Below are 57,671 nucleotides of genomic sequence, written 5' to 3'. Positions count from 1 at the left end.
GGCCGCCGTCCTGCCCGAGCACGACGTCCTGGTCAACGCCGGTGGCGACATCGCGGTCTGGTGTGCCCGCGAGGACGGCGAGCCGTGGCGGCTCGGTGTCGAGAACCCCCTCGACCGGACGACGGTGCTCGCCACGATCGAGCTGCGCGCCGGGGGGCTGGCCACCTCCGGAACCGCCGCTCGCGGCGACCATATCTATTCTCCGGCAACGGGTTCGGCGGCCACCGAGCTGGCATCGGTGAGTGTGATCGGCCCGTCACTGATGTGGGCGGACGTCTACGCCACCGCAGCGTTCGCCCGAGGCGCCGGCGCCGCCGACTGGCTGCGCACCCTGGCGGACCACACCTGGCTGGTGGTCACACCTGACGGCGAGATCCGCTCCGGCTGAGACGTCCTCGCCCCCGACGGGACGAGAATCCCGCTGATCGAAGACCATCGCCTGCCCGAGCAGCCCTGACTAGGATCGGCCGCATGTCGGGTCGGGGAGGCTCCTCCGCGACACCTCCGACGGTGATCGTGGGAGTCGACGGGTCCGGCCGCACTCACCGGTTGGACCAGATTGCCGCCTCGGTCACGGTCTCGGTGGTGCGAATCACCGCGCCGCCACCGCCTCTGGCCGAGCTCACGAGTGCCCTGGACGAGGCGGCCGGCAACGGTTTCACGGTGCTGGTCGACGACGCCCATGCGCTGCCGATCGAGACGTTGCGCCTGATCACCGACGCCGGACGTCGCGGCGCGAACCTGGTGATCGCTCGCCGGCCGAGCATCGACAGCCCGGCCCTGGCCGACCTCGACGGCGTCGCCGCCGCGCGAGGGCGGGTGGAGCGGCTTCAGCCGTTGGGCGCCCACGAGATGGCCGAACTGGCCCGCCGTCGGACCGGTGAGCTGCTCGCGCCCGATGCAGCCGCGAGTCTGGTCGCGCACTCTGCCGGGTTGCCCGCCGTCGCAGCGACGCTGATCGCTGCCTCGCCTGGCGAGATCCCCGCAGACCTGGTGGCTCGGGTGCATCGCCGGATCACCGCGCTCGACCCGGACGTGGCCCGGCTGTTGCGCGTTCTCGCGTTGGGGCTGGAGCTGGACGACACGGTGCTGGCCGCCGCCGCCGGCAGCACGCCGCCGCAGCTGATGGCGGCGATGCGTGAACTGCGGGACTCCGGCCTGCTCGCGGCCGACGGGGAACGGGTGGTCCCGGCCGTCGCGGCCTCGGTGCTCGCCGATCTCACCCCGACCGAGCGGCGAGGGCTGCACGACCTGGTGGGCTCGGCCATGCTCTCGGCGGCCACGGACCCGGTGGTTTCGGCGGTCCAACTGCGCACTGCGCGAGCCCGTTCCGCACTCGCGGCACAGGCCTATCAGAGCGCCGGCGAGCGGCTGCGCTTCAGCGATCCGGCCGCTGCCCTCGGGTGGTTCGACGACGCTGTCGAGGCCGGCGCCGACCCCCGTGGTGTGGCGATCGCTCGCGCCGAGGCGGCCACGACACTCGGCGTGGCGATCGATCCCGACGCCGTCCCGACACCTGATCCCGCGGACGCCGCGCGCCTGCAGTTGGTGGTGGGCGCCATGGCGGCTCATCAGGGCCGCGCCGATCGTTCGGCACAGGCGCTGCTGGACGCCGGGGCACTCGGGCCATGCCTCGCCGTCCCGGCCCTGGTGTCCACCGGCCGACTCGACGAGGCACGCCGGGCAGCGACCGGACCGGCAGCAGCACCCATCCGGTTGCTGGCACAGGCGGTGATCAACTCGGCACAGACTGCCGTGGCTCTGCCGCTGTTCATCGAGGCTGCCGAGGCGCTCGAAACGGCACCGCCTCCCCTCGTGCTGCCCGACACCCCGCACGCCCTCGGGGCACTGATCGCGGTGGCCGCGGGTGATCCGACCACCGCGCAGCAGCTGCTCGAACGGGCACTCGACCGCGGCTGCGGTGGTCCGCGCGCCACCGAACGGCACCGGCTGTTACTGGCCTGGGTTCGGCTGCGCACCGGACGGTACGACACGGCCGTCGCCGAACTGCGCCGCCTGGGGTCGACCGACCTGTCGGGCCGCGACCGCCTCGTCGCCGCAGCCCTGGCCGCCGGGCTGGCCCGCCGCTGCGGGGACATCACCGCCCTCGGCGAGGCATGGAACGCGGTCGAGCCCGTGCTGGCCCGCCGGGCTGTGGACCTGTTCCAGATCGAGCTGGTCGAGGAACTCGCCGTCGCCGCGGCCAGGCTGCGCCGCCACCAGCGGATCGAGCCGGCACTGCAGCTGATCGAGGAGGCAGTGGCACACCTCGCCCCCGGGTCGGACTGGGCCGTAGCCGCGGGGTGGGTGCGGCTGCAGATCGCCGTGGTGGGCGAGGACGCACCGGCGGCCGCTGCTGCCGCGCGCCGGCTGGAGGAGGTTGCCGCTGCCGGACCACGGCAGCGGGCGCAATGCGCAGCGGCCGGCGTCTGGGCCGATGCCCTGGCCGGCACGGTGAACGCTGCGACGGTTCTCGCCGCGGCCGCCGCGCTGGCCCACGCCGGACTCCCCTGGGAGGCCTCCCGGCTGGCCGGCCAGGCTGCCATCCGCAGCACCGACCCGGCCGCGGCCCGGCGCCTCTTGGAGTGTGCCCGCGACCTGTCGGGCCACGAGCCGACGGCCTCGACGTCCAGCGTGCCCGACCCCGGCGAGGCCGGGGACTCCCGGCTCACCGGCCTGTCCGAGCGCGAGGTGGAGGTGGCGCGGCTCGTCCTGGCCGGTCACACCCACCGCGAGATCGGGTCCCGGCTGTACATCGCCCCCAAGACCGTCGAACACCACGTGGCGCGAATCCGCGGCAAGTTCGGCGCGACGAGCCGGGCCGAGTTCATGGCTGCCCTGCGCGAGGCGTTCCGGGAGGAGGAACCGTCAGGTATCTAATCCCCTACTGCGTGCTCTAGGCATGAGGGGTTGCCCCGATGTGACACGGATCGGTGGGGAAACACCATGGAAGGGCCAGCCCAGCCACTCGGAGGGGCCTAGAACAGAGGGAGAAGGACAATGCCTGATGTGACCACCGCCGCCGTGCAGGTTGGCGACATGCTCCTGAACGCGCTGAAGAACGTGCTGGGCCTCGGCCCGGACGCCGCCCTGGCCGAGGCCAAGGCAGCCACCGGGGTCTCCGACGCAGACGTCGAGAACGCCGACATGGGCGAGGTCTTCGACTACATGTGCACGGCGCCTGGTCTCTCGCCGGTGATGCAGAACTACCTGACCGACATGAGCCAGACCTACGGTTCCGGCAACACCGTCTACCAGGGTGGCAGCACCGCCACCGGTGGTGGTGGCGGCGGTAGTCACGGCGGTGGCGGTGGTCACGGCGGTGGCGGTGGCGGTCACGCCGGCGGAGGCAACGCCCAGGTGGTGCAGGCCGTGACGCAGAACTACTACGAGCAGACGATCGTCGACAACTCCTCGGACACCACCTTCATCGGCAACTTCACCGGTGACATCGACGTGGACAACGACCACATCGACGTCTCGGGCGACAACAACGCCGTCAACTCGGGCGATGGCGACCAGGCCGCCGCGACCGGGCCGGGATCCTCGGCGGCCCAGTCCGACGGCGGCGACGCCCAGTCCAATTCGGGCGACGACGCGATCCTCAACCAGGATGGCCTGCAGCTCGGGCAGTTCAACACCGGGGACGAGGCGGCACAGGTGGCCGGCCCGAACCCGGGAGTGGTCAACACCGGTGACGCCGCGGAGATCGCCAACGTGCAGGGCGACGCCAACGGGTCCGGCTTCCAGTTCGGCGACGGCAGCAACCAGGGCGTGGCCTCGGGCAACTACCTCGAGGAGGGTGCCGGCCTGTCCGGAACCGGCGACGCCACCGGCCAGAGCGTGGACACCAACGTCAACTCCGACGTCAACGAGGAGCACGGCGACGGTGCCAACCAGGAGCTCGACCTCGGTGTGCTGGGGCGGCCTCCGGTCAGCCGCCAGGCGGATCTGCCGAGCGGCACCGGCGGCGACCACGACGAGCAGGGCGACCACGGCGGCCACGGTGACCAGGGCGGCCACTACACCCCCGACGTGAACGTCAACGTCGAGGGTGGGCCCGGCGACCAGACCGTGAACGACGACGAGACCCCCGACATGTGAACGACCGACCGGCACAGCAGCGGGTACTCCGGAGCCTCGGGTTCCGGAGTACCCCGCTGCCGTGTCCGGTGCCTGACGACCAGCCCCGCAGGACGGAGCAGCCATGAGCCAGGATCCCCCGGGCCCGACCGGAGCCGGCAGCGCCTCGGACGCCGTCGCAGCCGCCATCTCCGTGGTCGAGCTGGGGCTGAAGGCGTGCGAGGCCTACGGCCGCCCCGACCTGGGTGCCCGGCTGTCCCTGGCTCGGCGCAAGCTGGCCGAGCCCGGGATCCACCTGGTGGTGGCCGGCGAGTTCAAGCAGGGCAAGAGTTCCCTGGTGAACGCGTTGATCGGGGCACCGGCCTGTCCCGTGGACGACGACATCGCCACGGCCGTGCCCACCTACGTGCGTTACGCGCCGGAGGCCGGGGCCAACCTGATCTTCGACGGGGACCCTCCTCGGCGCGAACCCATCCCGATCGCCGACATCCGCCGACACGTGGTCGAGGGAGGCCGGGCCGACACCGACACCGCAGCGGGCGCGCCGGTCGCCGGGGTCGAGGTCATGGTGCCGCGGACCATGCTGTCCGGCGGTCTGGTCGTCGTCGACACCCCCGGGCTCGGAGGTCTGGGCTCCGTCCATGCGGCCGCCACCCTGGCAGCGACATCGATGGCCGACGCCGTCCTGTTCGTCACCGACGCGTCCCAGGAGCTCACCCGCAGCGAGCTCGACTTCCTGGCACAGGCGCGTGAGCTGTGCGGCACCGTGGCCTGTCTGGTCACCAAGATCGATTTCTATCCGGAATGGCGTACCGTCCGCGACCTCGACGTCGGGCATCTGCGCCGCCTCGGCGACGACATCCCGCTGCTGACGGTGTCGTCCTCCCTGCGCTCGCGAGCAGTGCAGCTGAACGACACGGCCCTGAACGTCGAGTCCGGATTCAAGGAGCTGGTCCGGTTCGTCGCCGACACCGTGGCCGGGCGCGGCCGGACTCAGGTCGCCGTGGACGCCGCGCAGGAGGTGCGAGCCGTCTGCCAGCAGTTGTCGGACCAGTTCAGCGCCGAACGCAGCGCTCTGGTCGATCCTGCCGGAGCCCAGCGGGTGATCGATGACCTGACCGCCACCAAGCGCCGCACGGACGAGCTCAAGAGCGCCGCGGCCCGCTGGAACCAGACGCTGGCCGACGGTGTCGGTGACATGTCCGCCGACATCGAGCACGATCTGCGCGCCCGGATCCGGCAGGTGATCGTCGAGGCGGACGAAGCGATCGAGGCGAACGATCCCGCGGACACCTGGGCCGAGATCGAGCCCTGGCTCGAGGCGCGCATCTCCCATGACCTGGTGGCCAACTACACGCTGCTGCGTGACCGCTCCGCCGACCTCAGCCTGCTGGTGGGCGAACACTTCCGCGCGGCGTCGGGAGAGGTGCTGGGCACGTTCGCGGTGTACAACCCGGTATCGCTGCTCACCCGCACCCAGCTGGAGGTGAACGTCACGCTGGAGAAGATGACAGCGCGCAAGCAGACCATGGTGGCGCTCAAGGGCAGCTACAGCGGAATCCTCATGTTCACGATGTTGCCGACCCTCTTGGGCTTCACCGGGTTGGCCCCGATCGCGATCCCGGTCGGGTTGATGATGGGGCGCACCAGCCTGCGGGAGGAGAAGCGCCGCCAGCTCGCGGCCCGCCAGGCGCAGGCCAAGAACGCCATCCGTCGGTACTGCGACGAAGTGCAGTTCGTGATGGGCAAGGACTCGCGCGACACGCTGCGGCGCATCCAACGCCAGCTGCGGGACCACTACGCCGCCCGCGCCGAGGAACTGGGCGCCTCCCTCACCCAGGCCATGCAGTCGGCCTCGGAAGCGGTCAAGCGGACCAACGCCGAACGGGACAAGCGCTTGCGGGACGTCGATGCCGAGCTGCTCCGGTTGCGCCGGCTGGCGCAGGCGGCGCAGGAGATCCGCGGATGACCGGCCTGGTGGACCGCACCCGGGCCACGCTCGCCAGGGCGGCGGCCGTGTACCGCGGCAGCCCGTACGCCCGCATGCTCGACGAGACGGCTGCCCGACTGGACGAGCCGCTACGGGTCGCCATCGCCGGCCGTGTGAAGTCGGGCAAGTCCACGTTGCTCAACGCCCTGGTCGGGGAACGGTTGGCTCCCACCGACGCCGGGGAGTGCACCCGGATCGTCACCTGGTACCTCGACGGGCACACCTATCAGGTGATGATCCACCCTCGTGAGGGGGACCCGTTGCCGGGACGGTTCAGCCGGGACGACGGGGCGATCGAGGTCGACCTCGGCGGCCGGCCCCCGGACGACGTGTCGGAGCTGGTGGTGACCTGGCCGTCCCAGGCGCTGCGGGCGACGACGCTGATCGACACCCCGGGCATCGGCTCGCTGTCCGAACGGGTCTCGAGGCGGGCCTGGGACCTGTTGGCCGCCGACGACGAGGAGACACCGGCGGACGCCGTCCTCTACCTGATGCGCCACCTGCACGTCGGTGACGTGGAGTTCCTGCACGCCTTCCACGACACCGAGGTGTCGCGACCGAACCCGGTCAATGCGATCGGGGTGCTCTCCCGCGCGGACGAGATCGGGGTGGGTCGAGCCGACAGCATGAGCTCGGCCCGGACCATCGCCGGCCGGCTGGCCGGCGACGCCACGGTGCGTCGCGTCGTCCAGACGGTGGTGCCCGTGGCCGGGCTGCTGGCGGAGACGGCGATGACCCTGACCGAGGCGGAGGTCGGGCAGTTGCGCCGGATCGCCGGACGCACCGCGCCGGAGGTGGAGGGCCTGCTGCTGTCCGTGGACCGCTTCGTCAACTCCATGCCCGAACTGGGCTTGACCTCCTTGGAGCGCAAGCGCCTGCTCGACCGGTTCGGCGTGTTCGGCGTCCGGAAGTGCTCGACGCTGTTGCGCCAGCAGGTGGTGGGTACGGCCTCGGACCTGGCCCGCGAGCTGGTCACACTGAGCGGCCTGGACGAGCTCCGCTCGGTGCTGCGATCGCTGTTCTACGAGCGACGCGACGTGCTGAAGAGTCGCTCGGCCCTGCTGGCGCTGGACTCCGTGCTGCGATCACAGCCCCGAGCGGGAAGCCGCGCCGTGGCCGCCGAGGTGGAGGAGATCGTCGCGTCGGCGCACCCCTTCCACGAACTGCGCGTGCTCTCGGCGATCCGGGCCGGGGGCGTCCAGGGCAAGAGCGAAGTGATCACCGAACTGGAACACCTGATCGGTGGGGCCGGGACGGCAGCGACACTGCGCCTACGACTCCCGCCGGACGCCCGGCCATCCGAGATCACCGCCGCTGCGTCAGCCGCCCTGCTGCGCTGGCAGCGCCGGGCCGAGAACCCCTTGACCCGTCACGAGATGAGCATGGCCGCACGCGTCGCCATCCGCTCGTGTGAGGGGATCATGGCAGCGCAGGAGGCACGGCGATGACCGATCGTTCAGCCCTCCAGCAGGTCATCGATCTCGTCGTTCCCCGTGCCGAACCCGCCGTCCGGTTCCGGGACCGCGGCGGCCAACCCCAGCTCGTCCGAAGGGCTCTCGGTCGTGTCGAGCCCACTGGCGTCGCGCTCGACCAGGGACCAACCCAGGTCGGGGCCGGACGGCGCGAGCCAGGAATGGCCCGGATCGAACGGTTCCGCCTCCGCCGGCGCACCGCCCTGCCCGAAGACCAGGTCCGGTACGTCCGTCGCCGGCTCGTGCCCCGACCACACCACCTCCGGTTCGCCGCCCACCCCTTCCCAACCGTCCAGCTCGTCCAGTGCGCCCAGGTCGTTCTGCATCGCCCCGTCGTCCAGGCCGTCGGCGACGTACGGCTCGCCCAGGGTGAGCCCGATCGGCGCGCCTCTGAGCAACTCGACACCGTGCGCAACGTCCGCCGGCAGAGCGGCGCCTGGCGTGATCGGGCTGTGCGCGGTGACGAACGGCGCCAGATGGGCTGCCACTTCAGCCGGTGCCGTGTCGGCGAAGCTGATCAGCGCCTCGGTCAACAGGTCGTCGGGCAGATCGAGTTGAGCCGGAACGGATGCGAGATCGCCGGGTTCGGTGCCGGGTGCGGCGTCGGCCAGTTCGGCGAAGACCTGGTGCAGGGGGCGGACGTGGTCCATGTCATCACGGTAGGCAGGGCGCCGCCCCGGGCACTACGGGGACATCCCCGCTGCGCCCCCTAATCGTGCCGGTGGGGGGCTACCAAATCCGCCGCAACGTGCTCTTCTGAGACGAGCCGGCCACGGGCCGGCACCGGACCGATCGCTGGGAGCCCCGGATGTATGCGCTGGGAATCGACCTGGGAACGACGTTCACCGCCGCCGCCACGTGGCGCGACGGCCGCGCCGAGGTAGCGCCGTTGGGCAGTCGGACCGCGGCCATTCCGTCCGTGGTGTTGCTGCGCGATGACGAGACGGTGCTGACCGGCGAAACGGCAAGTCGGCGTGCGCTGACGGAGCCGCATCGGGTGGCACGGGAGTTCAAGCGCCGGCTCGGGGACACGACGCCGATCATGCTGGGCGGCGTGCCGTACTCGGCGGAGGCGCTCACCGGCCGGTTGCTGCGGGCCGTCGTCGACGAGGTGACCACCCGAGAGGGGGGTGCCCCGGCCTCGATCTGCGTCAGCCACCCCGCCAACTGGGGCGAGTACAAGATGGACCTGCTGCGCCAGGCGCTGCGGATCGCGGACCTGACACAGCCGGCCACCTTGATCACCGAGCCGGAGGCGGCGGCGATCTTCTATGCCCAGCAGCAGCGGATGGACCCCGGTGCCCTGATCGCGGTCTACGACCTGGGCGGCGGCACGTTCGACGCTGCGGTGCTGCGCAAGGGCACGTCCGGCTTCACGCTGCTGGGCCAGCCGGAGGGGATCGAGCGGTTGGGCGGCATCGACTTCGACGCCGCGGTGTTCAGCCACGTCGCCCGGGCGCTCGACGGCGCGCTGGCGGACCTGGACGAGGACGACCCCACCGTGATCACGGCGGTTGCGCGACTGCGCGAGGAGTGCACCGATGCCAAGGAGGCGCTCTCCTCGGACACCGACGTCACGATCCCCGTGCTGCTGCCCCAGCTGTCGACCGAGGTTCGGCTGACCCGAGGCGAACTCGAGGCCATGGTGCGTCCGGCGCTGCACGACTCGATCGAGGCTCTGCGGCGGGCGCTGCGCTCGGCGGGGGTGACCCCGGAGCAGTTGCACGCGGTGCTGCTCGTGGGCGGCTCCTCCCGGATGCCCATCGTGGGGCAGCTGGTGGGCGCCGAACTCGGCCGCCCGGTGGCCGTCGACACCCACCCGAAGCACGCCGTCGCCCTCGGCGCAGCCTGGCTGGCCAGCGGTCGGGCCGGCATGCAGGCACCCACACCACCAGCTGGGGCAGTGCCGCCCACCGGTTTCGTGGCAGCCGGCGCCGCCGTGATGGCCGCCGCGGTGCCCGCCGACCCCACGCCCCACATCGAGTCCCCCTCCGGGATCGAGTCCGCCCCACGAGCCGACCCCGAACCCCGAGTCGACCCCGTCCCCTCCTCGACCGCTGCGACGCCTCCCACCACACCAGCCGAGCCCGCGGTCCACACGGCGTTCATCGTGCCACCACGCACCACCCCGACCCCACCGGCACCGCCGATGTTCGCCGCCTCGGCGGCCCTGGAGGCGCGATCGGGCAGCAACGGACGGCGGGTGCTGGGTGGCACGATCGTGGCCCTGGTCCTGGTCCTGGGTGGCCTGGCGGCCGCCAACGCGTTGATCGATGGTGGCGATCCGGGCCAGGAGGTGACCGGCGGTACGACCAGCTCCGCTACGCGCAGCGTGCCACAGAGCGCCGCGCAATCGGCCAGCACGGCCCCGGCGCAGACCGCGCCAGCTGGTGGTGGTGCCGGTGCCGGTGCCAACGCCAACGGTGGCGGTGGCGGTGGCGGAGCGGGCCAGGGCGGCGGCGGAAAGGCCACGACCGTCACTCGGACCACACACCCGTCGGCCAGTCCCACGATCAGCCACAGCCCGACACCGACGACGCCCACGCCGACCGTGACCACCACCACGACCTCGCCGACCTCACACCCGAGCCCCACCGCGAGCCAGCCGGCACCCAGTCCCACGAAGACGCTGACCAAGCCCCCGAGTCTGCGGCCGGTGACCATCTCGCTGCGTCCGGTGCAGGCCAGCCCCTGACTCTCGGCGAGCGTTCAGCCGACTCCCAGGAACCGCGGGCAGACTGAAGCGGTGAACCCTGCACCTCCCGAGGCCCGGTTGCTCGTCGTGGACGACGAGCCCAGCATTCGCGACCTGCTCACCGCCAGCCTGCGCTTCGCCGGCTTCGAGGTGTTCAGCGCTGCCGACGGCGCCGAAGCCCTCGACCTGGCCGACAAGCACCGCCCCGACCTGGTGGTGCTCGACGTGATGTTGCCCGACCTCGACGGGTTCGCCGTCACCCGCAAGCTGCGCGAGCGGGGTCGCGACGTCCCGGTGCTGTTCCTGACCGCGCGCGACGAGACCGCCGACAAGGTGCAGGGCCTGACCGTCGGTGGCGACGACTACGTGACCAAGCCGTTCAGCCTCGAGGAGGTCGTGGCCCGGATCCGCGCCGTGTTGCGGCGCACCGGGGCCGGCAGCGACCCCGACACCGGGCGGCTGGTCTTCCACGACCTCGAACTCGACGAGGACTCCCACGAGGTGCGGCGCGGTGGCCGCCTGATCGAGTTGTCCCCCACCGAGTTCAAGCTGCTGCGCTATCTGATGCTCAACCCCAACCGCGTGCTGTCGAAGGTGCAGATCCTCGATCACGTCTGGGCCTACGACTTCAACGGTGAGGCCGGCATCGTCGAGTCGTACATCTCCTACCTGCGCCGCAAGATCGACGTCGAGGAGCCGGCGCTGATCCACACCAAGCGGGGCGTCGGATACGTATTGCGCCTACCCCCTGCCGGCTGAGTCCGATGAGCTCTGACATGATCGCCGACCCCACCGGCAGCACGGACCTCGACGCGTCCGCCGTCGCCGAACCCGACCGGACGACGCGTGCCCGGCGATGGCGAGAAGCCGCCGGGGTCCGCTGGGAGGCCGCCTCCCTCCGCGCCCGGCTGATCGGCTTGCTGGTGGTATTGCTGCTGGGTGCCCTGACCGCGACCGGCTACGGGGTCCAGCGGGTCCTCAGCGGCTACCTGGTGCGCCAGATCGATTCCGAGCTCATCGCCACCGCCGACAACGCGCGGGACGACGACCGATTCCTGCGGGGGCTGCTCTCCTCGGACGGGCGACGCTTCCCCTCGGCGTTCGTGGTGCAGCTCAGCGTCGATGGGCACGATCCGCTGCCCCCGGCCTCGGGGTTCGACCAAGGCCCGGATCGACGACTGCCCAGCTTTCCCGCGGTGACAGGGCAACGCGCCGAGCAGTTGGCGGGCACGGCGTACACGGTCCACGCCTCCGACGGAAGCCGGTGGCGCGCCACGACCTTCCCCGTCCGGGTAGAGGACCTCGACGCGCCGGGTGCGGTGACGATCCTCGAGAGCCTGCACCAGGTCGACAAGGCCGTTGCCTTGTTGCGCCTGCTGACCATCGGCATCGGCGCCGCCGTGCTGTCGGCCTGCGGGCTGCTCGGCTGGTTCGCGATCCGCCGGGCGTTCAAGCCCCTGCGCGAGGTCGAGGTGACGGCCGCCGCCATCGCCGAAGGCGACCTGTCCCGACGCATCCCGGAACGCCCGGCGTCCACGGAGGTCGGCCGGCTCACCTCGTCCCTGAACGGCATGCTCGCGCAGATCGAGGGTGCGTTCCGCGCTCGCGAGGCATCCGAGGCCCGCACCCGCCGATTCGCCGCCGACGCCTCCCACGAGCTCCGCACCCCACTGGCTTCGGTGCGTGGGTACGCCGAGCTCTTCCGGCAGGGAGCGGTGCCGCCCCTTGAGGTACCCCGCACCATGCGCCGGATCGAGGACGAGGCCACCCGCATGGGCCGCCTCGTCGAGGATCTGCTGCTGCTCGCCCGCCTCGACGAGCAACGGCCCGGCCACAGCGCACCGGTCGACCTCGCCGTCCTGGCCGGTGACGCCGTGCACGACGTCCGGGCGCTGGACGCCGAGCGTCGAGTACGCCTGATCGGTCTGGCCGGAACCGGCACCTCCGGGACCGATGGCGGCCCACAGCCGGCGCCGGTGACAGGTGACGAGGATCGACTGCGCCAGGTGGTCGCCAATCTGCTGGCCAACGCGGTGCGGCACACCCCGCCTGGCTCACCGATCGAGGTGGCCGTGGGAACCATCGGATCGGACGCCGGGGCGCAGGCTGTGCTCGAGGTTCGCGACCACGGCACGGGCCTGACCCCCGAGCAGGCCGAGCGGGTGTTCGAGCGGTTCTACCGCGCCGATCCGTCCCGCCGACGCTCCGCCTCATCGGGCGCCGCAGGCGGTTCCGGTCTCGGGCTGTCGATCGTGGACGCCGTGGTGGGCGCCCACGGCGGCGCGGTCACCGTCCGGGACACCCCGGGGGGCGGGGCGACCTTCAGCGTGAGCCTGCCGGCCACGTCGCTGCCCGACTGATCCACCCGGTCAACCCACCGCCGTCGAGTGGCCGATGGTCTCGGAACGCGGTGATCTCGCTCACCTCGGTCGTCCGAGGAGCTTCCGCCCAAGACAGGGGAATCATGGGATGACAGGATGGATAGACCACCCCCTCGGTCCCATCAGGAGCCGTCACCATGCACGCCCCGGCCTCGCCCCGCATGCGCCACCACGAACAACGTCGGCGGTGGAGCGCCTTTCTCGACACCCTGATGCCCCAGTCCGACCCGAACCACCTGGTCGCCGTCGCCGAGGTACCCCAGGGCTCGGTGGAGGCGACCCGCGATTGCCTGGCGGACGCCGACCTGCCCGCCGCCTTCCGCGAAATCACCAGCCGCTGGGGCGCTGAGCCGCGCTATCAGGTGCTGGTGCCGGCAACACTGGCCGCCCGGGCTGCGGCCGTCGTCCACGGGCACTGACCGAGCCGCCAGGCATCTTCCAGGGGCAGGTTCGTCCCGACCCACCTCCCCCGTCCGGCTCACGATGCCGACCGCGCAAGCAGAAAAACGGCCTCGAGACCTGATACATCGAGCGACAGCTCCCTAAACTCCAGGCGAACTCGCGTGTGTGACGTCGGGTGACGACGCCTGGCCGGAGGTCCTCATGGGAGAAATGCCGCTCTACTACAAACTGATCTTGATCTTGGTCTTCATCGCGGGCAACGCGTTCTTCGTCGGATCAGAGATCGCCATCTCCTCGGCTCGCCGCAGCCGCATGCGGCAACTGGCCGAGGAGGGCGACAAGCGCGCCGCCCGGGTCGAGATGCTGCACAACGAACCCGAGCGTTTCTACTCGGTCACCCAGGTCGGCATCACGCTCGTCTCCCTCGGTCTGGGTGCCGTCGGCATGGAGACCATCGCCGAGTTGCTCGCACCGCGGGTGGTCGACCTGGTGGCCCGCTTCGGCGATCATCCGGCGCTGACCAACGCCGCCCACACCGTGGCCTACGTGGTGGCGTTCGTGACGGTCTCGTTCGTGCACGTGGTGGCCGGCGAGCTCGCCCCGAAGGTGTTGGCGTTCCACAAGGCCGAGCAGCTGAGCATGGCCGTCGGACGCGTGATCAACATCATGTACCTGACGCTGCGCCCCTTGATCTACGTCATGAAGCTGGCCTCCGACGCGTTGCTGCGCCTGTTCGGCCAGCGCAACCTCGACGGGCACGGCGAGAGCCACTTCACCATGTCCGTCGAAGAGATCCGCATGATCCTGTCGGCCAGCGAGAAGGACGGCAAACTGGCGCCGGAAGAGACCGAGATGATCCGCGGCGTCTTCGAGCTCGACGAGCACACGGTGCGCGAGGCCATGATCCCGCGCACCCAGATCCGGGCTCTGGCCAAGGACGACACCGTGGGCCAGGCACTGCAGTTCTTCCGCGACGTCCCCCATGCCCGGTTCCCGGTCTACGACGGCAACCTCGACCGCATCGTGGGCATCGTCTCGATCAAGGAGCTGCTCACCGCCATGGCCGAGACCACCGGCGACGATCTGCGTCGGGTGTCGGGACGCCGGGTGAGCGAGTTCGCCCGAGCGCCCTTCCTGGTGCCCAACAGCCGGCTGCAGTCCGACATCCTCAAGGACTTCAAGCGCACCCGGCAGCAGATGGCCGTCGTGATCGACGAGTACGGCGGCACCGAGGGCATCATCACCCTCGAGGACATCCTCGAGGAGATCGTCGGGGACTACGAGGACGAGTGGACCCACCGCCAGGCCAAGCGGGTGCGCAAGCTCCTGGGCAGCCAGTACGAGGTGGACGCCTCGATGCGGATCAGTGATCTGCAGGAGCTGCTGGACTTCCCCTTCCCCGAGGACGACGACTACACCACGCTCGCGGGGCTGTGCTACAAGGTCCTGGGCAAGATCCCTCAGGTGGGCGACACCGTCCCGCTCGAAGGTGCCCGGCTCACCGTGCTCGAGATGGACAACCACCGGATCACGTTGGTGCGATTCGAGGACACCGCCGTCGGCTCGGACGGCGTGACCCGTCTGGTGGAGGACACCTCCCCTGCCGACGGACACGTGGTGGCCGAGGCCAAGTCCCCGGTCACCATCCCCCGAGCCACCGCCCCCACCAGCGCCACCACAGCTGCCGCTGCGTCCACCGCCACCACGGGGACGCCGGTCGCGACGGAGCCTGCCGTGACGACGCTCGCCGACGAGATGCCCGTGGCGCTGACCCGGGAACAGATGGTGCGACTGCCCACCCTCGTCGCGACCGACCAGCTCGACGCGGCCAAACCCAATGGCAAGCGGGGCAAACGCAAGTCCTGACCAGCTCACAGCAGGTTCCCAGCAGGACTCGAGGAGCACTCCAGCGGCCGGGGTTCTCCTGGAGTCATGACGTCCACGCTGATTCCGCCCACGTATCAGACGCAGCCGCTGCCCTCCCCCGCCCCGCCGGGACGCCGCCGTCCGGGCTGGGGTGGCGTGATCGCGGTGGGTGTCGGCGCGGCCATGGTCTCGAGCCTGCTGACGGCCGGGGTCGTGACCGCCCTCGAACCCAACACCTCGGTGGCCGCACCCACGGCCACGTCGTCCACCGGCACCGGAGCCGCGACCACCCCGAGGGTGACCACCGCCGGCACCACCCCGGACTGGGTCGCGGTCGCCGCGGCAGTCGAGCCGAGCGTGGTCTCGGTGCGGGTGTCCGGACGCAGCGGCAGCGGCGAGGGGTCCGGCGTCCTGCTCGACACCACGGGTCACGTGCTGACCAATCACCACGTCGTCGCCGAGGCTGCCGGCGGTGGCGAGATCTCGATCGTGCTGTCGGACGGGCGCACCTTCGCCGCCACGGTCGTCGGCAGCGATCAGGCCACCGACCTGGCCGTGCTGACCATCACCTCCCCGCCGTCCGGCCTGACCGCGGCCACCTTCGGCGACTCCTCGGCCGCCGAGGTCGGTGAGCCGGTGATGGCGCTGGGCAACCCGCTGGGCCTGTCCGACACGGTGACCACCGGCATCATCAGCGCCCTCAACCGACCGGTGACGACCGGCTCTCGAGAGCAGACCCCGTTCGGTGGTGCCTCCGCCGAGAACGTGGTCACCAACGCCATCCAGACCGACGCGGCGATCAACCCCGGCAACAGCGGTGGCGCCCTGGTCAACGCCCGCGGTCAGGTCATCGGCATCACCTCGTCGATCGCCTCGCTCGGCAGCGGCAGCAGCGGTCAGTCGGGCAGCATCGGCCTGGGCTTCGCGATTCCGGCGAACATGGCCAAGGACGTTGCGGCGCAACTGCTCGCCAGTGGCTCGGCGCAACACGCCTACCTCGGGGTCACCCTCTCGGAGGGCACCGTGACCGTCGCAGGCGCCCAACGCCAGGCCGCCATCATCGAGTCGGTCTCCGAGGGAACCCCTGCCGCCACGGCGGGACTGCAGGCCAAGGACGCCGTGATCGCCCTGGGCGGGCAGAGCCTGGACGGTCCCGACTCGCTGGTCGCGCGGATCCGTGAGTTACGCCCCTCCTCGACGGTCACCCTCACCGTGGTCCGGTCGGGCCGGTCCCAGCAGGTGCCGGTCACCCTGGCGCCGCGTCCGCAGAGCTGATCACCGATCCGATGGAGGGCCGGCCCGCGCCGGCCCTCCGCCGTGTTCGCGCGGTCCTGTGGCAGCTGCCGGCGGCAGGATGAGCTCGTGCACCCTTCTCGCCGCTCGCGGCTGACGACCCGACAACGCCACGTCGCCTATGCCGCCCTGGCCACCGCGGACGCCGTCCTGGCGGCAACGGGTCACGAGCGCCTGCGCCGGCTGACCAAACCCGCTCTGATGCCGCTGTTGCTGCCCGGTCGGGATCGGCGCACCCGCACCGCCCTGCTGCTCGGCGGTGCCGGGGACGTCGCCCTGTTGGGCTCCGGGGACGCCGCGTTCCTCACCGGCCTGGGTGCCTTCTTCGTCGGCCACCTGGCCTGGATCGACCAGTTGCGCCGGGGCGCGGACCCGCGGTCGCTGCGACACGGATCGCGGGCCGCCGTCGCGGGCGGGTACCTGGTCGCCTTCACCGGGCTCAACGCCTACCTCTGGCGTCGCACCGGGCCGCACCGCCTCGCCGTGCTCGGGTACAGCACGGTGCTGCTCGGCACCGCCCTGGCCGCGCTGCGCTCACCGTCACCGGCCACGGCCGCGGGCGGCGGCCTGTTCCTGGCCTCGGACAGCCTGATCGCGCTGGAGAAGTTCGCCGGCCTCACGCTGCCCGCCCACGAGGCCTGGGTGATGGGCAGTTATGCCGCCGCCCAGGCACTGCTCGCCGACGGTGGTCCGCGATGACCGGCCCCACGGCGATGCCCGACGATCCCCGGCCGGGCCTGCGGACCGCCTGGCTGCGGCTGCTGCACACGGCCGGCGTGACCGACCAGACGGAAGCCGTTGCAGCGCAAGCGGATGCACTGATCGATCGATGGTCCGGTCCGACCCGGCACTACCACGACCTCCGTCACCTGCAGTCGGTGCTCGACGCACTCGACCGGCTGACGGCGCCCCGCCCCACACCGGTGGAGGTGGCGCTGGCGGCCTGGTTCCACGACGCGGTGTACGAGGGCTCTGCGGGCTCCGATGAGGAGGCGAGCGCCGTTCTGGCCGAACGCGTTCTGGCCGATCTGGGCGCGCCACCGGACGTGGTCGCCGAGGTCGCCCGGCTGATCCGACTGACCACCGACCACGTCGTGGCCGCTGACGACGAGACCGGCGCCCTGCTCATCGACGCCGACCTGTCGATCCTGGGCGCGGACGAGGCGACCTATCGCCGCTACGCCGCGGACGTCCGCGCCGAGTACGCCCACCTGGACGAGGCAACGTTCACCCGGGGCCGGGCCGACGTCCTCCGCCGGTTGCTGGCCCACCAACCGCTGTTCCGCACCCGCCGAGGGCACGAACTCTGGCAGGACGCCGCCCAGCGAAACCTCACCGCCGAGCTCGCTCGCCTGACCCTCGGGTGATCACCGTCGGGAAGGGTCTCCCCCTCCCGAGCGGGAACACCCCCTGCCGGACGACGATCACGCGCGCTCGGCGAGCCAGTCCACCAGCGGGGCCAGCGTCGGGTCGACCTCCGTGCCGGCCCGGGCGAGAGGGACCCACCGGACGTCGGGCTCGGCGGCGGTCTGCCGGCCACCGAGCGCACCCTCGACGCGGTCGAGGATCAGGCGCAGCACGACGTCCAGGGCGATGACGCCGACTCCCTCGGCGACGGTGCGGATCAGGCCGACCTGGGCGAGGTGGGGCGCCGCGACGTCGTCGGGCCGGATCGGCGTCCCGAGCATCGTGCGCACCAGCTCACGCGCCGCCTCGGTGACGGGGCGCCCGGCCGCGGCGACCGACGGAACACCCCCGGCCCCCGGCCCCAGCAGGACCTCACCCTCCCGGATCAGCAGCAGCCGCACCAGGTCGACGCTCACCAGCGGAGGCAACGTCGAGGCGAGGGTGTCGACCCGGCGCCCGGCATCGTCGGCGGTCGAGCCGAGGACCCGCTCACCCTTGCGCTTGGGCCGCCGCAACCCGGACCGCTGCAGCGCCAGCAACAACTCGCGACCACTCACCGGCACCGCGCCGCCGGCGACGAGGCGGTCGTACTGCTCCTGCGGGACGTCGTAGTGGTCACCTTCGAAGCCACGCCGCGGCACCCCCAGCCGGTCGGCGAAGGCGTGCAACTCCGCCACCGAGGTGTCACTGACCAGATGCGACCAGAGCCGACCGTGAGCCGGCCAGTAGGGCGGGTCGATCAGGATCGCCATCAGCTCTGACCCGCCGCCAGGTCATCCAGCAAGGGTGCGGTGCGGGCCGGCACCAGTTCGAGCACCGCCATGGCGGTGCTGGTCCTGACCACCGAACGACAGGTGAGCAACCGGCGCGTGATGCGGTGCAGGTCGGCGGGATCACGGGCAGCCACCTTGGCCAGGATGTCCGCATCGCCGGTCGTGGCGTGCAGCTCGAGGATCTCGGGCACGCGCGCCAACTCGGCGGTGATCTCCTCGATGTCGCCCTGGGTGATGGTGAGGCTGACATAGGCCAGTACCGGACGGCCGATCGCCACGGGCCTCACCCTGGCGCTGGGCGGGCCGAGCACGCCGCGGTCCTCGAGCGCCCGGACCCGTGACTGCACGGTGTTGCGCGCCAGCCCCAGCGTGCGCGACAGCGCCACGACCGTGGCGAGCGGATCGTCGTCCAGGGCGCGCAGGATCCGGGCATCGGTCGCATCCAGCTCTCGCACCCGGTCATCGTGCCACATTCGATCATCCCAACTGGCTGCTCGGCGATCATTATGCTCAGTTCTCACTTCTCCTCTTGAGCAATGCGCGACTCACACCGACCGTAGAAGCATGACGCAGCAGACCACGACGACCCCACCGGTGTGGGGCGATGAGGCCCTCGCGGCACGCGCCGTCCTGGACTGGGCCAGCAACCGCGCGGTTCGACCCGGCGACCCCAAGACCACCGCCCGCACCACGTCCGAGTTGATGCAGGACGCCGGACAGACCATCACGGCCGGCGGCCTCGGCGCCAATGTCGCGTTGGAGATCTTCGAGTCGGTGCTCGCCCCGGCCACCCGCGCCCAGGACGACCCGATGAACCTCGCCTACATCCCGTCGGCACCGACCCGCCTGGCCGTGGCCTTCGATGCCGCCACCGGGTCGGCGAACATCTTCGGCGGTCTCTGGGAGACCGGAGCCGGGGCGATCTTCGCGGAGAACCAGGCCCTGGCCTGGTTGATCTCACTGCTCGACTGGCCCCAGGAGACCGCGGCCGGCACCTTCGTCGCCGGCGGCACCCTGGGCAACCTGTCCGCGCTGCACGCCGCGCGCACCACCGCACGGCGTCGCCGCATCGACCACGGCCTGCCCGCCCGGCCCGAGGGCGGGTGGCTGCTCGCCTGCGCGGCGAGCGCGCACTCCTCGATCGCCAAGGCGGCCGATGTGCTCGACGTCGAGGTGCTGACCGTGAGCACGGACGACGCCGGGCGGCTCACCGGCTCGGCGTTGCGGCGCACTTTGTGGGAGGGCGACATCGACCCACGATCGGTGCTCGCCGTGGTGGCCTCGGCCGGTTCGACGAACGAGGGCATCGTCGATGACCTCGCCTCGATCGCCGACGTCTGCGCCGAGTTCGACATCTGGCTGCACGTGGACGGCGCCTACGGCGGCGCCGGGCTCGCCGCGCCGTCCGTCCGTGGTCTCTTCGAGGGCATCGAGCGAGCCGACAGCATGATCGTCGACCCCCACAAGTGGCTGTTCGCCCCCTACGACTGCTGCGCCCTGATCTACCGGGACGGCGCCACCGCCCGCGCGGCGCACGCCCAGCACGCCACCTACCTCGACACCGTCGACCGCGAGAGCCCCAACCCGTGTGACCTGGCGATCCACCTGTCCCGCCGGGCTCGCGGGCTGCCGTTCTGGTTCAGCCTCGCCGTTCACGGCACCGAGCGCTATGTCGCCGCAGTGGAGCGGACGCTGAGCACGGCGCGCCAGGTCGCCGAGGGCATCCGGAAGGCGCCACACCTGCGCCTGATCCGCGACCCCGACCTGACCGTGTTGCTGTTCGAACGGGACGGCTGGGACGCCGACCGCTACCACGCCTGGTCGCGTGAACAGGCGCTGGCCGGAACGATTCTGTGCCTACCGACCGGCTACCAGGGGCGCACCGTGGCCCGGCTCGCGTTCGTCAATCCCGCCACTCGGGCCGAGGATGTGCTGGCTGTCCTCGACGCCATGCCCGACTGACTCGGGGTGATCACCTACTCCGGCCTCAACCGGGCGTGGCGAAGTTCTGGGTCCAATAGATCGTGCCCGATGACGTCGTGGCGATACCGATGCCGATCTGGGTGAAGCCGCAGTCGAGGATGTTCTCGCGGTGGGCCGGGCTGTTCATCCAGGTGGTGACAACCTCGGCCGGTGACTCCTGACCGTAGGCGATGTTCTCGCCCCAGGAGCGCCAGGTGTACCCCTGAGCGGAGATGCGGGCACCCGCCCTGACGCCGTCAGGATTGGCATGCTCGAAGAACCTCCTCGCCACCATGTCCTCGCTGTGCAACTGGGCGGCCTTGTTCAGGCGCGAGTCGATCGTCAGAGCCTTGCACCCGTTGGCCGTCCGCTGCACGTTGGTCAGCCGCGCGACCTCGGTCACCCCATCGGACGATGGCGGCTGGGCGGCCGGCGGGGCGGGCTTGGTGGTGGTCGGCTTCGTGGTCGTTGGAGCCGGCTTCGTGGTGCTCGGAGCCGGCTTGGTGGTCGTCGTCGTCGCAGCGGGCTGCGACGTGGTCGCGGTCGGCTTCGGCGGCGACGTCGCCGGCGGTGCGGTGGGCGAGGCGGGCACCGACGCGGTCGGCGACGGGTCGGGCTGAGCCGGCGCACCCCGGTGAGCCACCACCAGGGTGGCGGTCAGGCCCTGACCCTCACCCTTCGCCGGGGACACCTTCACGGTGTACGTGCCCGCCGTCAGGCGACCGGCGTCCAACATCACCGCGTACGGCGCACGACGATCCGGCAGCTTCACCGTGGCCGGGCCGGTCAGGGTGAAGACGACGGCACCGCGGGCCCGCAGACCCGCCCTGAGCACCACGCGACCATCGATCGGGCCGTAGGACTTGCCCTGAGCCAGGACGAGGGTGCGGATCTGGCGTCGCGGTGCACGACCGGGACTGGTGGCCGGTGCCGAGCCGCTGGGCTGGGGCGAGGCATGGCGCTGCAGGCTGGCGGTCAGTTCGGCAGAGGTCGACGATGAGCCGAACAGCCAGTCCTGAACGCCCGAGGCGATACCGGTCTGACCGGCGAACACCGCCGCAGCGACGCCGAGGGGCGCCGCGACAGCAACCACGCGGCGCGACCGCGAGGGCGTGGTGATCCGACGAGAGGGACGGGCGCGATGCGTAGCCGGACTCATGCTCGAGACACTAGGAACGCGGTCGCTAAGGACGGGCGAAAGCCGCCTTACGGCTTCCTCAGCGAACGGTGCACACCGACCTCGTCCCGTCGTCGCGGGCCGGTGGGTGGGGGGACGAGCCGTCGCGGCGTCCACCATGGGAGACATGTCGGACGCCGCCACGGAGAAGGTCCGTGGCGGCGTCCGACGTGCGGTCTTCAGGTGGTCAGGCGATCAGGCAGGCGTCCCGAAGTTCTGGGTCCAGTAGATGCCATAGCTGCCGCCCTTGGCGATACCCACACCGATCTGGGTGAACCCGCAGTTGAGGATGTTCGCCCGGTGACCGGAGCTGTTCATCCAGGCGCTGACCACACTGGCGGGCGTCTTCTGACCGGCGGCGATGTTCTCGCCCCAGCTACGCCACTTGTAGCCCTGTGCCGAGATCCGGTCGCCTGCACTGCGGCCATCCGGGCTGCTGTGCTCGAAGTAGTTCTTGGCCGCCATGTCCTCGCTGTGCAGCTGCGCTGCAGCGGTCAACTTGGAGTCGATGCTCAGGGCCGAGCAACCGTTGGCCGACCGCTCGACATTGGTCAGGCGCACCACCTCGGACGCGAAGCTCCCGGTGCCGGTCGAGGTCGGCGCGGGCGCCGTGGTCTTCGTCGGAACGGGTGCGGGGATGGTCTTCGTCGGAACGGGTGCCGGGATGGTCTTGGTCGGCACCGGGGCCGGGTGGGTCTTGGTCGGAATGGGTGCCGGAATGGTCTTGGTCGGCACCGGAACCGGCGTGGTCTTGGTCGGCACCGGCAGCGTGGGCTGGACGGGCGACGGGCGGGTCGTGGTCGGTGTCGGGACGGGGGCCGGGCTGCTGGGCGAGGCGGTCGGCGACGGGCCGGGCGTGACCTTGTGGGCGACGACGAGCGTGGCGGTCAGGCCCTTGCCCTTGCTCTTGCCCCTCACCGGGGTCACCTTGACGGTGTAGCTGCCGGCGGTCAGCCGACCGGCGTCCAGCATCACGGCGTAGGGCGCGCGGCGATCGGGCAACTTCACCGTGGCGGGGCCGGTCAGCGTGAAGACCACGGCACCGCGCGCGCGCAGTCCGGCCTTGAGCACCACCCGGCCATCGACGGGGCCATAGGACTTGCCGTTCACCAAGGTGATCGTCCGAAAGCGTGCCCGCGGCGCGTGCCCGGCGGGCGACTGCGATGGCGCGGCGGAACCGGCGGGCCGCGACGCGCCATCCGTGTGCAGGTTCGCGGTCAGCTTGGCCGATGTGGACGGCGTGCCGAAGATCCAGTCCTGGACACCCGAGGCGGCTCCGGTCTGACCGGCGAACACCGCCACCGCGAGACCGAGGGGCACCGCGATACCGACCATGCGGCGCGACCGCGGGGCCTGGGTGCTCTGACGTGGGGGACGGGCGCGATGCATAGCCGGACTCATGCCCGGAACACTAGGAACGTGATCGCTAAGGGTGGGCGAAACCCGTCTTAGCGATACCTCAGGAATCCTGCACACAACGACTCGCCACGTGCTCGTCCTCACGAGGCGTCGACTGTGGACAAACCGCCTTCGAGGGCTCCCTGTGGACAACGAAACCCCTTGAGCCACAACCTGTGTCACGGTGATCCGGTCATCGATACCGGGTCGGCGCCGCCGAACTCCCCGGCCCCGGCCAGCTGCCCGCGGTCGGTCCGTGACCGTGAACCTCAAGGAGACGTCATGCACTACCAAGTCGACAGCGCCCAGGTACTCCAGGCCAGTGCCACGATCCAGGCCACGGCGCAGCAGATCAGCGAGGACGTCGAGCACATGATGCGTCAGCTGCTCGATCTCCAGTCCGGCTGGCGAGGACAGGCCGCGACCTCGTTCCAGTCCGTGGTCACCGACTGGCAGGGCACCCAGGAACGCGTGCGGATCGGCCTCGACGAGATCCATCGCGCCCTGGCCACCGCGGGGCGCCAGTACGCCGAGGTGGAGTCGGCCGCGGCGGCGATGTTCTCCGGCTGAGGGCGGTGTGAGACGGCGTAAAGTGGATCCTCGTGCCTGCCGTCACCCACGACCCGACGGACCACCTCCACCACGACCTCGACCCGACGGATGCGGCCCTGGCGGCCGAACGCCGGTACCTGGCCGCTGCCCGTTCCGATCTGACCCGGATGCGCGAGCGCACCCTGAGTCTGTCGGCGCACGGCGGTGACCGGGTCTCCTCGGAATTCCTCGCCGCGACGCTGCACCACCGAGCCGCCTCACTGATCGATGACCCGCACGCGGCCTTGTTCTTCGGCCGCACCGACCACCTCGGCGACGAACGCTGGTACATCGGACGACGCCACGTGGCCGATCCGGACGGCGATCCGGTGGTGATCGACTGGCGGGCGGAGGTGTCGCGGGCCTTCTACCGAGCCAGCCGATCCGAGCCGATGGGCGTCGTCCGGCGTCGTCGATTCGGCGTGGAGGGCGGCCAGATCACCGCCTACGAGGACGAGTACCTCGCGCAGGAGCAGGTGCCCACCGGCGAGGCCGGGCGCAGTCAGATCCTGGCCCGCGAGATCGAACGGCCCCGGGTGGGGCCGATGCGCGACATCGTGGCCACCATCCAGCCCGAGCAGGACGAGATCGTGCGGGCGGACGTCGCGACCTCGGTGTGCGTGCAGGGTGCCCCCGGGACCGGCAAGACCGCCGTGGGACTGCACCGTGCCGCCTGGCTGCTCTACGCCCACCGGGACAAGCTCTCGCGTTCCGGGGTCCTGGTGGTGGGACCCAACGCGGCCTTCCTCGAGCACGTGGCCGCCGTGCTGCCGAGTCTGGGCGAGGTGCAGGTGCGCCACACCACGCTCGATGCCCTGGTGCGCCAACCGGCCACGGGCTCACGTCGTCCGGTCACGGCGAAGCCGGCCACCCCGTCCCGCACGGCGGCGTCCCACAGCACCGCCGACCCCGTGGAACGTGCTGTGCTGCAGGGCGATGCGCGACTGGCCGAGGTGCTGCACCGGGCCGTGTGGTCCCACTGCTCGGCCCCGACGGAGGCCTTGGTCTTGCCCCGCGGCGTGCGGCGCTGGCGGCTCGCGGCGTACACCACGGCCGAGATCGTCGGCGAGCTGCGCGCCCGCGGTGCCCGCTACGGCGCGGCCCGCGACATGCTGCCGCAACGCCTCGCCCACGCCCTGCTGGTCTTGATGGAGGAGGCCGGCGAGTCCCCCGACGACCGGATCCAGGACGCGGTGGCCCGCAGCCGCGAGGTGCGCCGCTACGTCGATGCCTGCTGGCCCGCGATCACCCCGACGCAGGTGCTGTTCCGGTTGCTCGCCGACGGGCAGTTCCTGGCCGGCTGCGCCGACGGCATCCTGACCGAGGCCGAGCAGCAGCTCCTGGCCTGGACGACACCGCCGCGTTCGGCGGGATCGGCGCGATGGACCCCCGCCGAGCTGGTGCTGCTCGACGAGCTGGGCGACGTGCTGCAACGCACCCCGAGTCTGGGCCACGTCGTGCTGGACGAGGCGCAGGATCTGTCCCCGATGCAGCTCCGCGCGGTCGGACGGCGCTGCTCGACCGGGTCGATGACGATCCTGGGCGACATCGCCCAGGGCACCACGCCGTGGGCCACGCCGTCCTGGGCGGCGTCACTGGCCCACCTCGGCCACGACGGCGCGGTGCTGGTCGAACTCGACCGCGGGTTCCGGGTGCCGAGCGCGGTGATCGAGTTCGCGGCACGACTGCTGCCCGACATCGCCCCCGAGCTGTCCGCGCCGGGCTCGGTGCGCGAGGACCCCGGCACCCTGCACCTGCGCCGGGTCGAGACCGCGACCCAGGTGTGGCCGGCCCTGCTGCGCGCCGTCCGCGAGGCTCTGGACGACGAGGGCTCGGTCGGCGTCATCGTGCCGGATTCCTGGACGACCCGGGCAGCGAAGACCCTTGCCGGGCAAGGCATCGAGCACCTCGTGCTAGGCACCGGAGCCGAGCCGGCAGACGGCACCGCGGAGGCGCTGCTCGATGCCGCCCTCGGCGAGGACGACGCACCGCTGCCTCGGGTGTCGGTCGTCCCGGCCACCACCGCCAAGGGCCTGGAGTACGACCAGGTCGTCGTCCTCGAACCCGCCCGGATCGCCGACGACGAGCCCGACGAGCGCACCGGCCTGCGCCGCCTCTACGTGGTCCTCACCCGAGCCGTCACCGGCCTCACGGTGGTCCACCACGACCCCCTACCCCCCGCCCTCACCCGGTGATCACGTAGTCCGCACACAAACCCCCCGTGATCATGTAATCCGTGCACGTTTTGTGCATCGATTACATGATCACGAGGTGGGAGGGGGCGGCCTCGGCCCGTTGCGTGGGTCGAGACCGCCCTCTCGTGACGCCTCTCGTGACGCCTCTTGTGACGTGACAGCAGCGATCAGCCGGCGGCGGCGAGCACCGCCCGCTTGGTGAGGACGACGGCCAGGTTGCGGCGGTAGTCCTCGTCGGCGTTGGCGTCGTCCATCGGGGCGGTGCCCTCGGTGGCGTGCGCCGCCGCCGCGGCAATGACCTCGGCGGTGGCCGGTTGCCCGACCAGCGCAGCCTCGACCCCGGCAGCCCGCAGCGGCACCAGACCCATGTTGGTCAGGGCCACCTTGGCCTGTGAGATCACTCCACCCTCGGACTTCACCGCCGCAGCGACGGCCACGATCGACCAGGCCTGGGCGGTGTGGTTGAACTTCTCGTAGTGCGAGCCCCACCCGGTGTGCTTGGGCACCCGGATCTCGGCCAGCAACTCACCGTGGCCCACGGCAGAGGTGAACAGGTCGACGAAGAAGTCCTTGGCACTCTCCGTCCGCCGCCCACCGGGTCCGGCGATCACCATCGAGGCGTCCAGCGCGAGCGCCGCCGCCCCCATGTCACCGGCCGGGTCACAGTGCGCCAGCGAGCCACCGAGGGTTCCCCGGTGCCGCACCTGCGGGTCGGCGACGGTGGCCGCCGCCTGGCTCAGCAGCGCCGCGTGTTCACGCACCAGCGGGTGGTTGACCACCTCGTCGTGCGTGGTCATGGCGCCGATGACGATGGCGTCGCCGTCGTCCCGCACCCCGCGGAGCGCCTCGATCCGGCCCAGGTCGACGACCAGGTCGGGCGAGGCCATGCGCATCCGCAGCACCGGCAGGAAGCTCTGCCCACCAGCCAGCAGCTTGACCTCGCGCTCGCCCGCCCCGCCGAGCAACGCCAAGGCGTCCTCGATGCTGGTGGGCGCCTCGTAGTCGAACGCGGCGGGGATCACGCGACACCTCCGTTGCTCGAACCAGCCTGACGACCGGCTTGGATGGCCCGCCACAGCTTCATCGGTGTGGCCGGCATGTCGACGTCGTCGACGCCGTAGGGACGCAACGCGTCGACCACGGCATTGAGCACCGCCGGGGTCGAGGCGATCGCCCCGGCCTCGCCGACGCCCTTGACCCCGAGGATGTTCGTGGTCGAGGGCGACTCGGTGCGGTCGGTGGTGAACGAGGGCAGGTCGGCCGCCGAGGGCACGGTGTAGTCCACGAAGGTGGCCGTCATCAGCGTGCCGTACTCATCGTGCCGAGCGTCCTCGTAGAGCGCCTGCGCGATGCCCTGGGCCAGGCCGCCGTGCACCTGCCCCTCGACGATCAGCGGGTTGAGCACCTTGCCGATGTCGTCGACGCAGACGTACTTGTAGATCGAGGCCCGACCGGTCTCGGTATCGACCTCCACCGCGCACAGGTGGGTCCCGTGCGGGAAGGAGAAGTCGATCGGGTCGTAGGTGGCCTCACAGTCGATCCCCGGCTCGACGCCGTCCGGCAGGTTGTGCGCGTCGAAGGACGCGAACGCCACCGCGGTCAGGGCCATGCCCTTGTCGGTGCCGCGCACGGTGTACTGCCCGTTCGCGAACTCGAGGTCGTCGACGCTGGCCTCGAGCTGATGCGCCGCAATGACCTTGGCCTTCTCGATCACCTTGTCCGCGGCCATCGCCACGGCGACACCACCCACCGGCAGCGATCGCGAGCCGTAGGTGTCCAGACCGCGCACCGAGACCTGGGTGTCACCGTGCAGCACCTCGACGTCCTCGAACGGGATGCCGAGCCGGTCCGCGACGATCTGGCTCCACGCCGTCTCGTGCCCCTGCCCGTGCGGGCTGGTGCCGGTGACCACCTCGACCTTGCCGGTGGGCAACATGCGCACCGACGCGGTCTCCCAGCCACCGCCCACGTACGACAGCGCCCCGAGGATCCGGGACGGCGCCAGGCCGCACATCTCGGTGAAGGTCGAGATCCCGATGCCCAGCTGGACGGCGTCCCCGCGGGCACGCCGTTCGGCCTGCTCGCGGCGCAGCCCCTCGTAGTCGAACAGGGCCGTGGCCTTGGCGGTGGCGGCCTCGTAGTTGCCCGAGTCGTAGGTCATGCCCGCCACCGTGGTGAACGGGAACTCCTCGGCCGTGATCCAGTTCTTCTCGCGCACGACCAGCGGGTCCATGCCCACCTGGTTCGCGAAGGTGTCGACCAACCGCTCGATGGCGCAGGTGGCCTCGGGGCGGCCGGCGCCGCGGTAGGCGTCGGTCCAGGTGGTGTTGGTGAACACGTTCGTCGTGGTGAACCGGTATCCCGCGAACTTGTAGATCGAGTTGAACATCCAGGCGCCGAGCACCGGCACACCCGGGGTGACCAGGCCGAGGTAGGCGCCCATGTCGGTGAGCAGGTCGACCTTGAGCCCGGTCATGGTGCCGTCGGCGCGACCGGCCAGGGTCAGCCGCTGCACCTGACGGCGGCCGTGGTGGGCCGACTGCAGCGACTCCGAGCGGGTCTCGGTGTACTTGACCGGCTTGCGCAGCTGACGGGCCACCAGGAAGGTGATGCACTCCTCGGGCGTGAACTGCAGCTTGCCGCCGAAGCCGCCGCCGACGTCCGGCGCGACCACGCGGATCTTGTGTTCGGGGGTGCCGGTGACCAGCGCCATGAACACCCGGACGAAGTGCGGCACCTGGGTGGCGGTCCACACCTGGAACTGTTCTCCGGTCGGATCGACCACGACCGAGCGCGGCTCCATGAACGCCGGGATCAGGCGCTGCTGCTGGAAGGTCCGCTCGATCACCACCCCGTCGGGGGCGGTGCGCGCGGCCTCGATGACGGCGTCGACGTCCTCGCCGGTACCGCCGGTGGCCGAGTCCAGGGTCCACACTGCGCTGACGTTGGTGCCGAGGTCGGGGTGGGCGAGCTCGGCGCCGTCGGCGACGGCCGCCTCGAGGTCGAGGACGACGGGCAGGTCGTCGTAGTCGACGATCACGTGCTCGGCGGCGTCCCGGGCCGCGGTGGCCGAGCGGGCCGCGATCACCGCGACGATCTCACCGGCGAAGTTGACCGCGTCCTGGGCGACAGATGGGTGGGTCGGTGCCTTCTGGTCGGGCGTGATCGGCCAGGCGCAGGGCAGCCCGACCTCCGAGCCCTTCAGCTCCGGACCGCTCCAGACCCCGACGACGTTCGGCATGGCCTTGGCGCCGCTGGTGTCGATCGAGGTGATCCGGCCGTGCGCAACCGGGCTGCGCACCATGGCCAGGTGCAGCATGCCGGGCAGGGTGATGTTGTCGGTCCAGCGGGTGCGCCCGGTGATGAGTCGGGCGTCCTCCTTGCGCTTGCGGGCCCGGCCGAACTCGCGCCCTGCGGCCACGTCGGTCTCGTCGACTGTGCTGTCAGCGGTCATCGCACACCTCCCGCAGCAGCTGCGCCTGCCGCCTGTTCGATGGCCCGGACGATGTTCTGGTAGCCCGTGCAGCGGCAGAGGTTGCCCTCGATGCCCTCACGGATCTCGGCCTCGCTCGGGTTCGGGTTGGTGTTCAGCAGGTCGACCGCCTGCATGATCATGCCCGGCGTGCAGTAGCCACACTGCAACGCGTGGCACTCGTGGAAGGCCTGCTGCACCGGGTGCAGCGACTCACCGTCCGACAGCCCCTCGATCGTGGTGACCTCACCGCCGTCGGCCTGCACCGCGAGCACCGAGCACGACTTCACGCTGCGTCCGTTCAGATGCACCGTGCAGGCACCGCAGTTGCTCGTGTCGCAGCCGACGACCGTTCCGGTCTTGCCGAGTTGTTCGCGCAGGTAGTGCACGAGCAGCGTGCGCGGCTCCACGTCGTCCTGGTATTGCACACCGTCGACGGTGACGGTGATCTTCTTGGTGCCCATACGGCCTCCACGCCTCATGCCTGACGAGCACGACCCCATGCGGGCGCGCCCGAGGTAGGACTTACGTCGCTGATCCAAGGGCAGTGTGGCCTGGAACACAAGACCCTGCGCGCCCGAATCGCAGACTCAGCAGGGCTGCGGCGTGTCGCCCGGGCCGCTGGAAGGCCGGATCCGAACGAAATCCGACGCCCGCCGAGGGGGCCGACCCCGGGGCCGGCCCCTCTCGGGTGCCTGTGGCGTCAGTGGTGGGGGCGTGGCCGCACGACCGTCACCCGTCCGGTGAGGGTCACGTCCGGACCGGTCTGGACATACCAGCCGCCGGAATCCGGTGTGGTTCGCGGCGAGATGGTGACGCTGACCTCGGCCTTTCCGATGGGAGCGGGTTGCCCGGGCAGCGCATAACTGCCGCGCCGCAGGGTGAGCACCCGCGTCTGCGGGTGGCCGGTGCAGTCCGCGGCCAGCAGACCCCCGGTGTCCCCGCGGAACCCGACCACGTAGCGCGCCGAGGCGCCGCGGACGACGTCCGCCATGATGTAGTTCACCACTCCTTGCGGGCCGGGCCGGTTGGTGCACGTGTACCGGACGGCGAGGGTGATGGTGTCGCCCGCGAACTGGGCTCGGCGCGCGACCTGATGGATCGCCAGCGGCGTGGCCGGGTCGATGGCGGCTTGGGCGCTCGCGCCGGGCAGCGTCACGGCCAGCACGACCGCAAGACCGACGGCGGCTGTGGTTCGCAGGGTGGCGGTGGTTCGCGATCTCATGTCAGTGCCCCCTCGAGACGGTGGCGTCCCCGAATCGGGCACGCCGTCCACCTGGGTGACGCCTGGCACGTCCGCACCGTTGCGTCTCGGCCACCACGAACCCCTCACGTTCGGACGTCGCCCGATCGGGCACCATGGGGTCAGGCATCGCGCGCCACGGACGGGCCGCGAGCTGACCCAGGAACGAGCGATTCACCATGAGCACCGTGCCGCCACCACGACAGGGCGAACCCGACACCCCGGGGATCGAACACCAGCCCGAAGAACCCCACTTCGAGCGGATGCAGCTGCCGGCCGACCAGCGACGGCTGGTGAAGTTCATCCTGATCACCGTCGCCGTCGCGGTGGCCTGGTCGGTGGTGGCGCTCTGGGTCGTCAGCAGCCACTGATCTGCCCGGCCGGCAACGCCAGGGATACCTGCGGCCACCCGTCCGGGCGATCCAGCTCCACCGCCCGGACGTCGATACCTTCCGCATGAGCATCGGTGCGGTCGGGCGGGCCGTGACCATCAACCCCTCGCAGCCGACCCAGGTGCCGGCAGCGGCGCCGGACGTGATGGCTGCCGTGCTGGCTGCGCGTCCGTCGGTGGCCGCGGCGCAGCAGTCCACCGCGGCGATGGTCACCGCACACAGCGAGCAACTGGACGTCTACCTCTGAGAGCACCGACGTCGCCGGCGCTACTCGGCGAAGTCGACCTCCGGCGGCGCCTGGCGGAAACCCGATCTCGATCGGTCAGCGGGGGGCGGTGTGGTGGATCGGGCCTTGCCTCTCGCCCAGCCGGCCGCCGTCCCCGCCCCAGCGCAGGGCGATGATCTCGGCGGCGATGCTGATCGCGGTCTCCTCGGGGGTTCGCGCACCGAGGTCGAGCCCGATCGGTGAGCTGAGTCGGGCCAGTTCGTCCTCGGTCAGGCCGGCCTCTCGCAGCCGGGCCAGCCGGTCGTCGTGGGTGCGCCGTGAGCCCATGGCTCCGATGTAGGCGACCTCCGGCAGTCGCAGGGCGACCTGCAGCAGCGGCACGTCGAACTTCGGGTCGTGGGTCAGCACGGCGAGCACGGTGCGCGCATCGACGGCGCCGGCCTCGGCCTGGGCGGCCAGGTAGCGGTGCGGCCAGTCGACCACCACCTCGTCGGCCTGGGCGAAGCGGCTGCGGGTGGCGAAGACGGGTCGGGCATCGCACACCGTGACCCGGTACCCGAGGAAGACCCCGATCCGGGCGACCGCGGCGGCGAAGTCGATCGCGCCGAAGACCAGCATCCGGGGTTTGGGGGCGTGAGCGGCGACGAACACCCGCATGCCCTCGCCGCGGCGTTCGCCGTCCGGGCCGTAGGTCAGCGTCTCGGAGCGGCCGGCGGCCAGCAGGCCCCGGGCGTCGTCCGTGACCGCGGCGTCCATGCGTTCACTGCCCAGCGAACCGAGCGGCGCCGCGTCACCGGTCTCGGGACGCACGATCAATCGGCGACCCAGCATCGCGGCATCCGGGTGCTCGATGACCGTGCACACCGCGACCGGGCGGCCGGCGTCGATGTCACCCGCCACGTCACCGAGCTCCGGGAACGACTGCGGATCAACGCGTTCCACGAAGACATCGAGGATCCCACCACAGGTCAGGCCAACCGCGAAGGCATCGTCGTCGCTGACCCCGTAGCGCTGGAGCACCGGGGTGGTGGTCTCGACGACCTCCTGCGAGAGCTCGTAGACCGCACCCTCGACACAGCCGCCGGACACGCTACCCACGGCCTCACCGTCCGGCCCGAGCAGCATCGAGGCCCCGGCCGGCCGCGGCGCCGAGCGCCAGGTGGCGACCACGGTGGCCATCCCGACCGGGCGACCTTGCTGCCACCAGGCGAGCAGTTCCGGCAGCACCTCACGCACGAGTGTTCTCCTCACGCACGGCGCACGACCTCCACCAGTTCGGCGAACGTCGCCAGCGAGTGACCCGCCAGCAGATCGTCGATGTTCGGCAGGGCGGCGACGATGCCGCCCTGCACCGGACGGTATCCCGCCTTGCCCCGATGTGGGTTCACCCAGACCACCCGGTGAGCCAATCGGCGCAGCCGGGCGGTCTGCTCGGCGAGCAGGCCGACGTCGCCCCGCTCCCAACCATCGGAGAAGATCACGACCACGGCACCGCGGGCCATCCCCCGTTGCCCCCAGCGGTCGAGGAAGCTCTGCAGTACCTCGCCGAGCCGGGTACCACCGGACCAGTCCGGCACCTCCTCGCCGGCCGCCTTCAACGCGTGCTCGGCGTCCCGCGCCCGTAGCGAGCGGGTCACGCGCGTCAGCCGGGTACCGATCGTGAACACCTCGACCTGCCGCGGGACGGCGCGCAGCCAGACGTGCGCCAGGCGCAGCAGCGCATCGGCATAGGCGTCCATCGACCCCGAGATGTCAATCAGCAGGACGACGCGACGCGGCCGAGACGCCTTGCGGCGCATCAGGATCGGTCCCGCCTCGCCGCCGCGGCGCAGCTCGGCACGCAGGGTGCGGCGCAGGTCGACCTCGCCCCGATGGAACGGGCGGCGGCGCACGGCACGGCGCGGTGGCGCACTCGGGCGGAGCACGGCGAAGAGCTGGGCGAGCATCGCCTTCTCGCCCGGGGTGAGGTCGGCGACGTCTCGGTGGCGCAGCAGGTCGAGATCGCTGGCCCTGGCCCGCACCACCTCGACCTCGGCCGGGTCTCGCTCGGTGGTGCCGTCGCCGGATGCGGTGTCGGTCAGGCCGGCGAGCGGTTTCGGCGGCACGGCGCGCCGCTGCCCGGTCAGCCGCGGTGCCTCACCGTCGAACCAGGCCTCGAACACCCGGTCGTACAGCTCGAGGTGATCCGGCTCGGCGGTCAAGGTGGAGCGTCCGGCCCAGTAGACGCCGTCCCGGTTCATCACACCGACGGCCGCGGCCGCGGTGAGGAAGGCCCGGGTGCGGTCGGGGGTGACCGGCAGACCGGCAGCGCGAGCGGCCCGGGCGAAGGCGCCCAGGAGCTCGTCGGCAGCGGTCGGGGAACTCACACGGGTACGGTGCCATGCCCCGACCGGTCACAGAGGTTGCATCATGATGCATTCTCGTGATGCACTGATGACATGAGGACAACGGTCGCGATCGAGGACGGTCTGCTGGACCAGGTCAAGCTGATCGCTGCTCAACGTCGCGGCACCGTCAGCTCGGTGGTCGAGGAGGCGCTCCGCGAGCTGCTGGCGCGCCATCAGGCGCAGCAGGTGCGGGCCGACGTCGTCCTGCCCGTGTCCGGGTCCGGCGGGCTGGCACCCGGAGTGGATCTCCACGACCGGGAGCACGTGGCCGACCTGCTGGGCGAGAACCGACTTCGATGATCATCGTCGACGTGAACGTCCTGGTCACGGCGCACCGGGTCGATCTGCCCGATCACGCAGCGGTGCACGCCTGGCTGACCGCGGCGGTCACCGGCGTCCGGACCGTCGCCATCCCGGACCTCTGCCTGACCGGCCTGGTCCGCCTGGTGACCAACCACAGGATCTTCCCCCAGCCCACCGCGGTCGAGCAGGCGCTCGGATTCTGTGAGGCCGTGCTGGCCGCGCCCGCGACCCAACGTCTCGGCGGTGGCTCCGGCACCTGGGACGCCTTCGCCGCCCTGGTGCGGCGTCACGGCATGCGCGCCAACGACATTCCCGACACCTACCTGGCGGCGTTGGCCCTGGAGCATCGCGCCGTGCTGGCCACCTCGGATCGAGGCTTCGCCCGCTTCGCCGACCTGAAGGTGCTCGACCCGGCGACGGCCGGGGTCGGGTGAGCGCAGGTCAGTCGAGCGGGCGGCCCACGTCGTGCAAGTGGTGAACCACGTCGTGGAGCATGTACCGGGTGATCGACTCGACGGTGAAGGTCGAGCCGTTGGAGCGGCGTCCGGGGCGCAGCCAGGCGTTCGGACGGCGCCGCGGTACGGCGTCCACCAGGTCGGCCAGGGCATACCCGGCGTCCGTCAACTGCTCGAAGACCCGGGTCGGTTCCTGCTCGCCGTAGCGCTCGGCGACGGCGGTCGCGTCCTGGTCCCAGTTGGCGAACTGCGGATTGTCCTGATCGAGCATGAGCGTGATGCGCTCGGCGAACAGGCCGTAGACGTCGCGGATGTGGCAGGCGTACTCCAGCGGCGACCAGACCTGGGGCTGCGGACGCTGCCGCAGATCGGGGCGGGCGAACACCTCCTGCCAGGCGGCCACCGTGCGACGCGTGGCCGGGGCCAGATCGGCGATCAGGTAGGAGTCGGCCAGGAAACCGCACTCCGGGCAGGGCTGGTCGAGGACCCAGGTCCAGTCCTTGGTGTCGGGTGGGATGTCGTCCGCGGCGTGCTCCATGGCGGCGAGCCTAGGTGGCCGCCGGTGGCCGGCACCACGACATATCCACGAAGCGGCGTGGCACGCTGAACCGTGCCCGATCCGCTGCGTCTGCTCGCCCTGTTCGCCACCGGAACCGCGGCGGGGGTGGTGGGCAGCGTGGTGTCGCTGGCCTCGTTGGTGTCCTACCCCGCGCTGCTGGCGCTCGGCATGTCCCCGTTGACGGCCAATGTCACCAACACCGCTGCTCTCACCTTCGCCGGCATCGGGTCGGTGCTGCGCTCGCGCGGAGAGTTGGTGGGCCTGGGGGCCACCACGGTGAAGTTGGCACCGATGAGCGCCGTCGGAGGTGTGCTCGGTGCGGCGATCCTGCTGACGGCGTCCGAGCGGTCGTTCGAACTCGTCGTGCCGGTGCTGGTGGGGGCCGCGTCGCTGGCCATCGTCGTCCAGCCGAAACTGCTTGCCTATCAATGGTTTCAACCGCGCGGGCTGACCCCGGCGACGATGCTCGGCGTGCTGGCTGTGGCGACCTACACCGGCTACTTCGGTGCCGCGGGCGGGGTGCTGCTGATGGTCGCCCTGGGGTGGGTGCTGGACGTCTCGGTGGTGCGGCGCAATGCGGTCAAGAACGCCCTGGCCGCGGTCGCCAACGGTGTGGCGGCGATCGCCGTCCTGATCTTCGGTCCGGTCGAGTTCGGCGCCGTCCCACCTCTGGCGGTCGGCTTCCTGGTGGGCGGCCTGATCGGTCCGAGCGTCTCGCGACGCCTGGGTGACGACCGGCTGCGCTGGTCGATCTTCGGCAGCGGTCTCGTGGTCGCGGCGGTGCTCGCCTGGCGCACCTACCGCTGACTCGAGCCGCCTGCCACTCGGAGTCACGACGCCAGCTCCCAACTCGCCCGTCACGCTCGTCCCCGCCGAGCGCAATGACACATCACGCTCATCTGGCGAGCGCAACGTGACATTGCGCTCGAAGCCGGGGATCTCGGTGCGGTCAACGGTGGGCGGTCAGCCGGCCAGGAGGCGATCGAGACGGTTGCGGACGCGTTCGGCGTCCTCGCGGTACTTGCAGATCGCACCCAGGGTGGCGGCGGTGGTCTCGAGGTCGAGTTCGCGGCGGCCGAGTTCGATCAGGCAGCGGGCCCAGTCCAGGCTCTCGGCGACACCGGGCGGCTTGAGCAGGTCGGCCTCGGCCGGCCCGGACGCACCGTCTCGCAGGCGCTGGACGACGACCGCCACCTGGCGCGCCAGCGTCTCGGGCACCTGCGGCAACCGGCGTCGGATGATCTCGATCTCGCGGGTCAGGCCGGGGTGCTCGACCCAGTGGTACAGACAGCGGCGCTTGAGGGCATCGTGCACCTCGCGGGTGCGGTTGGAGGTCAGCACCACCAGCGGCGGATTGACCGCGGCGATGGTGCCCAGCTCGGGGATCGTCACGGCGTGGGTCGAGAGCACCTCCAGCAGGAACGCCTCGAACTCGTCGTCCGCCCGATCGATCTCGTCGACCAGCAGGACTGCGTTCGGGCTGCGCAACGCCCGCAGGATCGGCCGTGCGAGCAGGAACCGTTCGGCGAACAGCGAGTGCTCCACGGCATCGACGTCCAGCGCCACACCGTCGGCCTTGGTGGCCTCGACCGCCCGCAGGTGCAGCACCTGCCGGGGGAAGTCCCAGTCGTACAGCGCCTGGCTCGCGTCGATGCCCTCGTAGCACTGCAGCCGGATCAGCTCGGCGCCCAGCGCCTGGGCCAGCGCCTCGGCCAGGGCGGTCTTGCCGGTGCCGGGCTCGCCCTCGAGCAACAGCGGACGGCGCAGCGTCATCGCCAGCCAGGCCACCGTGGCGAGCCCGTCATCGGCCAGGTAGCCGGTACCGTCCAACGCTGCGGCCAGCTCGGCCGGGGACGACGGCAACCCCGCGGCCGTCGAGGCGCCGCCGAGACCGGCATCCACCAGGGGATTGCTCATCCGCACAGCATGGCTCATTCCCTCCGGCGACGGACAGCGTCACACTCTGCTGGTGCCGGACATCCAGCTCCAGACCGCCTCGGGCGATGCCGCCGTGATCATCAGCCCCGACAACGGCGGCCGTTGGGCCTCACTTCGCGTCGGCGACCTCGAACTGCTGGGCCGAGGCGGGCACCGATTGCTCGATTGGGGCAACTACCCCATGGCGCCCTATGCCGGACGCATCCGAGGCGGCCGCATCGACTGGAACGGACGACGACACCAGCTGCCCATCGACATGCCACCCCACGCCATCCACGGCGTCACGCTCGACCGCTCCTGGCAGGTGCTGGACCTCGCCTCGCATCACGCCACGCTGCGCTGCGATTTCGACAGCCGCTGGCCCTGGCGTGGGCACGTCGTCCAGCACCTCGACCTCGACGACGCCGGACTGCGCGCGCGACTCGAGGTACACGCCGACGACGAACCGATGCCGGCCTGGACCGGGTACCACCCCTGGTTCCGACGCCGCCTGTCGCGCGGCGAGCCGGCCCGATTCACGGTGAACTGCGGCCATCTGCTCCCTCGAGATGACTCCGGAATGCCCTCTCTCACAACAGTTCCCGTCGACTCTCCACTGCCCGACGGACCCTGGGACGACGTCTTCGGGGACGTCACCTGGCCGGCGTCGATCAGCTGGGACGGCGCACTGCAGGTCGAAATCCGTTCCGATGCAAGGTATGTGGTGGTCTTCGACCAGAAGCCGGACGCACTGTGCGTGGAGCCACAGACGGCGCCACCCAATGCGATCGAGTCCGGCACAGCAGATGTGGTGCACCCCGGGACCCCTTTGCACCTGGAGATGTACATCACGTGGTCGTGAGACCGACCGGGCCCGTGGTCCCGACTCGGCCCTCCCGAGCCTCGGTACGTTCGTTGGTGTCGGATTCAACTAAATTCGATATCGGGCCCGGCCCCTCCTTTCCGGCCCGAGCCGTCCACCATCTCGGAGGCTGACGTGCGTAGCACCCTCGACAAGCTCATCTCGTGGACCGGCCTGGTCCTTGCCGCCGTGCTGTTGGTAGCCGGCGGACTGCTGGGCTGGGCGAGCAGCTTCATCAGCTCGAATGTGAGCCAGCAGCTCAGTGACCAGCACATCACGATGCCGCAGGGTGAGGCGCTGGACAACCCCGACATCAAGCCCTACCTGGAGCAGTACGCCGGCACTCCGCTGGACAACGGCGACAAGGCCAAGGCCTACGCCGACCACTACATCCTGGTTCACATGAACGCCCAGAGCCAGGGCACGACGTACTCGCAGGTGAGCGGTGAGTTCATGAAGCTGAACGCCGACCCGAACGCCGACAAGGCGGCCGTGGCCAAGCTCGGCGAGCTGCGCCAGTCCCTGTTCATGGGCAACACCTTGCGCGGCATGCTGCTGAACGCCTACGCCTTCGGCATGATGGCCAAGATCGCGCTCTTCGCCTCGATCGCCGCCTTCGCCGGAGCCGTCGTCATGCTGTTCCTGGGCGTGCTCGGCCTGCGCCACGCGAAGATCGCCGCACGCGCCGTCGGTACGGCAACCGCTCCGCAGCCGGCGAGCGTCTGACCCCGACGACCCCGACCCCGACGACGGCCCCTGGCCCTCACCTCCGGGTGAGCCGCCAGGGGTCGTCGCCGTGTGCGGCCACCACGGCCTCGGCGTCGCGGCGTCCGGCATCGATCAGCGCGTCGATGAAGGCCGGCTCGAACAGCAGGTAGCTCAGCAATTCGCCGTGGGTGGAATGGGTTCCACCGATGAGGCGGTCCAGCAGCGCGATGTCCGGGCTACGCAACACCTCGACCCCGCGGTGGGCGTGCAGTGCCGCCTCGGCGAGTTCGGGGATGGTGCCGCTGCGCTCCGGGCCCACGAACAGGTACGGCACCGGGCGGTAGGCGGTGCCGGCCGCTCCGGCGCCGAGCAACCGGTTGACCCGATCGAGCGCCCGCACGTCCTCGACCATCCGGTCGACCAGGGTCGAGGTGATGACCGCAGCGAACGCCCCGAACAGGTCGAGCTGGCGGGGGTCGATCCGCGGCGGGTCCGGCTCGGTGGCCAGCGGGTGCGTGGCGATCACCACCAACCGGTCGGCACCCAGGTCGAGCGCCGGCTTGATCGGGGCGTTGAGCCGCACCCCGCCGTCCAGGTACCAGTCGCCGGCACCACCCTCGTCGTCCGAGAGCCGCACCGGCGGGAACGCCACCGGAATCGCCGCCGAGGCCATCACGTGCTCGGCCGACAGCCGCGCCGACCGGTAGGCGATGCGCCGCTCGGAGTCGTCGCCGGGCAGCGCACGCCGAGCGGCGGACTCGACGAACACCTCGGTGCGATGCCGCCCGGTGGCGGTCGCGATCAGGGCCACCGACTCGATCAACCCCGAGCCGATGTTGTCGTGCAGCGACGGCCAGGACGTGAAGCCCGCCAACGTCTTGCGCAACGGCGCCGGGTCGAGCACCGAGGTCACCGGCACGTCACCGATGCCGGCCAGCCGGGCGAGATAGCGCAGGCCCAGCCCGGGAGCGGTCAGCAGCAGCGGCCGGAACACCCCGGTGCGGGCAGCCTCGCGCCACAGGCCGAGGGAGGCCTGCATCGCCTCGTGCGGGTCGTCGTGATGGGCGAGTGCGGCCACCAGCAGGGCGTTGATCGCCCCCGCGCTGGTGCCCACGATGATGCGGGGTTGCTCGCCACGAGAGCGCAGCCACGGCACGATCACCGAGAGCGCACCGATCTCGTAGGCGCCCCGGGCACCGGCTCCGGCAATCACCAATCCGACGGTGTCACCGCGGCGCACGGACGAGCGAGGGGCGGACCGTCCGGTACGGGCACGGCGACCCGGTGGCCGGTCGGAGGTGGCAGGCATGGCGAAACGCTACCGAGATCGCCCGCCGCTGTGACAGTGGCCCCGGGTAGCGTTCCCCCCGTCGGTGAGTCAACGTCGAGAAGGAGAGCGATCCAGATGGCACTCGTGGCAGGGATCGACTCCTCGACCCAGTCCTGCAAGGTCGTGATCCGCGACGCCGAGACCGGCGCCCTGGTGCGCGATGGCCGGGCGTCCCACCCCGACGGCACCGAAGTCGACCCCGCACATTGGTGGCGCGCACTGCACGAGGCCGTCACCGCGGCCGGCGGGCTGGAGGACGTGGCGGCCATCGCCGTCGGCGCCCAGCAGCACGGCATGGTCACCCTCGACGAGGCCGGCGACGTCGTCCGGCCCGCCCTGCTCTGGAACGACACCCGCTCGGCCCCGCAGGCGCGCCGACTCACCGACGAGCTCGGCGGCCCACAAGCCTGGGCGGACGGTGTGGGCTCGGTGCCCGTGGCCTCGTTCACCGTGACCAAGCTCGCCTGGGTGGCCGAGCACGAGCCGGACGCCGCGGCGCGCGTCGCCGGGGTCTGTCTGCCTCACGACTGGCTCACCTGGAAGCTCGCCGGTGCCACCGGCCTGGACGCGTTGACCACCGACCGTGGCGATGCCTCCGGCACCGGGTACTACTCACCCGCCAAGTCGGCCTACCGCCGCGACATCCTCACCGCCGCACTCGGCCACGATGCCACCCTGCCTCGGGTACTCGGCCCCACCGATCTCGCGGGAACCTCTGCAGCCCAACCGATCTCGACCGGCGCCCTGCTCGGCCCCGGCACCGGCGACAACATGGCGGCAGCTCTCGGCGTCGGCGCCGAACCGGGCGACGTGATCGTCTCGATCGGCACCTCCGGAGTGGTCTCGGCGGTGGCCTCGGTACCCGCCGCCGACCCCAGCGGCGCCGTGGCCGGCTTCGCCGACGCCACCGGGCGTTACCTGCCCCTGGTCTGCACTCTGAACGCCGCCCGCGTCCTGGACGCGACCGCCCGCCTGCTCGGCGTCGACCTGGCCACGCTGTCCGACCTGGCCCTGCAGGCGCCGCCCGGCTCGGGCGGGCTGGTGCTGGTGCCCTACCTCGAGGGCGAACGCACCCCGAACCGGCCGGACGCCACCGGAGCCATCCACGGCCTGCGTCTCGAGACCGCCACCCCGGCCCACATCGCCCGCGCCGCCGTGGAGGGCCTGCTCTGCGGACTGGCCGACGGCTTGGACGCCCTACGCGCCCAGGGCGCCACGATTCAGCGGGTGTTGTTGGTCGGCGGAGGCGCTCGCTCGGCCGCGTTACGCGCGATCGCGCCGTCCGTGATGGGGCACCCGGTCGTCGTCCCGCCGCCCGGCGAGTACGTCGCGGACGGCGCTGCCCGCCAGGCCGCGTGGGTGCTGGCCACTGCGGCAGGTCAGGCAGGCGACCCGCCGTCCTGGCAGGTCGCCGGCACGCAGACCTTCGAGGGGACGCCGACGCCCGCCGTTCGCGAACGCTACGCCGAGGTGCGCGACATGACGGCGGTTCAGCCGGCGCGCTGAGCCGCGATCAAGGCCCGGTAGGTCTCGAAACTCGACCGGATGCGCCGGTCACCGGTGTCGAAGTCGACTCGGACCAACCCGAAGCGTTGGGTGTACCCGTAGCCCCATTCGAAGTTGTCGAGCAACGACCAGGCGAAGTACCCCTGCACGTCGACACCCTGCTGGGCCGCGGCGGCCAGAGCCGCCAGGTGGGCTCGCAGGTAGGCGACCCGCGGCGGGTCGGGGATCGGTGGCGGCGGTGTGCCCTCGCGCACCTGCAATGCCGACCGACTGTCGTGCCAGGCCGAACCGTTCTCGGTGACGACCAACGGGATCGGCGGGTAGTTCTCACTGACCCGGCGCAACAGCACGCGCAGCCCGTCCGGGGTGACCGGCCAGCCCATCGTGGTGGCACCCGGGCCACCGGCGACCAGCGAGACCGCGGCAGCCTCGGTCAGCTCGGGCACCGGAACCGATCCGCCCCGCTCACGCGGTTGCACCAGCTGATCGCTGTAGTAGTTCACGCCCAGGAAGTCCACGGGCTGGGAGATGACGTCCAGGTCGCCGTCGGCGACCACGCCGTCCAGGTGAGGGGCCAGCGCGGTGTAGGTGTCCTGGGGGTAGGTGCCCAGCAGCAGGGCGTCGAGCCACCAGCGCGTGTGCACCCCGTCGAGTTCGGTCACGGCTGCCTGGACCTGCTCCACCTCCGGAGGAGGCAGCGAATCGGCGGCGCGATACGAACCCAGATTGAGCACGATGCCGAGAGCGTGGTCGGCCGGCGCCTGAGCGCGCATGCCGATCACGGCCTGGCCGTGCGCCAACAACAGGTGATGGGCGGCCTTGGCGGCCAGACCGATGTCCGTCGCACCGGGTGCGTGATGCCCCGAGGCGTAACCCAGCCAGGCCGAGCACCAGGGCTCGTTCAGCGTCGTCCAGTTGCGTACCCGGTCACCGAGGGCGGCGTGCACCGCGACCGCGTAGTCGGCGAACCGGTCGGCCACCTCGCGCACCGGCCAGCCGCCCAGGTTCTGCAGCGTCTGCGGTAGATCCCAGTGGTAGAGCGTGATCCAGGGGTCGATCCCGGCGCCGAGCAGTTCGTCGAGCAGCCGGTCGTAGAACGCCAGGCCCTTCGGGTCCAGCGGCCCCTGGCCGGTGGGCTGCACCCGGGGCCAGGCGATGGAGAACCGATAGGCGTCCACGCCGAGCGTGCGCAGCAGGCCGACGTCCTCGGCGTAGCGGTGGACGTGGTCGCAGGCCACCGAGGCATCGCTGCCGTCGCGGATCCGGCCGGGCTCGTGACAGAAGGTGTCCCAGATGGACTGGCCGCGTTGATCTGCCGCCCCTTCGATCTGGAACGCCGAGGTGGCCGCACCCCAGACGAACCCCGGCGGCAAACCGGACAGATCGATCGCATCCGGTTCGGGCTCGGCGGCGATGGCGCCGTCCGGTTCGGCCGCAGCGTCCGAGGTGGGTTCGGCGTCCGGCGCGGGGGCCGGTTGCGAGGGTGGGGACGACGGTACGTCGGCCTCGTTCGACGTCTCTGCCGCAGGGGCCGCCTGGTTCGGTGTGCTGTCGCTCACCGTGCACACGCTACAAGCGCTTGCGCCGACGCCGGGCACAGTTACCCTGACCCGATGACCCGACCTTTGAGCATCTCCCCGCTGGGCACCGCCCCGCGGAGCGGCCGAGGCGCCCAGGGTCAGCGCCCGGCCCGGCCGCAGGACTCCCGTTTGATCGACGGCTTCGGCCGCATCGCCACCGACCTGCGGGTGAGCCTCACCGATCGGTGCAATCTGCGCTGCACCTATTGCATGCCGGCCGAGGGGCTCGATTGGATGGCCGACGAGCGCCTGCTGAGCGACGACGAGCTGATCCGGCTGATCACTGTCGCCGTCACCCGACTGGGCGTCGAAGAAGTACGTTTCACCGGCGGAGAGCCCTTGCTGCGCAAGGGATTGGAGCGCATCCTCGCTGCCACCACCGCACTGCGAACCGCCTCGGGCGGGGTGCCACAGACGGCGCTGACCACCAACGGCCTGGGGCTGGAACGGCGGGCCGACGCGCTGGTGGCCGCCGGCCTGCACCGGATCAACGTCAGTCTGGACACGCTGGACCGAGCCCGATTCATCCGGATCGCGCACCGGGATCGGCTGGACGACGTGCTGGCCGGGCTGCAGGCCGCCGCCGACGCCGGACTGGCCCCGGTCAAGGTCAACACGGTGCTGTTGCGCGGTGTGAACGAGGACGAGGCCGCCGGGCTGCTCGGCTGGGCCGTCGGCCAGGGCTACGAACTGCGGTTCATCGAGCAGATGCCGCTGGATGCCCAGGGGTCGTGGGAACGCACCGAGATGATCACCGCTGCCGAGATCCTCGACGCGTTGCGCCGCGAGTTCACGTTGGTGCCCACCGGCGCGGCAGCCCGCGGAGCGGCCCCCGCCGAGACCTGGATCGTGGACGGCGAGGCCGGGCGGACGCCGTCCGGGGATCAGGCCCGGGTCGGCATCGTGGCCTCGGTGACCCGCCCGTTCTGCGGCGACTGCGACCGCACCCGGCTCACCGCCGACGGCCAGGTGCGCACCTGCCTGTTCTCACGCACCGAGACCGACCTGCGTGCCCTGCTACGAAACGGTGCGGACGATGAGCAGGTTGCCCAGGCCTGGCGAACGGCCATGTGGGGCAAGCTCGCCGGGCACGACATCGACGACCCGTCGTTCCTGCAGCCCGACCGGCCCATGAGTGCGATCGGTGGCTGAACCATGCAGGTGACCGTGCGGTACTTCGCCGGGGCGCGGGCTGCCGCGGGCGTCGATCAGGAGAAGATCGAGCTGGACGGCGCCGCGAGTTCGGCTGCGCCCCAGGGCATCCCGACCCTCACCGACCTGGCACGCGTGTTGGGGCAACGACACGGGCCCGACCTGGACCGGGTGTTGACAGCATGCTCGTTCCTGCTCGACGAGGTGGCCGGCTCCCGCGAGCGACCGCTGCGCGACGGAGCCCAGGTCGACGTACTCCCCCCCTTCGCCGGCGGCTGAAACCCCGCTGCCCAACTCACCCAGCCCACCAACTCACCCAGGTCCACCAACTCACCCAGCCTCGCCAAAGACCCGGATCGGTCGCTATGAACGTCGTATAGCGACCGATCCGGGTCTTTGACCATGATGTGTCGCCGAGCTGCGCCGCGACCATCGCTCGGGGCCGTACGTCGCACCGTGACCCGATCGGCCCCTGGCCGTTTCGCCCGGTTCTGGCAGACTGCGATGTCATGCGACGCACGTTCATGCAGGTCGATGTGTTCACCGCCGAGCCATATCGGGGCAACCCGGTGGCCGTGGTGCTGGACGGCACAGGCCTGTCGACGGAGGCCATGCAAGCGTTCGCACGGTGGACGAACCTGTCCGAGACCACCTTCGTGCTGCCTGCCTCCACACCGCAGGCCGACTACGCAGTGCGCATCTTCACCCCGGTCCAGGAGCTGCCATTCGCCGGCCACCCGACATTGGGAACGTGCCACGCCTGGCTCGCTGCGGGTGCAGGCAGCCCGCCGACCAACGGCATCGTGGTCCAGGAGTGTCTCGCCGGGCTGGTGCCGGTGCGTAGCACCCTCGACGGATTGGCCTTCGCCGCTCCCCCTCAGGTGCGTTCCGGCCCGGTGGATTCCGCCGACCTCACCCGGATCGCCCGCGAGCTGGGCATCAAGAAGGGCGACATCCGCAGCTCGCAATGGGTCGACAACGGCCCCGGCTGGGTGGCGGTCGAACTGGCGGACCCCGAGGCCGTGCTCGCGCTCGCACCGCGGACCATCAGCTTCGACATCGGCGTGGTCGCCTTCCACCCCGAGGGCTCCGAGACCCTCTACGAGGTGCGGGCGTTCTTCCCCAAGGACGGCGTCGCCATCGAGGACCCGGTCACCGGAAGCCTCAATGCCTCACTGGCGCAATGGTTCATCGGCGAAGGCAGGGCGAAGGCGCCCTACATCGCCTCGCAGGGAGCGGCTGTCGGCCGACGCGGTCGCGCGGTGATCACTCAGGACGACGACGGCACCATCTGGGTCGGTGGCGGAACGGTCACCTGTATCAGCGGTTCGGTCGAGCTCTAGCCGCCGCCGCGAGGCCGCATGGCCTGCATCAGGGGCAGGCGACCCATTCCTCGGTGCCATCGGCGAACTGCTGACGCTTCCAGATCGGCAGTCGGTGCTTGACCTCGTCGACGATGCGCGAGCAGGCAACGAACGCCTCGTGACGATGGGCCGCACTCACCGCGACCACGATCGCCTTCTCGCCCACGGCCAACTCGCCGATGCGGTGGGTCACCGCCACCGCCTCCACCTCGGTCTGCGGCACCACGTCGGCCAGGATCTCGGCCAAGACGGCCGCCGAGTTCGGGTGCCCCTCGTACTCGATACCCACCACGGCACGCCCGCCGTCGTGGTCACGCACCTCACCGCTGAAGGTGACGATCGCCCCGGCTCGGACGTCGGTCACGGCCGCCTCGTGCGCCCGCACGTCCAGCGGGCAATCGCTGATCTCGGCCAGCACCACCCGGCGCTGCGGCGGGTGGATCCGAGAGGAATCGAGGGTCACCGGGTCAGAGTACGACGGACACTGCCATCCGCACCGCGAGCCCCTACCATCGGCCCATGCGTCGACGCCCGGTGACCATGGGGTCCCTCATCGTGATCATGTCGTGCGCCGCCGCCGGGTGCGCGTCCTCGACCAGCTCAGCGCCCGACACGTCCCCGGGCACGACATCGGTAGCTGCGGCATCGCCGACAGCCTCGGCGCTCACCAGCCCACCCACCCCGGCCTCCACGGCCGAGGCCTCGACGTCGAGCCCCGACGCGTCATCGACCATCGAGGCCAGCGCGCTGCCCCCGGCGACGATGACCGCCCCGGCCGCTGCACCGGTGCTGTCGCTGCGCCCCGACGGACTCGCCCTGCTCACCGCGGACGGCGCCACGGCGAGCACGCTGCTGTTCGGCACCGCCACCGCCGCCCAGGTCGATCGGGCCATCACCCTCGCGCTGGGCAAGCCGATCCGCGACACGTTGCCCGAGTGCGGCCAAGGCCCGCGAATGGCGTCCACCCGCGACAACTTCTCGGCGTTGTACGACGGCACCCGCTTCGTCGGCTGGTCGGATCGAGGCAAGACCCGACGCAAGCTGACCACGGCGAACGGGCTCGGGGTCGGCTCGACCCTGGCCCAGGTGAAGCAACGGGAGGCCGACGCCAAGGTCAGCGCCGACACCCTCGGCCCGGAGTTCTTCAGCGAGACCGGCGTCTCCGGCATGCTCGACGGCACCAAGAGCACCAGCAAGGTCACGCTGATCTACGCCGGTGAGACCTGCTTCTTCCGCTGATCAGGCCGGTGGGTGGTCGATGTCGGCGCCGTCCGCCAGATCGCCGCACTCGATCAGGGCGAGTGCGCCGTCGGCGGCCCGGAGGCGATCGGCCAGGTAGGACCGCGCGCCCACATCGCCGTCCGCGGCACCCTCGATGCCCGCCCAGTGCTCGCGGCCGAGCAGCACCGGATGCCCCGGTGCGCCGTGATACTGCGCCCGCGCCAGACTGGACGGCGAGATCGAGGCGGCGCCGAGCACTCGCCGGACGACCGCGGCGTTCACCCCCGGGGTGTCGACCAGCCCGACCAGCACCGCCGGGGCCTCGGGGAACAGTCGGCGGACGGCGTCCAACCCGGTTCGTAGCGACGCACCCATCCCGCGATCCCAGCCCGCGGCATAGACCGTGGTCACGTCACGGTCGAAGGCGCGGTTCACGACCGTCGCCACGCGATCGGCCTCGGCGCCGACCACGACGACCAGGCCGGCACACCCCCCCTCGCAGAGGGTCCGTGCCGCACGGACCACCCAGGGCTGGCCTTCGGGGTCCATCACCAAGGCCTTGGGACCCCCCATGCGCCGACCGGCGCCCGCCGCCAGGACGAGCCCCACGGCACGTTCGCCCCGAGGTGGGCGGAGAGCCGCAGGTGCGGCTGCGGGCTCGGTCATGAGCCCATTCTGAACGACCGCGGTCGCCACCGACACGGGGATGATCCGGCGAGTTGATCGCCGCGGGTGCCGGGCGGAGCGAGGTGCCCTGTCGTGCTGGATCGACTGATCCACCACCGTGCACCCTGCGTCACTCGACCAAACGAGACAGGCAGCACTCGGCCTCGATGGCGTCACTGCTCTCATCGACGCGGGGACGCCGTAGATTCTCCTGCGTGAGCCTGCCGACGCCGCCAGAACCCACCGTCTCACCACTGCCCGCCCGGGCCCGGGTGGTCGTGATCGGGGGCGGGGTGATCGGCACCTCGGTCGCCTATCACCTGGCCGCCGAGGGGTGGGCCGACGACGTCGTCCTGCTCGAGCGGGACCGGCTCACCTCGGGGACGACGTGGCACGCCGCGGGGTTGATGGTCACCTTCGGGTCGACGTCACACACCTCGACCCGGCTGCGGCAGTACACCCGCGACCTGTACTCGCGCCTCGAGGCCGAGACCGGTCAGTCCACCGGCTTCGCCCCGGTCGGCTTCATCGAGGTGGCGGGCGACCCGGGCCGGCTCGAGGAGTACCGCCGGGTCTCGACCTTCAACCGGCACGTCGGGGTCGACGTCCACGAGATCACGCCCGCCGAGGTGGCCGAGCTGTGGCCGTTGGCACGCACCGACGATCTGCTCGCCGGGTTCTATGTCGAACAGGACGGCCGGGCCAACCCGGTCGATGTGACGATGGCCCTGGCCAAGGGGGCGCGCCAGCGCGGTGCCCGACTCATCGAGGGCGTCAGCGTCAGCTCGGTGATCATCGAGCACCCGGGGACGCCGCGAGCCCGAGTGCGGGGGGTGCGCACCAGCGCGGGCGACATCGAGTGCGAGGTGGTGATCAACTGCGCCGGAATGTGGGCCAGGCAGTTGGCCGAGGCCAATGGCATCGCCTTGCCGCTGCAGGCCGCCGAGCACTACTACCTGATCACCGAGGACATCGACGGCGTGCACCCCGGGCTACCGGTGCTCGAAGACCCCTCGACCTACGGCTACATCCGCGAGGAGACCGGCGGCCTGATGGTCGGCCTGTTCGAGGGTGTGGCCGCCCCGTGGTCGGTTCCCGCTGTGCCGCAGGACTTCTCGTTCGGTCAGATCACACCCGACTGGGACCGGATGGGTCCCTACGTCGAGGCCGCGATGAGCCGGGTCCCCGCCACCCTGGACGCCGGGATCCGTACCTTCTTCTGCGGCCCGGAGTCGTTCACACCCGACCTGTCACCCTTGTTCGGCGAGGTGCCCGAGGTTGCGAACTATTACGTGGCAGCGGGTTTGAACTCGATCGGCATCCTCACCGGCGGCGGGATCGGCCGGGCGATGGCGCACTGGGTGATCGCCGGCGAGCCGGACGTCGACATCACGGCGATGGATGTCGCCCGGCTGCAACCGTTCCAGACCACCCCGTCCTACCGGCGTGACCGCACCGCCGAGAGCCTCGGCCTGGTGTACGCCTGTCACTACCCCAACCGCGACAAGGCCACGGCCCGCGGTGCCAAGCGCTCCCCCGTGCACGATCGGCTGGCCGCGGCCGGGGCGTCGTTCCGCGACGTCTCGGGCTGGGAGGGCGCCGACTGGTACGACCCGGTCGCCGCGGCGTCCGGGACCACACCGGACGCCGGACCGCTCACCTTCGGGCGGCCGGCCTGGTTCGCGAACTGGGCCGCCGAACATCACGCGGTGCGTGACGGTGTCGGCCTGATGGACATGAGTTTCATGGCGAAGTTCCTGGTGCAGGGCCGCGATGCCGGCGCCGTCCTGGACCACCTGTCCGCCGGCCACGTGGACGTGCCGCTCACGAACCTGCCGACCGGGCAGGGCCGGGTGACCTACACCCAGTGGCTGGACGCCGCGGGCCACCTGCAGGCCGACCTGACCGTCACCAAGCTCGACGACGAGCGCTTCTGGGTCGTCGCCTCCGACACCGCCCACCGGCATGTCGAGACGATGATGCGCCGTGCACTGGGCTTCGGACGCTTCGCCGACGCCCACGCCACCCTCACCGACGTGACCTCGGGGTGGGCGCAGCTCAATGTGCAGGGGCCCCGATCCCGCGACCTGCTGGCAGGCCTGACCTCGACCGACCTGTCGAACGAGGCCTTCGCCTTCCGCGCAGCAGGTTTCATCGACCTCGGCTACGCCCGCGTGTTGTGCCTGCGGATCACCTACCTGGGCGAGCTGGGCTACGAGCTGTACATCCCGTCCGAGCACGCCGTCGACGTGTACGACCGAATCGTTTCGGCGGGAGCGGGTTTCGGATTGCGCCACACCGGGTTGAAGGCGCTGTCGAGCCTTCGCCTCGAAAAGGGGTACCGCGACTACGGGCACGACATCGACAACACCGACACCGTGGTCGAGGCCGGACTCGGCTTCGCCGTCGCCCTCACCCGGCCGGACGGCACGGCCCGCGACTTCGTGGGGCGGGCGGCGGTCGAGGCACAGAAGGCGGCCGGCGTCCCGTCGTCCCGCCTGGTACAGGTGTTGCTGCGCGACCCTGAAGCGTTGATGTACCACGCAGAGGTGTTGCTGCGCAACGGAATCGAGGTCGGCTACCTGCGCGCCGCCTCGTACGGGCACACCGTGGGCGGCGCCGTCGGCCTGGCGATGGTCAGCTCGCCGGACGGCGTCCCGGTGACCTCGGACTGGCTGGCCGAGGGCACCTGGCACGTCGACATCGCCGGCAGGTGCCACCCGGCGACGATCTCGCTGCGGCCGCTGTACGACCCGACCTCATCGCGCGTGCGCAACTGACCTCGGCCCGTCGGGGTCAGTCGGGTGCCAGGAACAGCTCGGGCGAGGCGACGCGTTGCTGCGGCAGCCGGGCGGCGACCGACCTGTCACCGACCGCGACCGGCGCCGCGCCACGAGACGGCACGACCGCGCGACGCCGCAGCACGATCAGCTGCGCGGTCGCGGTGTTGGCCAGGCAGAAGTAGACCGGGAACAGCAGCAATGCGGGGCCTCCCCGACCCACGGCGAGGATCGTGAGCAGGCCGGTGACACCGGCCAGGGCATAGGTCGCGGCGGTCTCGGAGTGGGGATCCGCCCAGATCTTGGGCACGATGGCGACCAGCCCGGCGCCGTCCGCGATGGCCGCACATGCCGCAGCCGCCGTCGGATCGTCGAGCGTCACCCAACCCAGGACGCCGACCAACGCCACCGCCAACATGGCCGCGTTGCCCGCCGTGATCCCGCCCACGCCGCGCGGCACGGCCAGGACGAGCACGGCCAACGTGGCGACCGCCTGTCCGATCAGGGCCACCACACCCCAGCGGCCACCGTCCGCGGCGTGCGAGGCCGCCGCCATCACGGCGATCACTGCCCACACCAGCCAGCTGCCGCGATGCGGCGTGGTGGTTCCCCGACGGACGTCACGCAGGTAGCACCCGGTGCCGATCAGACTGAGGGCGGTGCCGAGCGCCGCAGCCACCAACGGCGCCGCGGCGGCCAGATCGTCACGCACAGTCCTGCACCCGCCCCGTCGCGCCGTACCGCACTCGTGAACTCCCCGATGTCGAATGACCGTCTCGATGACGAGGTAGGCCTCGGCAGATGAGCGCGGCGGCTGAACAGGCCCGAACACCGATTCGATCACGGCAGCAGGTAGGGGCGGGATCGGGTGAAGGGGCCAACCGCCCGTCACCACCCGGCCGACCCCTCGCCGCTCCGGCCGTCGACCCGGTTGACAAGGTCACATGCTGATGCATCAGATAGATGCGCTCAGTCCACGATATCCGGAGGCTCTGCCATGCCCGTTCCCCGTCCGAAGCTGTTCGCCCGCCTGGTGGGGCTGTTCGCCGTGCTGTTGCTCGGCGCGGCCGCGCTCGTGGCACCGGCCGCTCAGGCGGTCGCCCCGAACGCACCCACCGGCGTATCGGTGCTGGCCGAGAACAATGGCAGCCTGCTCGTGCTGTGGGGTCCGCACCCGGCCGAACCCGACGTCACGTCCTTCATCGTGGAACGGTCGTCGAACAACGGCGGGTTCGGCCAGGTCGGCACGGCGTCGAACTTCGCCACATCGTTCCTCGACTACGACTACCCGCTCGCCGGCACGGTCACGTACCGGATTCGTTCGGTGAACCAGTACGGCGAGGTGTCGGGCCCCGCCGACTCGGCGCCGTTCACGCTGCCGATCCCCCCGTTCCGCGTCGTCCCGGTCTCGGTGACCGCGAACGTCACCACCGGCGCCTACCCGCTGACGGTCGACGTGACCGCCACCGCCCCCGCCGGTTCGAGCGCGCGCTGGACCTTCGGTGACGCGAACTGGGTCTTCGGCACCAGCGCGAGTCACACCTTCGAGCGGCCCGGCGTGTACACGGTCACCCTGCGGGCCGAGCGCCTGGCCGCCGACGGCATCGCCGAGATCGGCTACGCCCAGGTGCTGATCACGGTCACCGAGCCCCCACTGGCCGTGGCACAGAACCTGCGAGCCACCTCACCCCGGCGCGGGCAGGTCGTGCTGACCTGGACCAATCCGCGGTCGTCCGCGACCGGGCTCCAGCTCAACCGGGTCCACACGGTCGGACGCCGCTCGGTGCAGGTGACCTGGCCACTGGCGCTCACCCAATCCCGCTTCACCGACACCACGGCACGCAGCGGCACGCGGTACACCTACACGCTGAGTGCGACCAAGGACACGGCCACGGTGTTCTCGAACTCGGTGACCATCAGCCCACGCTGATCGGTCGCCGGCACCGAGCCCCCTGACCGGCAGCGCCGGCCGGCTGGACCCGCCGGCCGGCGCTGCTGTCAGGTCACCGCAGGTCAGGCGCCCCCGGGTGCGTTGGTGTCCGTGTCCCAGTCGTCCGGCCCGCGGTTGGCCGAATGGCTGCGGAACTGCCAGCTGTCGATCCGCCGGCCCGTGTTGTAGGACGGCAGATTGATCGCGTACGTGGCGTAGAAGCAGTAGCTACCGTGGCGCCAGGGACCCCAGACCCCGTTGCGCTTGACCCGGTCCTCGACGACGACGCAGTAGCGGTCGGTAATGTCGTTGTGCACGGTCAGCTGCGCGAAACCGTCGTTCAGGTTGCGCCAGTAGACGTTCCCGGTCAGACCGCCGCCTTTGGTCACCGTGGTGACGGCGTCGATGTCGATGACGGCGGCGCGTGCCGGGGCAGCCGAGAACAGCGCCGAGGCAGCGACGACGAGGGCAACCATCGACCCGAGGCGTGACCTCGACCGTCCGGAACGGGCGCGGCGGAATGCGGGGTCGATGCACGAGATGGGTTGATCGGTCATGGGTTCCTCCTGAGATCGGACGTCGCGGACCAGACCAGGTTCAGCGATCGGCAACCTGCCGTCTGTCGGCTGCGTGACACATCCCCACACCAGACCGACCGCGGGCGGCAACCCGCGGGCTCGAGCAGAGGCATCCGGTGGCCTCTGCCGCCGGCGGGCGCGGTCAGGTGCCCGACGGGTGGCCGGGGCAGCTGACGCGGTAGTCACGGTCCGGCAGAAAGCGCCGCCACTCGTCCTGCGTGAGGTTGCGCCCGGCGAGTTCGCACGCGCGCTGCTCGAGGGACGTCGCGTCGAGACGCCAGACGAGCATCGTTCCCTCGTACCCCACGCTGATCAACCGGCCGTCGGAGGCGAACATCAGCTCGGAGCCCTCGCTGTGCGCCCCGAGTGCGGGGCCCACGGCACGACCGGTGGTCCGTTCCCAGATCCGGATCGCGCCGTCCCGGCTGGAGGCGGCGATCCGCTGTCCATCCGGGGACACCGCGACCGCCTGCAACTGGGTGGCGCCGGCACTCAGGGGCTGACCCGACAGCGTCATGGTCGAGAAGTCCACCACGAACACCTGCCCCGCCTCGGTCGACACCGCGAGCAGAGTGCTGTCCGGCACCGGAGCGATCCCGCTGATCCCGCCCCCGGCGGCCAGCTCCACCTGCCGCCGAGGCCGGCCGGTGGCCGGATCGAGCTCGTACAGGATGCCGTCCTGCCCGCCGGCCAGCAGTGCCGTTCCATCGGGCGCCCACCAGAGCCCCACGATGACGTGATGCATCGAATCGACATCGGTCGGTGGCAGCACCACCCGGTAGCGGTCGGCATCCAGCAGGGCCACCGCCCCGCTGCGCATCCCGACCGCCACCCGAGAGCCGTCGGGGGAGAACAACAGGCGGGGGTTGAACCGGTGCTCCTCGATCCGTCCGTTCAGTGGCACCGTTCCCCGGACGCGCCCCGAGGGCAGATCGATGAGGTCGACGGCCGCCTCGGCCGCCATGTGGTCCTGGTCCAGGAAGTACCGGTGGACGGCGGCGAGCTTGCCCCCCGGGGCCACCGCGACCGCGTCCCGGAACCAGCCGTTCATCGACTCCATCGGCACGGTGGTCCGTTGCAGGTCGGCGCCGATCAGAGCCAGCCCCGTTTCTCCCGACACCAGCACCTGGTCCTGCGCCTGCCCGGTGGACCGGCGCAACGCCGACGACGCCACGAAGGCGCTGTCCCGCACGGCGTCGGCGATCGCCACCGGCCGATCGAGGTCGTACTCGGCGGCCTGGTTGTCGGTGACAGCCAGCAGGCGGCGCGAGCTCAGGAACTCCGGCCAGGACGCGCCCTCGAGACCGTTGATCGTGGTCACGATCGAGGAGTCGGCACGGTCGATCACCGTTACCGACCCGTCGTCCCCGGTGACCGCGAGCACCGCGCCGTCCGGGCTGAAGGCATGGTCGTTGGTGCGCCCACCGCGTAGCACCGCCGGCTGGCCCACCGGTTCGAACGTCTCGGCATCGACGAGCAGCACCCGGTTCGCGGACACGATCACGTACTGCTTACCGTCCGGGCTCGCCGAGACCGCGTCGATCGGCCCGAGGTCGAGATCACGTTCGGGACCGAGCGGCGTGCCGTCCAGGTCGTACCGGCGGATCAGCGACTGGCTGCTCCACGTGGCCACCACGACCTCGTCGTGACCGGGCCGCAGCGCACCCACCGTGGTGATCCCGGCGCCGATCCGGATGGCGGCCCGCTGCCGGCCGGTGGCGGCGTCGACCACCAGCGCCTGTCGGGTCGACCGGTCGTGCGCCAGCACTGTGGTGCCGTCGGGACTGATCGATCCCGCCGTCACCGGGCTGCGGCCGATGGTCGGCCCCCGCTGACGCCCGGTTCGCGTGTCCACCACGTGCGAGCCGTCCTCGTCGGCATAGAGCAGGCGAGCGCCGTCCGCACTCGCGGCCAGATAGCGCGGCGGGGCCGAGGCGGTCAGCAGCGGCGCGCTCTTGGTCCAGGTGAGGCTGTCGACCCGCCGGATCACCCCCTCGGTGTCGATCGTCCACACCGTCCGACCGTCGTCCGACACGGCCGTGTCGATCAGCCCGGCCAGCGTCGGCCGGTAGGCCGTCAGGTAGCGAGCGCCGTTCAACGCCGCGAGCAGACCCCCCTCGGTGTCCACCGACTGATCACGTCGATGGCCCTCGACCCCCAACACCAACGCCCGGTCCACCGTGGTCGACGCGTGGGCGAGCGCCTGCGCGGCCAGGCCGCGAGCGTCGGCCTGCTCGGCTCGCAGGGTGGCCTGCCGACGTTGGACCAGGGCGAAGCCGGACGCCGCGAGCGCACCGACCAGGAGCACCACCAGGCCCGCGGCCAACAGCTGGAACCGCCGCGTGGTGCGACGCGCACGCCCGAGCTCGTCGGTGCGCGCGCTGTCGGAGGCGGCGACCAGCGCGTGCTCGATCGCGTTGAGCCGGTCCGGCTGCGCAGCCACCAGGTCCAGGGCAACCGCCAGCCGCGACCCCCGCAGCAGGGCTGCAGAGTCGTGGCCCGAAGCCTCCCATTCCGTTGCGGCCGATGCGATCTGGTGATGCCGCAGCCGCGTCTCGCGATCTGCCTCCAACCAGCCGCGCAACCGTGGCCACTCCCGCAGCAGCGCCTCGTGCGCCACCTGGGCGGTCGTGGCCGAGACGGTCACCAGCCGGCGGGCCGTCAGGTGGTCCAGCGCCGAGCGCGCTTCGTCGTCCCCCGCGAGCTCGGTCAACGGCAACGGTCGGGCGACGTCATCCCCGCCCGCCCCGGGCGAGGCCATCCGGAGCAACACCCGACGGGCTGCCTCGCGCCGTGGCGGGTCCAGATCGCCGTACGCCGAGTCGGCCAGATGGGCGATCGCGCCGCGAACCCCGCCCGCCTCGGCATGCCCGGCCAGGGTGAGCGACCGGCCACGCCGGCGTTGCCAGGTCTCGAGCAGCGCGGTCGAGACCAGCGGCAGCACCCCCGGCTGGCCACTGCTGTCGTCCACGATCGCCTGGACCAGACCGGGTTCCAGGACCAGCCCGGCGGCCGCGGCGGGACGCTCGACGGCACTGCGCAGTTCACTCGACGTCATCGGCCCGACCAGCACCTGCGAGTCGGCGACCAAGCCGGCGAACGCCTCATGGTCGGCCGCGCGCCCATAGTGATCGGCGCGCAGGACGACGACCACGATCGTCCCCACCTCGTCGGCCGCCAGCGCCACCAGCCGATCGAGCACCCGCCGCCGATCGTCCTCGGTAGCGAGCGTCCACAGCTGCTCGGCCTGATCCACCACCAGCACCGCCCGGGCACCGTCGGGGATCGAGGCGAGAGCGGTGTCGACGGCATCCCGCGGATCCACGCCCGGCATGATGACCACCGGAACCCAGGACACGCTGCCCGGCAACGCATCCCGGGCCAAGGCCGGTACCAGGCCAGCGCGCACGACCGAGGACTTCCCCGAGCCCGACGGCCCGACCACGGCCACGAAGCGGTTCGAGGCCACCCGGGCGACGAGCTCGGCGACGAGCAGCTCACGGCCGCAGAAGTCCTCGGCGTCCTCGGGCTGGAAGGGCACCAGACCCTTGTAGGGACACGGGACGTCGGCGGGGGGAGTGCCATCCGGCTCCACCGACTGCGAGCCCGTCGGGGAGGGCTCGCGCAGTTGCTCGAGCTGACGCAATCCGAGGGTGATCTCCTCGCGCTGCAGCCGCAGGTCGGCGCGCAACCCGTCCGCGCGGTGGATCGCCTCCTCCACCCGGGTCGTGATCCCCCGTCGCCGCAACGCGGAGGCCATCTGCAGCACGAAGTAGGGGCTGCCCTCACTCTCCCGGGCGATCGCCCGTAGCTGCTGGTCCGCAGCCGGTTCGCCGGTGGCCCCCGCGACCAACTGGGCGATCTCCTGCTCGTCGAGCCCGTGCAGGTGCACGTCAACCAGGTCCCGCACTCCCTGCAGCGCGGCCAGCACCCGAGGGGTGCCCACCGCCGAGGGCTCGTACCCGGCCAGCACGAGCAGCCGGGCGTCGCGGACCGACTCGCACACCCGCCGGATGACCGCCAGGGTGTCGGCGTCGGCCTCCTCCAGACGATCCAGGACGACGACCATCGGCTCCTGGGCCGACCAGCGGACGATCACCTCGTCCAGGGCACCAGCGGCCAGGAACGTCCCGGCCGCTCCCTCCACCCGGGTCGGCGGTGTCAGCCGGGGAAGCCACGTGGTGAGCTCCGGAACGAGACGCGCCAGCTCGGATCCCTTGTCACCCAAGGCGAGACGCAGCTCGGCACGCGGCATTCCCGCCGCCCAGCCGCCGAACGCCTCGGCCCACGCGCCGAGCTGCTGACCGACGCCGTCGCCCTGGCCGAACCAGATCGCGGCACCGTCTGCCCCGGCCCGTCCCGCCGCCTCGGCGAGGAACCGGCTCACCCCGATCCCCGCCTCACCACTGACCAGGACCAACCGTCGCGCACCGCCTCGCACCGTCTGCCAGGCGTGGTCGACCGCGGCGAGCTCCTCCGATCGCCCGACGAAGGGAGCTGCCGTGGTCACGTCCAGGGCCGGCGGCAAACGCCGGCGGGCCTCGTCGGGTGCCCAGCGGATGATCGTCGTCGAGACAGCCTCCGGGACACCCTTCAGGTCCAGACGTCCCAGCGGCGCGAACTCGTACACACCGCGGGGTTCCACCAGAGCCCGCACCACATCGGAGGCGAGGATCTGGCCCTCCTCGGCGATCGCGCACAGCCGCGCGGCGATGACCACGGCGACACCGAAGTAGCCGCCCCCCTCGCTCTCCAGCGGCTCTCCGGTGTTGACCCCGATCCGGATCGCGAGCTGTGACTCGGCGCCGCGCCGACCGTTGAACGACCAGGCCAGTTGCTGCATCGTCACGGCGGCGTCGACCGCTTCGGCGGCACCCTCGAAGGCGCAGAACAACCCGTCGCCGGTGAAGTCCACCTCCTGCCCACCGGCCACCTCGGTGGCCTGCCGGAGCAGGTCGAACAGGGCACGGCGCAGTTCGTGCGCCGCTGCGTCGCCCAACCGGGTGAGCTGTTCGGTGGAGCGCACCTGGTCGACGAAGAGGAAGGTGCGGGTGGGCATCGGTTTCCCCCAACGGGTTTCGGCTGATCGATCAGGCGGTCGTGCGGAACACCGCGAGGATTCGCTCGAAGCGCCACCCGAACCAGGCCCCGGACAGGGCGGCCATCAGCACCCCCACGATCCCGAAGGTCTTGATACCGAGCCAGAGCACCTCGAGGACGAAGAAGAACCCCCGGGACCCGGCTATCGGTGTGGTCGGGTCGGCCGCGAGCGCACCGTGGCCGGTGTACGAGGCGAGGACCGTACTCGCCACGAAAGCCAAGACCGCCAGGCCCCAGGCCCCCTCACCCGTGATC

50 protein-coding genes and 1 pseudogene (2 of these 51 running past the window's edge) are annotated in these 57,671 nt (G+C 71.2%); 30 read left to right on the top strand and 21 right to left on the bottom strand.

The features are described 5' to 3' along the window. From IPK24_05185 to IPK24_05165, 5 genes are all read left to right on the top strand, one after another. A protein-coding gene (locus IPK24_05185) for an FAD:protein FMN transferase (protein MBK8074965.1) crosses the window boundary here: on the top strand, positions 1-388 show its 3' portion. The gene continues 365 nt to the left of window position 1, outside the view; 388 of the gene's 753 nt are visible here — the last part of the coding sequence; its start codon lies beyond the left edge, outside the window; the stop codon is at positions 386-388. Between the two features lie 83 nt (positions 389-471). Further along, a complete protein-coding gene (locus IPK24_05180) occupies positions 472-2,880 on the top strand; it encodes a LuxR family transcriptional regulator (protein MBK8074964.1) in 2,409 nt (802 codons plus the stop codon). Positions 2,881-3,000: 120 nt separating this feature from the next. Beyond that, positions 3,001-4,104 carry a hypothetical protein gene (locus IPK24_05175; protein ID MBK8074963.1) on the top strand — a complete coding sequence of 368 codons (1,104 nt, stop codon included), beginning with the start codon at positions 3,001-3,003 and terminating at the stop codon, positions 4,102-4,104. Between the two features lie 103 nt (positions 4,105-4,207). Beyond that, on the top strand, positions 4,208-6,052 hold the full coding sequence (locus IPK24_05170; protein MBK8074962.1) for a dynamin family protein: 1,845 nt from the start codon (positions 4,208-4,210) through the stop codon (positions 6,050-6,052). Continuing rightward, the gene (locus IPK24_05165; protein ID MBK8074961.1) at positions 6,049-7,521 is read left to right on the top strand and encodes a dynamin family protein; all 1,473 of its coding nucleotides are present in this window, start codon (positions 6,049-6,051) and stop codon (positions 7,519-7,521) included. The genes IPK24_05170 and IPK24_05165 overlap by 4 nt, the downstream gene beginning before the upstream one ends. An 8-nt stretch (positions 7,522-7,529) precedes the next feature. On the opposite strand, the gene IPK24_05160 is transcribed toward IPK24_05165, so the two are convergent. Further along, positions 7,530-8,195 carry a hypothetical protein gene (locus IPK24_05160; protein MBK8074960.1) on the bottom strand — a complete coding sequence of 222 codons (666 nt, stop codon included), beginning with the start codon at positions 8,193-8,195 and terminating at the stop codon, positions 7,530-7,532. Between the two features lie 158 nt (positions 8,196-8,353). Between IPK24_05160 and IPK24_05155 the strand changes: the two genes are divergently transcribed. From IPK24_05155 to IPK24_05120, 8 genes are all read left to right on the top strand, one after another. Beyond that, positions 8,354-10,240: an Hsp70 family protein gene (locus IPK24_05155; protein MBK8074959.1), complete on the top strand. Its 1,887-nt coding sequence runs from the start codon at positions 8,354-8,356 to the stop codon at positions 10,238-10,240. A 51-nt stretch (positions 10,241-10,291) separates the two neighbouring features. Then, positions 10,292-10,999, top strand: a complete 708-nt coding sequence (locus IPK24_05150) for a response regulator transcription factor (GenBank protein ID MBK8074958.1) — start codon at positions 10,292-10,294, stop codon at positions 10,997-10,999. Positions 11,000-11,004: 5 nt separating this feature from the next. Then, positions 11,005-12,600, top strand: coding sequence for a HAMP domain-containing histidine kinase (locus IPK24_05145; GenBank protein ID MBK8074957.1), 1,596 nt, complete (start codon positions 11,005-11,007; stop codon positions 12,598-12,600). A 158-nt stretch (positions 12,601-12,758) separates the two neighbouring features. Beyond that, a complete protein-coding gene (locus tag IPK24_05140) occupies positions 12,759-13,040 on the top strand; it encodes a hypothetical protein (GenBank protein MBK8074956.1) in 282 nt (93 codons plus the stop codon). A gap of 184 nt (positions 13,041-13,224) precedes the next feature. Next, positions 13,225-14,889, top strand: a complete 1,665-nt coding sequence (locus IPK24_05135) for an HlyC/CorC family transporter (GenBank protein MBK8074955.1) — start codon at positions 13,225-13,227, stop codon at positions 14,887-14,889. A gap of 156 nt (positions 14,890-15,045) precedes the next feature. Then, positions 15,046-16,164: a trypsin-like peptidase domain-containing protein gene (locus IPK24_05130; GenBank protein MBK8074954.1), complete on the top strand. Its 1,119-nt coding sequence runs from the start codon at positions 15,046-15,048 to the stop codon at positions 16,162-16,164. Between the two features lie 87 nt (positions 16,165-16,251). Beyond that, positions 16,252-16,881 (top strand): lysoplasmalogenase, encoded by a 630-nt coding sequence (locus IPK24_05125; GenBank protein MBK8074953.1) that lies wholly within the window; start codon positions 16,252-16,254, stop codon positions 16,879-16,881. A 38-nt stretch (positions 16,882-16,919) separates the two neighbouring features. After that, a complete protein-coding gene (locus IPK24_05120) occupies positions 16,920-17,549 on the top strand; it encodes a metal-dependent phosphohydrolase (protein ID MBK8074952.1) in 630 nt (209 codons plus the stop codon). Positions 17,550-18,086: 537 nt separating this feature from the next. Here IPK24_05120 and IPK24_05115 read toward each other — a convergent pair. Both IPK24_05115 and IPK24_05110 read right to left on the bottom strand, forming a co-directional pair. Continuing rightward, positions 18,087-18,341, bottom strand: a pseudogene (locus tag IPK24_05115) (DUF4031 domain-containing protein). After that, complete coding sequence (locus IPK24_05110) at positions 18,341-18,835, bottom strand: Lrp/AsnC family transcriptional regulator (protein ID MBK8074951.1); 495 nt, start codon at positions 18,833-18,835, stop codon at positions 18,341-18,343. Before IPK24_05110 ends, IPK24_05115 begins: the two are co-directional and overlap by 1 nt. Positions 18,836-18,926: 91 nt before the next feature. On the opposite strand from IPK24_05110, the gene IPK24_05105 reads away from it, so the two are divergent. Next, positions 18,927-20,324 carry an aspartate aminotransferase family protein gene (locus IPK24_05105; GenBank protein MBK8074950.1) on the top strand — a complete coding sequence of 466 codons (1,398 nt, stop codon included), beginning with the start codon at positions 18,927-18,929 and terminating at the stop codon, positions 20,322-20,324. Between the two features lie 25 nt (positions 20,325-20,349). Here the strand turns inward: IPK24_05105 and IPK24_05100 are convergent, their stop codons facing one another. Then, a complete protein-coding gene (locus tag IPK24_05100; GenBank protein ID MBK8074949.1) occupies positions 20,350-21,483 on the bottom strand; it encodes a CAP domain-containing protein in 1,134 nt (377 codons plus the stop codon). Between the two features lie 213 nt (positions 21,484-21,696). After that, positions 21,697-22,902 (bottom strand): hypothetical protein, encoded by a 1,206-nt coding sequence (locus tag IPK24_05095; GenBank protein MBK8074948.1) that lies wholly within the window; start codon positions 22,900-22,902, stop codon positions 21,697-21,699. A gap of 279 nt (positions 22,903-23,181) precedes the next feature. Between IPK24_05095 and IPK24_05090 the strand changes: the two genes are divergently transcribed. Continuing rightward, positions 23,182-23,469, top strand: coding sequence for a WXG100 family type VII secretion target (locus tag IPK24_05090; GenBank protein ID MBK8074947.1), 288 nt, complete (start codon positions 23,182-23,184; stop codon positions 23,467-23,469). Positions 23,470-23,618: 149 nt separating this feature from the next. Then, positions 23,619-25,685, top strand: a complete 2,067-nt coding sequence (locus IPK24_05085) for an AAA family ATPase (GenBank protein ID MBK8074946.1) — start codon at positions 23,619-23,621, stop codon at positions 25,683-25,685. Between the two features lie 167 nt (positions 25,686-25,852). On the opposite strand, the gene IPK24_05080 is transcribed toward IPK24_05085, so the two are convergent. The 4 genes from IPK24_05080 to IPK24_05065 all read right to left on the bottom strand — a co-directional run bounded on the left by IPK24_05080 (position 25,853) and on the right by IPK24_05065 (position 30,382). After that, positions 25,853-26,707, bottom strand: a complete 855-nt coding sequence (locus tag IPK24_05080; GenBank protein MBK8074945.1) for a xanthine dehydrogenase family protein subunit M — start codon at positions 26,705-26,707, stop codon at positions 25,853-25,855. Further along, positions 26,704-29,139, bottom strand: a complete 2,436-nt coding sequence (locus IPK24_05075) for a xanthine dehydrogenase family protein molybdopterin-binding subunit (GenBank protein MBK8074944.1) — start codon at positions 29,137-29,139, stop codon at positions 26,704-26,706. Before IPK24_05075 ends, IPK24_05080 begins: the two co-directional genes overlap by 4 nt. Then, complete coding sequence (locus IPK24_05070; GenBank protein ID MBK8074943.1) at positions 29,136-29,621, bottom strand: (2Fe-2S)-binding protein; 486 nt, start codon at positions 29,619-29,621, stop codon at positions 29,136-29,138. Before IPK24_05070 ends, IPK24_05075 begins: the two co-directional genes overlap by 4 nt. A 239-nt stretch (positions 29,622-29,860) precedes the next feature. Beyond that, positions 29,861-30,382 (bottom strand): hypothetical protein, encoded by a 522-nt coding sequence (locus IPK24_05065; protein MBK8074942.1) that lies wholly within the window; start codon positions 30,380-30,382, stop codon positions 29,861-29,863. 197 nt (positions 30,383-30,579) lie between these two features. On the opposite strand from IPK24_05065, the gene IPK24_05060 reads away from it, so the two are divergent. Together IPK24_05060 and IPK24_05055 are read left to right on the top strand one after the other, a co-directional pair. Beyond that, positions 30,580-30,771 (top strand): hypothetical protein, encoded by a 192-nt coding sequence (locus IPK24_05060; protein ID MBK8074941.1) that lies wholly within the window; start codon positions 30,580-30,582, stop codon positions 30,769-30,771. A gap of 85 nt (positions 30,772-30,856) precedes the next feature. Beyond that, positions 30,857-31,039 (top strand): hypothetical protein, encoded by a 183-nt coding sequence (locus tag IPK24_05055; GenBank protein MBK8074940.1) that lies wholly within the window; start codon positions 30,857-30,859, stop codon positions 31,037-31,039. Positions 31,040-31,114: 75 nt separating this feature from the next. On the opposite strand, the gene IPK24_05050 is transcribed toward IPK24_05055, so the two are convergent. Next, entirely contained in the window at positions 31,115-32,254 is a 1,140-nt protein-coding gene (locus IPK24_05050; protein MBK8074939.1) for an XdhC family protein, read from the bottom strand. A gap of 11 nt (positions 32,255-32,265) precedes the next feature. After that, positions 32,266-33,384, bottom strand: a complete 1,119-nt coding sequence (locus IPK24_05045; GenBank protein MBK8074938.1) for a VWA domain-containing protein — start codon at positions 33,382-33,384, stop codon at positions 32,266-32,268. A gap of 72 nt (positions 33,385-33,456) precedes the next feature. On the opposite strand from IPK24_05045, the gene IPK24_05040 reads away from it, so the two are divergent. Together IPK24_05040 and IPK24_05035 are read left to right on the top strand one after the other, a co-directional pair. Then, positions 33,457-33,705, top strand: coding sequence for a type II toxin-antitoxin system VapB family antitoxin (locus IPK24_05040; protein MBK8074937.1), 249 nt, complete (start codon positions 33,457-33,459; stop codon positions 33,703-33,705). Beyond that, positions 33,702-34,142, top strand: a complete 441-nt coding sequence (locus tag IPK24_05035) for a PIN domain-containing protein (GenBank protein MBK8074936.1) — start codon at positions 33,702-33,704, stop codon at positions 34,140-34,142. Before IPK24_05040 ends, IPK24_05035 begins: the two co-directional genes overlap by 4 nt. Positions 34,143-34,149: 7 nt before the next feature. Here the strand turns inward: IPK24_05035 and IPK24_05030 are convergent, their stop codons facing one another. Beyond that, positions 34,150-34,701 (bottom strand): DinB family protein, encoded by a 552-nt coding sequence (locus tag IPK24_05030; GenBank protein MBK8074935.1) that lies wholly within the window; start codon positions 34,699-34,701, stop codon positions 34,150-34,152. A 72-nt stretch (positions 34,702-34,773) separates the two neighbouring features. Here IPK24_05030 and IPK24_05025 point away from each other — a divergent pair, with 72 nt between their 5' ends. Further along, entirely contained in the window at positions 34,774-35,529 is a 756-nt protein-coding gene (locus tag IPK24_05025) for a sulfite exporter TauE/SafE family protein (GenBank protein MBK8074934.1), read from the top strand. Positions 35,530-35,685: 156 nt separating this feature from the next. On the opposite strand, the gene IPK24_05020 is transcribed toward IPK24_05025, so the two are convergent. Further along, entirely contained in the window at positions 35,686-36,639 is a 954-nt protein-coding gene (locus tag IPK24_05020) for a MoxR family ATPase (GenBank protein ID MBK8074933.1), read from the bottom strand. 52 nt (positions 36,640-36,691) lie between these two features. Between IPK24_05020 and IPK24_05015 the strand changes: the two genes are divergently transcribed. Continuing rightward, positions 36,692-37,501 carry an aldose 1-epimerase gene (locus IPK24_05015; GenBank protein MBK8074932.1) on the top strand — a complete coding sequence of 270 codons (810 nt, stop codon included), beginning with the start codon at positions 36,692-36,694 and terminating at the stop codon, positions 37,499-37,501. Positions 37,502-37,636: 135 nt separating this feature from the next. Further along, complete coding sequence (locus IPK24_05010) at positions 37,637-38,227, top strand: hypothetical protein (protein ID MBK8074931.1); 591 nt, start codon at positions 37,637-37,639, stop codon at positions 38,225-38,227. A gap of 37 nt (positions 38,228-38,264) precedes the next feature. Here the strand turns inward: IPK24_05010 and IPK24_05005 are convergent, their stop codons facing one another. After that, entirely contained in the window at positions 38,265-39,518 is a 1,254-nt protein-coding gene (locus IPK24_05005; GenBank protein MBK8074930.1) for a patatin-like phospholipase family protein, read from the bottom strand. 96 nt (positions 39,519-39,614) lie between these two features. Between IPK24_05005 and xylB the strand changes: the two genes are divergently transcribed. Further along, positions 39,615-41,045, top strand: a complete 1,431-nt coding sequence (gene xylB / locus IPK24_05000) for a xylulokinase (protein MBK8074929.1) — start codon at positions 39,615-39,617, stop codon at positions 41,043-41,045. On the opposite strand, the gene IPK24_04995 is transcribed toward xylB, so the two are convergent. Further along, positions 41,030-42,427, bottom strand: a complete 1,398-nt coding sequence (locus IPK24_04995; GenBank protein ID MBK8074928.1) for a beta-glucosidase — start codon at positions 42,425-42,427, stop codon at positions 41,030-41,032. The two genes, xylB and IPK24_04995, sit on opposite strands and share 16 nt — an antisense overlap. 231 nt (positions 42,428-42,658) lie before the next feature. Between IPK24_04995 and moaA the strand changes: the two genes are divergently transcribed. The 3 genes from moaA to IPK24_04980 all read left to right on the top strand — a co-directional run bounded on the left by moaA (position 42,659) and on the right by IPK24_04980 (position 45,120). Beyond that, entirely contained in the window at positions 42,659-43,777 is a 1,119-nt protein-coding gene (gene moaA, locus IPK24_04990; GenBank protein ID MBK8074927.1) for a GTP 3',8-cyclase MoaA, read from the top strand. Between the two features lie 3 nt (positions 43,778-43,780). Then, positions 43,781-44,056, top strand: coding sequence for a MoaD/ThiS family protein (locus tag IPK24_04985; GenBank protein MBK8074926.1), 276 nt, complete (start codon positions 43,781-43,783; stop codon positions 44,054-44,056). Positions 44,057-44,286: 230 nt separating this feature from the next. Further along, entirely contained in the window at positions 44,287-45,120 is an 834-nt protein-coding gene (locus IPK24_04980) for a PhzF family phenazine biosynthesis protein (GenBank protein ID MBK8074925.1), read from the top strand. A 28-nt stretch (positions 45,121-45,148) separates the two neighbouring features. Here IPK24_04980 and IPK24_04975 read toward each other — a convergent pair whose 3' ends face one another. Further along, entirely contained in the window at positions 45,149-45,562 is a 414-nt protein-coding gene (locus IPK24_04975; GenBank protein MBK8074924.1) for a molybdenum cofactor biosynthesis protein MoaE, read from the bottom strand. A 98-nt stretch (positions 45,563-45,660) separates the two neighbouring features. On the opposite strand from IPK24_04975, the gene IPK24_04970 reads away from it, so the two are divergent. Next, positions 45,661-46,380 (top strand): hypothetical protein, encoded by a 720-nt coding sequence (locus IPK24_04970; GenBank protein MBK8074923.1) that lies wholly within the window; start codon positions 45,661-45,663, stop codon positions 46,378-46,380. Here the strand turns inward: IPK24_04970 and IPK24_04965 are convergent, their stop codons facing one another. Beyond that, a complete protein-coding gene (locus tag IPK24_04965) occupies positions 46,381-47,028 on the bottom strand; it encodes a nucleotidyltransferase family protein (protein MBK8074922.1) in 648 nt (215 codons plus the stop codon). It abuts the gene before it with no gap. Positions 47,029-47,195: 167 nt separating this feature from the next. Between IPK24_04965 and IPK24_04960 the strand changes: the two genes are divergently transcribed. Next, the gene (locus IPK24_04960) at positions 47,196-49,808 is read left to right on the top strand and encodes a GcvT family protein (protein MBK8074921.1); all 2,613 of its coding nucleotides are present in this window, start codon (positions 47,196-47,198) and stop codon (positions 49,806-49,808) included. Positions 49,809-49,824: 16 nt separating this feature from the next. Here the strand turns inward: IPK24_04960 and IPK24_04955 are convergent, their stop codons facing one another. Continuing rightward, on the bottom strand, positions 49,825-50,520 hold the full coding sequence (locus IPK24_04955; GenBank protein ID MBK8074920.1) for a hypothetical protein: 696 nt from the start codon (positions 50,518-50,520) through the stop codon (positions 49,825-49,827). Between the two features lie 285 nt (positions 50,521-50,805). On the opposite strand from IPK24_04955, the gene IPK24_04950 reads away from it, so the two are divergent. Beyond that, positions 50,806-51,738, top strand: a complete 933-nt coding sequence (locus tag IPK24_04950; GenBank protein MBK8074919.1) for a PKD domain-containing protein — start codon at positions 50,806-50,808, stop codon at positions 51,736-51,738. 83 nt (positions 51,739-51,821) lie between these two features. Here IPK24_04950 and IPK24_04945 read toward each other — a convergent pair whose 3' ends face one another. From IPK24_04945 to IPK24_04935, 3 genes are all read right to left on the bottom strand, one after another. Then, on the bottom strand, positions 51,822-52,295 hold the full coding sequence (locus tag IPK24_04945) for a hypothetical protein (GenBank protein ID MBK8074918.1): 474 nt from the start codon (positions 52,293-52,295) through the stop codon (positions 51,822-51,824). A gap of 163 nt (positions 52,296-52,458) precedes the next feature. Further along, a complete protein-coding gene (locus IPK24_04940; GenBank protein ID MBK8074917.1) occupies positions 52,459-57,375 on the bottom strand; it encodes an AAA family ATPase in 4,917 nt (1,638 codons plus the stop codon). 31 nt (positions 57,376-57,406) lie between these two features. Beyond that, positions 57,407-57,671 carry the final stretch of a hypothetical protein gene (locus IPK24_04935; protein ID MBK8074916.1) on the bottom strand. It continues 293 nt past the right edge of the window, so 265 of the gene's 558 nt are visible here — the last part of the coding sequence; its start codon lies beyond the right edge, outside the window; it ends in the stop codon at positions 57,407-57,409.

It is taken from the genome of Kineosporiaceae bacterium, from assembly GCA_016713225.1.
Lineage (GTDB): Bacteria > Actinomycetota > Actinomycetes > Actinomycetales > Kineosporiaceae > JADJPO01.
This window is presented reverse-complemented; position numbering and strand designations above follow the sequence as displayed.

Excerpts from the sequence above, each read along its gene's own strand:
- IPK24_05180 (MBK8074964.1), top strand. The coding sequence starts at position 472 with ATGTCGGGTCGGGGAGGCTCCTCCGCGACACCTCCGACGGTGATCGTG.
- IPK24_05175 (MBK8074963.1), top strand. The coding sequence starts at position 3,001 with ATGCCTGATGTGACCACCGCCGCCGTGCAGGTTGGCGACATGCTCCTG.
- xylB (MBK8074929.1), top strand. The coding sequence starts at position 39,615 with ATGGCACTCGTGGCAGGGATCGACTCCTCGACCCAGTCCTGCAAGGTC.
- IPK24_05095 (MBK8074948.1), bottom strand. The coding sequence starts at position 22,902 with ATGAGTCCGGCTATGCATCGCGCCCGTCCCCCACGTCAGAGCACCCAG.
- IPK24_04980 (MBK8074925.1), top strand. The coding sequence starts at position 44,287 with ATGCGACGCACGTTCATGCAGGTCGATGTGTTCACCGCCGAGCCATAT.
- IPK24_05160 (MBK8074960.1), bottom strand. The coding sequence starts at position 8,195 with ATGGACCACGTCCGCCCCCTGCACCAGGTCTTCGCCGAACTGGCCGAC.
- IPK24_05060 (MBK8074941.1), top strand. The coding sequence starts at position 30,580 with ATGAGCACCGTGCCGCCACCACGACAGGGCGAACCCGACACCCCGGGG.
- IPK24_04985 (MBK8074926.1), top strand. The coding sequence starts at position 43,781 with ATGCAGGTGACCGTGCGGTACTTCGCCGGGGCGCGGGCTGCCGCGGGC.
- IPK24_05170 (MBK8074962.1), top strand. The coding sequence starts at position 4,208 with ATGAGCCAGGATCCCCCGGGCCCGACCGGAGCCGGCAGCGCCTCGGAC.
- IPK24_04960 (MBK8074921.1), top strand. The coding sequence starts at position 47,196 with ATGGCGTCACTGCTCTCATCGACGCGGGGACGCCGTAGATTCTCCTGC.
- IPK24_05110 (MBK8074951.1), bottom strand. The coding sequence starts at position 18,835 with ATGTGGCACGATGACCGGGTGCGAGAGCTGGATGCGACCGATGCCCGG.
- IPK24_05030 (MBK8074935.1), bottom strand. The coding sequence starts at position 34,701 with ATGGAGCACGCCGCGGACGACATCCCACCCGACACCAAGGACTGGACC.
- IPK24_05105 (MBK8074950.1), top strand. The coding sequence starts at position 18,927 with ATGACGCAGCAGACCACGACGACCCCACCGGTGTGGGGCGATGAGGCC.
- IPK24_04965 (MBK8074922.1), bottom strand. The coding sequence starts at position 47,028 with ATGACCGAGCCCGCAGCCGCACCTGCGGCTCTCCGCCCACCTCGGGGC.
- IPK24_04940 (MBK8074917.1), bottom strand. The coding sequence starts at position 57,375 with ATGCCCACCCGCACCTTCCTCTTCGTCGACCAGGTGCGCTCCACCGAA.
- IPK24_04945 (MBK8074918.1), bottom strand. The coding sequence starts at position 52,295 with ATGACCGATCAACCCATCTCGTGCATCGACCCCGCATTCCGCCGCGCC.
- IPK24_04950 (MBK8074919.1), top strand. The coding sequence starts at position 50,806 with ATGCCCGTTCCCCGTCCGAAGCTGTTCGCCCGCCTGGTGGGGCTGTTC.
- IPK24_05135 (MBK8074955.1), top strand. The coding sequence starts at position 13,225 with ATGGGAGAAATGCCGCTCTACTACAAACTGATCTTGATCTTGGTCTTC.
- IPK24_05100 (MBK8074949.1), bottom strand. The coding sequence starts at position 21,483 with ATGAGTCCGGCTACGCATCGCGCCCGTCCCTCTCGTCGGATCACCACG.
- IPK24_05065 (MBK8074942.1), bottom strand. The coding sequence starts at position 30,382 with ATGAGATCGCGAACCACCGCCACCCTGCGAACCACAGCCGCCGTCGGT.
- moaA (MBK8074927.1), top strand. The coding sequence starts at position 42,659 with ATGACCCGACCTTTGAGCATCTCCCCGCTGGGCACCGCCCCGCGGAGC.
- IPK24_05070 (MBK8074943.1), bottom strand. The coding sequence starts at position 29,621 with ATGGGCACCAAGAAGATCACCGTCACCGTCGACGGTGTGCAATACCAG.
- IPK24_05165 (MBK8074961.1), top strand. The coding sequence starts at position 6,049 with ATGACCGGCCTGGTGGACCGCACCCGGGCCACGCTCGCCAGGGCGGCG.
- IPK24_05035 (MBK8074936.1), top strand. The coding sequence starts at position 33,702 with ATGATCATCGTCGACGTGAACGTCCTGGTCACGGCGCACCGGGTCGAT.
- IPK24_04970 (MBK8074923.1), top strand. The coding sequence starts at position 45,661 with ATGCGTCGACGCCCGGTGACCATGGGGTCCCTCATCGTGATCATGTCG.
- IPK24_05020 (MBK8074933.1), bottom strand. The coding sequence starts at position 36,639 with ATGAGCAATCCCCTGGTGGATGCCGGTCTCGGCGGCGCCTCGACGGCC.
- IPK24_05055 (MBK8074940.1), top strand. The coding sequence starts at position 30,857 with ATGAGCATCGGTGCGGTCGGGCGGGCCGTGACCATCAACCCCTCGCAG.
- IPK24_05085 (MBK8074946.1), top strand. The coding sequence starts at position 23,619 with ATGCGCGAGCGCACCCTGAGTCTGTCGGCGCACGGCGGTGACCGGGTC.
- IPK24_05075 (MBK8074944.1), bottom strand. The coding sequence starts at position 29,139 with ATGACCGCTGACAGCACAGTCGACGAGACCGACGTGGCCGCAGGGCGC.
- IPK24_05145 (MBK8074957.1), top strand. The coding sequence starts at position 11,005 with ATGAGCTCTGACATGATCGCCGACCCCACCGGCAGCACGGACCTCGAC.
- IPK24_05155 (MBK8074959.1), top strand. The coding sequence starts at position 8,354 with ATGTATGCGCTGGGAATCGACCTGGGAACGACGTTCACCGCCGCCGCC.
- IPK24_05005 (MBK8074930.1), bottom strand. The coding sequence starts at position 39,518 with ATGCCTGCCACCTCCGACCGGCCACCGGGTCGCCGTGCCCGTACCGGA.
- IPK24_05090 (MBK8074947.1), top strand. The coding sequence starts at position 23,182 with ATGCACTACCAAGTCGACAGCGCCCAGGTACTCCAGGCCAGTGCCACG.
- IPK24_05140 (MBK8074956.1), top strand. The coding sequence starts at position 12,759 with ATGCACGCCCCGGCCTCGCCCCGCATGCGCCACCACGAACAACGTCGG.
- IPK24_05040 (MBK8074937.1), top strand. The coding sequence starts at position 33,457 with ATGAGGACAACGGTCGCGATCGAGGACGGTCTGCTGGACCAGGTCAAG.